The organism is Serratia sp. ASV30, assembly GCF_016428815.1.
GTDB classification, from domain to species: domain Bacteria; phylum Pseudomonadota; class Gammaproteobacteria; order Enterobacterales; family Enterobacteriaceae; genus Chania; species Chania fonticola_C.
Window position 1 is genome coordinate 1 of record NZ_JAELTL010000031.1, and the last position, 57,671, is coordinate 57,671.

Here is a 57,671-nt window from a genome sequence, read left to right on the forward strand (position 1 = left end):
AGTTGGCATCGTCGGCAGCGTCAGATGTGTATAAGAGACAGGATCAAGACATAAGGGTTGGGGTGAGGGGCAACTACAGCACAAACTTCTCGATCGCCAGTGCGACGCCGTCTTCGGTATTGGTGCCGGTCACGTGCTGGGCAATTTCCTTTAATTCTGGAATAGCATTGCCCATCGCTACGCCCATCCCGGCATACTCGATCATCGCAATATCATTAGCCTGATCGCCTAACGCCATCACGTTTTCCTGCTTGATACCCAAATGTTCGGCCAGCATTCTGACACCAGCTCCCTTATCCACATTCTTATGCAGGATCTCCAGGAAGTAAGGGGCGCTTTTCATGATGGTGTAGCGATCCCAGGCCTCTGAAGGCAAGCGGGCTATCGCATCGTCCAGCAAGGCAGGCTCATCAATCATCATCACCTTCGGGAAACGCATAGTGCGATCCATCTCTTCCACGCTGCGGTATTTCAGCGGGATACCGGTCATTTGGGATTCATGGACGGTATATTTGCCAATGTCTTTATTCGGCGTGTACAGGGTATCGAAATCAAACGCCTGGTAATGAACGCCGAACTCCCGTGCCAACTGCTCAAAATAGAGATAATCGTCAAAGCCGAGGGTTTCTTGCAGCACACAAGCCCCGTCTGTCGCCTTCAGCACCAAGGCACCGTTATAGGTGATGCAGAAATCGCCCTCACCCTGAATATCCAACTGACGCAGATAGTCCTGCACGCCGACATAAGGCCGCCCGGTAGCCAGCACCACATGCACGCCTTTAGCGCGCGCGGCGGTCAGCGCCTGCTTTACCGCAGGCGTAATCTGGTGCTGCGGATTGAGCAGCGTGCCGTCCATATCAATTGCAATCAGTTCAATAGCCATTCGAGTGTCTCCCAGTGGTTTTTTCTCATGCTAACGCGTTTCAGCTTGCCATGTTAGTGCTAAAAACGGCATAAAAAAATCCGCGCGGGCGAACCGGCGCGGATTTTTAATAGCCAAATAAGGCGTTAGATATCGATATTCGCCGCTTTCAGGGCGTTTTCTTCGATAAAGGCACGACGTGGTTCAACCGCATCGCCCATCAGGGTGGTGAACAGCTGATCGGCTGCAATAGCGTCTTTCACCGCTACGCGCAGCATACGCCGCTGATCGGGATCCATGGTGGTTTCCCACAGCTGGTCCGGGTTCATTTCGCCCAGCCCTTTATAGCGCTGGATCGACAGGCCACGGCGCGACTCTTTAACCAGCCACTCTAATGCCTGTTCGAAGCTGTCTACCGGCTGGCGACGTTCGCCACGTTCGATATAAGCATCTTCTTCCAGCAGGCCGCGCAGTTTTTCACCCAGCGCGCAGATCCTGCGGTATTCACCACCGCGGATAAATTCAAAGTCCAGCGGGTAGTCGGTATCCACACCATGGGTACGGATACGCAGCACCGGTTCGAACATCTGGCGCTCACGGTTTTCAACCAGCACCGAGCTGTAGCTGCTGCCGTGCTGCTCGTTATCGTTGAGCAATTTCACCAGCGATTCGATCCAGTTTTCCACCTTGGCACGGTCGCTCAGATCGTCTTCGTTCAAGGTTGGCTGGTAGATCAGGTTGTTCAGCAACGCGCGTGGATAGCGGCGTTCCATCCGGCCAATCTGTTTCTGCACGGCGTAATGTTCAGCCACCAGCTTCTCTAACGGCTCACCCGCCAAGGCTGGTGCAGAACCGTTGGTGTGCAGGGTCGCGCCGTCGAGGGCGATGGAAATCTGATACTGATCCATCGCTTCGTCGTCTTTGATGTACTGCTCCTGCTTGCCTTTTTTCACCTTGTACAACGGCGGCTGGGCAATATACACATGGCCACGCTCGATGATTTCCGGCATCTGACGATAGAAGAAGGTCAACAGCAGCGTACGGATGTGCGAGCCGTCGACGTCGGCATCGGTCATGATAATGATGCTGTGATAACGCAGTTTGTCCGGGTTGTATTCGTCACGGCCAATGCCGCAGCCCAGCGCGGTGATCAGCGTGGCAACTTCCTGTGAGGACAGCATCTTATCGAAGCGGGCTTTCTCAACGTTGAGGATTTTCCCTTTCAGCGGCAAGATCGCCTGGTTCTTACGGTTACGGCCCTGCTTGGCTGAGCCACCCGCAGAGTCCCCTTCCACCAGGTAGAGTTCGGACAACGCCGGGTCACGTTCCTGACAGTCCGCCAGTTTGCCTGGCAAGCCAGCCAAATCCAGCGCACCTTTACGGCGGGTCATTTCACGCGCTTTACGCGCCGCTTCACGAGCACGGGCCGCATCGATGATTTTACCAACCACGATTTTGGCGTCTGCTGGGTTTTCCATCAGGTAATCCACCAGCTTCTCGTTCATCAGTGATTCGACCGCCGTTTTCACTTCCGAAGACACCAGCTTGTCTTTGGTCTGGGAAGAGAATTTAGGATCGGGCACTTTCACCGACACCACGGCAATCAGACCTTCACGCGCATCGTCACCGGTGGCGCTGATTTTGGACTTTTTGCTGTAGCCTTCTTTATCCATGTAGGTGTTCAGGGTACGGGTCATCGCGGCACGGAAGCCGGCCAGGTGAGTCCCCCCATCACGCTGCGGGATGTTGTTGGTGAAGCAGTAGATGTTTTCCTGGAAACCATCGTTCCACTGCAGCGCCACTTCCACACCGATATCGTCTTTCACGGTTGAGAAGTAGAACACCGTTGGGTGGATCGGCGTCTTGTTCTTGTTCAGGTATTCCACAAACGCACGGATACCGCCTTCATAATGGAAGTGGTCTTCTCTGTCGTTGCGCTTGTCTTTCAGGCGAATAGAGACGCCCGAGTTGAGGAACGACAGTTCACGCAGGCGCTTGGCCAGGATGTCGTACTCAAACTCGACGTTATTGGTAAAGGTCTGGAAGCTCGGCCAGAAGCGTAGGGTAGTCCCAGTCTGGTCGGTTTCACCGACGACTTTTAGTGGGGCCTGTGGTTCGCCATGCTTGTAAGTTTGCTCATGGACCTTGCCTTCGCGGCGGATCACCAGTTCCAGCTTTTCTGACAGGGCGTTAACAACCGAAACGCCTACGCCGTGCAGACCGCCGGAAACCTTATAGGAGTTGTCGTCAAACTTACCGCCGGCGTGCAGTACGGTCATGATGACCTGTGCCGCAGACACCCCTTCCTCTTCGTGGATACCGGTTGGGATACCACGGCCATCATCCTGCACCGAGACGGAGTTGTCGGCGTGGATCGTCACCTGAATGTCGCTACAGTGGCCAGCGAGTGCTTCGTCGATAGCGTTGTCCACGACCTCGAATACCATGTGGTGCAGACCGGTGCCGTCATCAGTATCACCGATATACATGCCCGGACGCTTACGTACCGCATCCAGCCCTTTTAATACCTTGATACTTGAGGAGTCATAAGAATTCGACATCAACGTTTCTCGCTCATTTTAGTCCTGTGGTTGAACCTCTATTTTACCTTGTTCCACGCGGAACATCTTGCCCTTTTCACCCATCATGTCGGTTACTTGTTCAGCGCTTACCGCACTGACAAAAACCTGAGCCTGGGTGGCTTTCAGGCGATCGGCCAGCAACCGGCGACGGCCGGTGTCCAGCTCGGAGGCAAAATCATCAATCAGATACAGGCAACGCCGCCCGCTCTGGCGGGTGAGAAACTCACCCTGCGCCAAGCGCAATGCGCACATCAGCAGTTTAAGCTGACCGCGCGATAACAAATCCTCTACCGGCGTGCCTTCGGCACGAATGCGGAAGTCCGCTTTATGCGGCCCCACCGCGGTATAGGTTAACGCCCTGTCGCGCTCAAACTGGCGCTCCAGCAGCTCTCCGTAGTCGCTCTCTTTGTCCCAGCCACGCTGGAAAGAGAAACTCAGGGCAAATTCGGGCAAAAACTGCGCGCAGGTCGCGGTGATATCCGCGGCAATTGCATCGCTGTAAGCTGCCCGCCACTCGCTGATACGCTCGGCCAACGGGATCAGTTCCTGATCCCAGGCGCGGATCTGCGCATAGCGATTGACCTGGCGCAGCGCGGCATTGCGCTGCTTCAGTAACCTTTTCAGGTTGCTCCAGGCGGTGAAAAAACCGGGTTCGTTGTGAAAACAACCCCAGTCCAGGAAGGCACGCCGATACTTCGGCCCGCCATTAAGCAGGGTAAAACCTTCGGGGGTGATCAACTGCATGGGCAGTAGCTGTGCCAGCTCTGCCACCTTATGGCCATCGCTGCCATCGATGCGCACTTTGCTGTCACCCTGACGGCTTTTACTCAGTCCTACCGATAATTCGCGCCCGCTGCCTTCGATCCGGCCATGCAACACAAACTCCGGCTGATCGTGGCGGATCACTCGCCCGGCCTGCAGGCTGCGAAATGCGCGCCCATGGCCAAGGGTATACACCGCCTCCAGCACGCTGGTCTTGCCGCTGCCGTTGGCCCCCACCAGGAAGTTAAACCCCGGCGCAGGCGCCAGATCGGCAGCTTCGATATTGCGGAAATCTTTAATCAGTAAGCGCGTCAGAGCCATACTGTAGTTGTCTTAATCATCTAACAATCCAGGGCGTTATCGTCGCAGGTCATTTGCGTGCAGCCAGCGCACAGCAACCGCAGCGTACTTAAAGTACGTGAGGATTGCGAGCACTGCCCAATCGCAAAGGGGCAAGTAAGATAGCCCGATAATTTCTACAGTCGCATTGGCATGACGACGTAGGCGGCAGACTTACTGGCACCGTCTTCGATCTGCACGCTGGAAACGGAATCGGTCAGCAGCAGGCGCACATCTTCACACTTGAGCGCGTTCAGCACGTCCAGCACATAGCTGACGTTGAAACCAATTTCCATCTCGGTGCCATCATAGCTGACATCGAGGATCTCTTCCGCCTCTTCCTGTTCCGGGTTGTTGGCGGTGATCTTGAGCTGGTTCTGGCTGACGTACAGGCGCACACCGCGGAACTTTTCGTTCGACAGAATGGCCGCACGGGCAAACGCCTGCTTGAGCAGGTCACAGCCCGCCTCCAGCGTTTTGTCCGGATTTTTCGGCAATACGCGGCGATAATCAGGGAAACGGCCATCAACCAGCTTGGAGGTGAAGATAAAGTCACCGACGTGAGCGCGGATGTTGTTGCTGCCAATCTGCACCCGTAGCGGCGTATCACCACCGTCCAGCAAGCGGACCAGCTCCATCACCCCTTTACGCGGCACGATCACCGAATGAGTAGGCAACTGCTGGCCAATCGGCATCGAACACACCGCCAGGCGGTGGCCGTCGGTAGCCACGGTGCGCAGCTCTTCCCCTTCGGTTTCAAACAGCATACCGTTCAGGTAATAACGCACATCCTGATGAGCCATCGAAAACTGGGTGGCTTCGATCAGGCGCTTTAACGTCGCCTGCGGCAAGGTGAACTCCACCTCGCTCTGCCAATCATCCAGATTCGGGAAGTCTATCGCCGGCAGCGTGGACAGCGAGAAGCGGCTGCGGCCAGAACGCACCAGCATACGGTCGCCTTCGAGGATCACCGTAATCTCAGCCCCTTCCGGCAGGCCACGGCAGATATCAAAGAATTTACGCGCGGGGACGGTCGTCGCGCCCGCTTCATGGGGCTGAGACAGGGCAACGCGGGCCACCATCTCCATCTCCAGATCGGTACCTGTCAGCAACAGGGAACCTTCCGTCACCTGCAGTAGCAGGTTACCCAGAATTGGCAGCGTCGGGCGGCCACCCAGTGGGCTGCTCACCTGTTGCAGCGGTTTTAGCAGATGCTCACGTTCAACGATAAATTTCATATGGGCTATGACGACAATGTTCTGATTAAATTGGAGAAATCTTCTTTGATGTCGTGACTTTCCTCACGCAGCTGCTCAATCTTCCGGCAGGCGTGCAACACCGTAGTATGGTCGCGGCCACCAAACGCATCGCCGATTTCTGGCAGGCTGTGGTTGGTGAGCTCTTTTGCCAATGCCATCGCCATCTGGCGCGGGCGGGCAACCGAGCGCGAACGCCGTTTAGACAGCAGGTCCGCGATTTTGATTTTGTAGTACTCAGCCACCGTCTTCTGGATATTGTCGATGGTGACCAGTTTTTCCTGCAACGCCAGCAGATCCCGCAGCGCTTCACGCACGAAATCGATGGTGATGGCGCGGCCAGTAAAGTTGGCGTTGGCGATCACCCGGTTCAGCGCCCCTTCGAGCTCACGCACGTTGGAACGCAGGCGTTTGGCGATAAAGAACGCCACTTCGCCCGGCAGACGGATATCGTTCTCGTCGGCCTTTTTCATCAGGATCGCGACGCGGGTTTCCAGTTCCGGCGGCTCGATCGCCACCGTCAGGCCCCAGCCGAAGCGGGATTTCAAACGATCTTCCACCCCGTTGATCTCTTTTGGATAGCGATCCGAGGTCAGGATGATCTGTTGATTACCTTCCAACAGGGCGTTAAAGGTATGGAAGAACTCTTCCTGTGAACGCTCTTTGTTGGCAAAGAATTGAATATCATCGATCAGCAACGCATCCACCGAGCGGTAGTAGCGTTTGAATTCTTCAATGGCGTTATTTTGCAGCGCCTTGACCATGTCCTGCACAAAGCGTTCCGAGTGCATATACACCACTTTGGCATTGGCCTTACGCGCCATGATGCCGTTGCCTACCGCATGCAACAGGTGCGTTTTACCCAGGCCGGTACCGCCATACAGGAACAGTGGGTTATAAGCGCCCCCCGGATTGTCTGCCACCTGCCGCGCCGCAGCACGAGCCAGCTGGTTAGACTTACCCTCAACGAAGTTATCGAAGGTGTGCTTGGGGTTGACGTTGGAACGATAGGACAGCTCAGGCGGCGGTGCCGCATTGTCCCAGCTTGGGCGGGACGGTGCAGCCGTGCGCACCACAGGGGCAACCGGAGCGCTGTTGACGCTGGCCATCACGGGCTGGCTGAGGGTTTGTGTCAGTGGCTTGCTGCCCACCTCAAAACGCAACAGCGGCGCATCCGTACCGCAGAAATCATTCAACAGGCCATTGATATTGTTTAAGTACTTATCGCGAACCCAATCCAGCACAAAACGATTGGGCGCATACAGCGCCAGGGTATTGTCACTCAGTTCCGCCTGCAATGGGCGTATCCACATACTAAATTCTGTGGCAGGTAACTCATCCTGCAATCGGGCAAGACACTGCTGCCAAAGCGAAAGTGACACGGCGGACTCCACTCGAACAAGATCAATAAAAAGAAAAGAATCAGGCTACTTTTTTATAACTCATGATTTTTGACACACGCCCGGTATTGGCTGAAAAACCTGTAGGGTATGCGAACCGCCTTTCACGGTTTATGCCCTTAACGATCCTGATTTGGGATCGCGATCGGAATGACGGATCATAGCGCAATCTGCGCAAGAGATCCTCCCCTTCATCACAGATTAGATCCATTTTATCCACAGCCCGTGAAGAGTGGCCAGTTTTTAACCAGCCCTGGATCGACACCGATGAGATCTGAGCCTGTGGGGCCGGGTTTTAGCACCTTTCACAGGTTATACCTGGTTATCCACGCGGATCCTTGCAGAAAACACGCAGGATCGTACGGAGATCCTTGTGATTTACCCCCGAGTCCGTATAATCTTCGCCCACGTGTGATACCTGGTTCCTTAATGGTGAGTCATTTAGCCAAGACAGGATTCTGCGGTGACCACGGGCCAACACCGGATTTTACTCCGAATTGGCAGACAACCAGGTAGGCTAGCGCGATGTGAATTGACTCAGGACTGTACAATTATTACAATCCCGCCTCTTTATGTATTGCGATTGAGGCGTCGGTCATCTTCACGCCGAGTAGCCAAACGCATTTGACTTATCAGTATTTCATTTAAGTTTAGGTAGAAATCGCTATGAAACGCACTTTCCAACCGTCCGTACTGAAGCGTAACCGTAGCCACGGTTTCCGTGCTCGTATGGCCACCAAGAATGGTCGTCAAGTTCTGGCCCGCCGTCGTGCGAAAGGCCGTACTCGTCTGACTGTTTCTAAGTAATAAAAGCTAACCCGCTGAGTGGTTAAGCTCGCTTTTCCTAGGGAGTTACGTTTGTTAACTCCCACTCATTTCACTTTCGTCTTCCAGCAGCCACAACGGGCTGGCACGCCGCAAATCACCATCCTCGGCCGCCTGAACCAGCTGGGGCATCCCCGCATCGGTCTTACCGTCGCCAAAAAACACGTCAAGCGCGCGCATGAACGCAACCGGATCAAACGCCTAACCCGCGAGAGCTTCCGTTTACGTCAGCACGAACTACCGGCGATGGATTTTGTGGTGGTGGCCAAAAAAGGGATAGCGGATTTGGATAATCGTGCACTGACGGAAGCTTTGGAAAAATTATGGCGTCGCCACTGTCGCCAGGCTCCCGCATCCTGATCGGGCTGGTTCGGGCGTATCAGCTCGTGCTCAGCCCGCTGCTTGGGCCACGTTGTCGCTTCCAGCCGACATGTTCTCATTACGCAATTGAGGCATTACGCAGGTTTGGCATGTTAAAAGGCAGTTGGTTGACATTGAAACGCGTATTAAAATGCCACCCTTTGAACCCAGGTGGCGATGATCCCGTGCCGCCGAAAACCGACGATAACAGAGAACACTAACGATGGATTCGCAACGCAATCTTCTCCTCATCGCTCTGCTGTTCGTGTCTTTCATGATCTGGCAGGCCTGGCAAGTGGACAACGCTCCGCAACCAGCAGCCACCCAGACCACGCAACAGACTGCGAACCCAGCAACCGGTGATGCCGCAAGTTCAGCTGTACCAGGCAGTGGCCAGGGTAAACTGATCACCGTTAACACTGACGTGCTGTCGCTGACCATCAATACCCGTGGTGGCGATATCGAGCAGGCTAAACTGTTGGCCTACCCGGATACCCTGGGTTCATCGACTCCATTTACGCTGCTGGAATCCACTCCGTCATTCGTCTACCAGGCACAAAGCGGCCTGACGGGCAGAGACGGCCCGGATAACCCGGCAAACGGCGAGCGTCCTCTGTTTGAGGCGGCGCAGGATACCTTCACGCTGGCTGATGGCCAGGATGAACTGCGTATTCCGCTGACCTTTACCGGCAAAGACGGCTCGGTCTTCACCAAGACCTTTGTGCTCAAGCGTAACCATTATGCCGTTGGCGTGGACTATTCCATCGTCAACAAAAGCGCGACTCCGCTGGAACTGACCCTGTTTGGCCAGTTGAAGCAGACCACCGACTTGCCTAAGCATCGTGACACCGGCAGCAACAACTTTGCGCTGCATACCTTCCGTGGTGCGGCTTACTCTTCCAGCGACAACAAATACCAAAAGTATGCGTTCGACAAGGATGAGAATCTGAACGTCACCACCCAGGGCGGCTGGATTGCGATGTTGCAACAGTACTTCGCCACCGCGTGGGTGCCGCAGACTCAGGGCGTCAACACGTTCTATACCTCTAAGCCAGGTACCAACCTGTCTGCCATCGGCTTTAAAGCTGAGCCAGTAATTGTACAGCCAGGTGCTGAGAAGCAGCTGAATGCAACCCTGTGGGTTGGCCCGGAGCTGCAAGATCAGATGGCCCAACTGGCACCGCATCTGGATCTGACCGTTGATTACGGCTGGCTGTGGTTCATCTCCCAACCGCTGTTCAAACTGCTGAAGTTCATTCACAGTTTCATCGGCAACTGGGGCTTCTCGATCATCATCATCACCTTCATCGTGCGCGGCATCATGTACCCGCTGACCAAAGCGCAGTACACCTCGATGGCCAAAATGCGCATGCTGCAGCCAAAACTGCAGGCGATGCGTGAACGTATCGGTGATGACAAGCAGCGTATGAGCCAGGAAATGATGGCGCTGTACAAAGCTGAGAAGGTGAACCCGTTAGGGGGTTGCTTGCCGCTGGTTATCCAGATGCCAATCTTCCTGGCCCTGTACTACATGCTGATGGGCTCGGTTGAGCTGCGTCATGCGCCGTTCATCTGGTGGATCCATGACCTGTCGGCGCAAGACCCGTACTACATCCTGCCAGTGCTGATGGGTGTGACCATGTACTTCATCCAGAAGATGTCACCAACCACCGTGACTGACCCGATGCAGCAGAAAATCATGACCTTTATGCCGGTGATCTTCACAGTGTTCTTCCTGTGGTTCCCGTCTGGTCTGGTGCTGTACTATATCGTCAGTAACCTGGTGACCATCGTCCAGCAGCAGCTGATTTACCGCGGGCTGGAAAAACGTGGTCTGCACAGCCGCGACAAGAAGAAAGTCTAGTCTTGTTTTAGGCAACATCCGTAGGGGCCAGTGCCCCTACGACACCAGCCACGTTGCCAGTAGAGGCGGTCATTAGACCGCCTTTTTGCATATTGTCAGAGAGATAAACCGCTATGAACACCACCGATACCATCGCTGCTCTTGCTACTCCGCCCGGACGCGGCGGTGTCGGCATCCTGCGCATTTCAGGCCGCGGAGCCAAGGACGTTGCCCTGGCGGTACTCGGTAAACTGCCCAAGCCGCGTTATGCCGATTATCTGCCGTTCCGTGACGCCGAAGGCAGCACGCTGGATCAGGGGATTGCACTGTGGTTCCCCGGCCCCAATTCCTTTACCGGTGAAGACGTGCTGGAACTACAGGGCCACGGTGGGCCGGTGATCCTCGATCTGCTGCTCAAGCGCGTGTTGGCGCTGCCAGACGTGCGGATTGCCCGCCCAGGAGAGTTCTCGGAGCGCGCTTTCCTCAATGACAAGCTGGATTTAGCCCAGGCTGAAGCCATTGCCGATCTGATTGATGCCAGTTCCGAACAGGCAGCCCGTTCAGCGATGAACTCGCTGCAAGGCGCTTTTTCCATCCGTATCCATCAGCTTGTGGAAGCGCTCACTCACCTGCGCATCTATGTAGAAGCGGCGATCGACTTCCCGGATGAGGAGATCGACTTCCTTTCGGACGGCAAAATCGAAGCTCAGCTGAACGGCGTGATGGCCGATCTGGACGGCGTACGGGCCGAAGCGCGTCAAGGCAGCCTGCTGCGTGAAGGGATGAAGGTAGTGATCGCCGGGCGGCCCAACGCTGGCAAATCGAGCCTGCTCAATGAGCTGGCAGGGCGTGAAGCGGCTATCGTCACCGACATTGCAGGTACCACGCGCGATGTGTTGCGCGAACATATTCATATCGATGGCATGCCACTGCACATTATCGATACCGCCGGGCTGCGGGAAGCCAGCGACGAAGTTGAGCGTATCGGCATCGAACGTGCCTGGAACGAGATCGAACAGGCGGATCGCGTGCTGTTTATGGTGGATGGCACCACCACCGACGCCACCGAACCCGCCGAGATCTGGCCAGAATTTATGGCACGTCTACCCAGCACTTTGCCGATCACCGTCGTGCGCAACAAGGCCGACATTACCGGCGAGGCATTGGGCCTGAGCGAAGTAAATGGTCACTCACTTATTCGCCTGTCGGCGCGTACCGGTGAGGGGATCGACCTGCTGCGTGACCATCTGAAGCAGAGCATGGGCTTCACCAGCAATATGGAAGGTGGCTTCCTGGCCCGCCGCCGTCATTTGCAAGCACTGGAGCAGGCGGCACAGCATCTGGTGCAGGGTAAAGAACAGTTAGTGAGCGCTTACGCGGGGGAGTTGCTGGCCGAAGAACTGCGGTTGGCACAGCAGGCATTGAGCGAAATCACCGGGGAGTTTACCTCCGATGACCTGCTCGGGCGCATCTTCTCCAGCTTCTGTATTGGTAAGTAACCCAAGGTTCAGATACACGACCTCTTCAGCGTCCAAAGCCAAGCATTAACTCACTGTTTATGCTTGGCTTTATTTTTACACCCGCCAAAGTCTGCCCCGCGCCGCACTCCTGCCACTCCGCTGTTTTTTCATTCAACAGAAGAATAATTAAGAAAAAGATCATGCGAATTCTTAATGAAAAATCTTAACGTAATGCTTACTCTAGCACTCCAGTTTTTTTATGAGCCTCGGTCATGGAGTGAACAATGGCTTGTCATTTTATCCGATGGGATACGGTTGCAGAGCGTTTAGAGACCCATCGGCTACCTAAAGACCTGATCGAAAGAACTGCTAGCTTCTCCGTCAAGCGCCGTCGGCGTTTTTTGCAAGGCCGGATCCTGTTGGCCGAAATGATATTTTATTTGTATGGTATCCCGGTACTTCCCCCCATTGCTACGGCACCGACCGGGCGACCGTGCTTTGCCGATCATCATCTACCTGACTTCAGCCTCGCCTATGCTGGCAATACCATAGGCGTGCTACTGAGCCTGGAAGGCAAGGTAGGGTTGGATATTGAGGTGATGCGCGCGCGGAGTCACAACCTGCTGCATCAATACTCCAGCACCACAGAGAACGCCTGGATTGCGGCACAGCACGACCGTTTGGAAGCTGAAACCCAGCTGTGGAGCATTCGCCAATGCGTGCTGAAACTGGCCGGCTTGGGTAACAGCGGCCAGGGTTTGCTGAATTTGCACCCTTTTTCCGGCCAATTACGTTGCAACACCCTACCCAACGTGCACGTCATGAGTGATGCAGGTGAGTATCTCAGCTGGGCCTGTGCCCATCAGCCTGGCTTGGATCGGCTGATCTGCTGGCAATATGACGAAAGCCAGGGCTTACAGAAATGCGACGAAATTTCATCACGTAACCCACCTCCCTCCACGCACTTTTTGAAATTGACCAGCCTCGCTTCTGTTACACGTTGAAAGCACCGATTTAACGTCTGTCTTCGGGGGAATATACAAAACAAAACTTTCCTTAACGCATGATTTACTGCTTTGAATTGTAAAAACAGATAAAAACTTAGACTCTGCCTAGGATACATCACCTATTTGCCCTATTATCTGCTGGTTGTTCTAAGCTGAGTCTGTTCATCAGAAAAGGGAGAATCAAAATGTCAGAGCAAGCACTAAAGATCGTCACGCTACTGGGGAGCCTGCGTAGAGGCTCTTATAACGCCATAGTCGCACGCGCTTTACCTCAGTTAGCTCCTCAGGGTGTCACTATCGAAGCCCTTCCCTCCATACGCGATATCCCACTGTACGATGCAGACCACCAGCAAGAAGAGGGTTTCCCGGCCACGGTAGAAGCCATTGCCGAACAAATCCGCCAGGCTGACGGCGTGATCATCGTAACGCCAGAATATAACTACTCTGTGCCAGGTGGCCTGAAAAACGCCATCGACTGGCTGTCCCGTTTGCCTAACCAACCGTTGGCCGGCAAACCGGTGGCGATCCAGACCAGCTCAATGGGGCCGATTGGCGGCGCACGTTGCCAATATCACCTACGCCAGATCCTGGTGTTCCTGGATGCCATGGTAATCAACAAACCTGAGTTTATGGGGGGAGTGATACAGAATAAGGTTGATGAGCAGGCGGGTGAACTGGTTGACCAAGGCACACGGGATTTCCTGACCGGCCAGTTGTCCGCATTCAGCGACTATATCCGCCGCGTAAAATAAGCTGCCAGGCGGCGCCCGGAGATAACACTATCGAAGGCGCCGTTTTTAATCGTTTTCTCATTAATATTATTGAAAAACAAAGTTATAAAATCATGCCTTTTTTTATTTTAGCCATCTTTTTGGCTTTTGCCACCAGTCCATTGTTTGCTGCACCCATGCTCTATCCTGAGGGAGAAGAGCCGCTAGAACTGCCTATCCATAGCCCGCTGAGTAAACCGTTGCCCCGCTCAGCCTACAATCAGGAGGATAAAAAAGCCGGCGCCACGTCGTTATATCTGACGCTGATGCGTGAAGATGGCCGTAATATCTGGGCCCCCTTTCAACTGGCTGCCTCCTCGGCCGAACAGGGCCAGACCGAGCTAGCCGAACGTTATCTGCAACTTAGCGCCAAGCGAGGATTGTGGTATTACTACAATCTGCTGGAAGACGACTCGTTCAGCAGCATTCAGCAAAGTGACACCTACCGTTCAATTCTGGCGACCACCAAAGCGCGCTATCAACAACACGCCGCAAAATTTGAAGGTAAACCTCACTATGCCGTGCCGAATGGCGAGCCACCGGCCGGAGGCTGGCCAACCATCGTCTACCTCCACCCCTACGGGAAAGCCGCCACCATCATCCCAGAAGATCGGTTGCTGTTTGCCGAGGCAGGGGTGGCCTATATTGAGATAAACGGCACGCAGATGCTGGCGGAAGGGAGCTTTCGCTGGTCTAACTACAGTTCTACCAGCACCCAGAGCGCCATTCAACGCACCCTGGAAAGCCTGGGCCCCAAGCTGAAGCTCAATCTCCAACAGGTTTACCTGACTGCCCGTGGTCAGGGGGCGCTACATGCGGCTAACCTGATGGCCAATTACCCGCAGTTTTATTCCGGAGCGCTGCTGATTGCCCCGAAGGGCCGCCTTCTCCCGGCGAAGCATTCACTGGCAGAAAACAAACGCATCATGATTGCCTATTACGATCGGCAGAATTTCAACGATCGAGCGCTGGCTCTTGATTTTGCTGACTTGTTCAGAGACAAAAATCAGGTCGAGATCGCCAATTTTGCCGAGGGGGAAGATAATATCGGTGGCTGGCAGACGCGGTATAACCGGCCTTTACGCTGGGTAATGGGTAGAGAACAGGATGCCTCACCGGGCGCTTGAGAGTTACAGGGGCAGAATGCCCCTCAATGTTGCTGAATTTATCAGGGCCTAACGCACGTTAGGCCCCTATGTCGCGGGTATTAATGCCCGTCAACAAACGCAATTTTCAGCACGAACAACAGCGCCACCACGATCACGCAGGGGCTGATTTCACGCCAGCGGCCGGTGCCCAGCTTCATGATGCAGTAAGAGATAAAGCCCAGGGCAATCCCTTCGGTGATCGAGAAGCTGAAAGGCATCATCGCGGCGGTCACAAAGGCCGGAACCGCTTCGGTCATATCTTCCCACTTCACCCGCGCCAGGCTGGAGGTCATCAGCACCCCCACATAAATCAGCGCGCCCGCAGCAGCATAGGTTGGCACCATTCCCGCCAGCGGTGACAGGAAAATCACCAGCAGGAAGAGAATGCCTACTACCACGGCGGTCAGGCCAGTGCGCCCACCAACGGCCACCCCAGAGGAGCTTTCAATATAGGCGGTGACCGAAGACGTACCCGCAAAAGCACCGGCTACCGAGGTGATGCTGTCCACGTACAGCGCCTGCTTCATACGCGGGAACTTGCCGTTTTCATCCGTCAGGCCAGCCTTGTCGGTCACTCCGATCAGCGTACCCGAGGAGTCAAACAGGTTGACCAGCATAAAGGAGAAAATCACACCTGCCAGGCCAATATTCAGCGCCCCGGCGATATCCACCTGGCCGACCACGGAGGTGACGTCCGGCGGTAGGGAAAATACGCCGCCATACTTCACGTCGCCCAACGCCCAGCCGATCAGCGTGGTTACCACGATAGAAACCAGTACCGCAGCATGGATATTACGCGAAGCCAGCACCGCGATAATAAAGAAGCCCAAGGCTCCCAGCAGCACGCTGTGGGAGGTCAGATTGCCTACTGCTACCAGCGTATCCGGGTTGGCGACCACGATACCGGCGTTTTTCAGCCCCATCATGGCGATAAACAGGCCGATACCGCTGGTGATGCCCACGCGCAGGCTCAGCGGGATATTGGCAATCATCCAGTAGCGAATACGGAAAATGGTCAGCAACAGGAAACCGATTGCGCCCCAGAAAATAGCGCCCATGCCGACCTGCCATGAAATCCCCATCGCGCCGACCACCACAAACGCGAAGAACGCGTTGAGGCCCATCGCTGGAGCCAGCGCCACCGGCAGGTTAGCCAGCAAGCCCATCAGGATACTGCCCAATGCGGCAACCAGGCAGGTGGTGACAAACACCGCCTGGGTGTCCATGCCCGCCGCACCCAGGATCTGCGGGTTAACGAACACGATATACACCATGGTTAAAAAGGTGGTGAGGCCGGCAATCGTTTCCGTACGTACCGTGGTGCCATGCTGCTTGAGTTTAAACACGCGCTCAAGCAAGCCCTGATTGGCATCAAGGCTGAGGTCTTGTTTGCTCATTATAGAATTCCGAAGAGGGATTAGGACTGTCGCTGGCTATCCTATAACAAAAAGTCCGGGTTTTGACCTCGCTCACAGGTTTTTTTCGCCATCTTTACGGCTATAACGGCCAACAAGTTGTATTTATTGAGATTGATTGCCAAAGGGGGACAACCCGCTGCGATCCGGTTAAAGTAACAGCAGTCATGACTTAACCGAGGGCGCTTACCCCAATGAATCAGGTTGAATGTGTTTTATTTGATTGCGATGGCACACTGGTAGATAGCGAAGTGCTGTGCAGCAAGGCCTATGTGCATATGTTTGCCCACTACGGCATCGAGCTGGCACTGGAAGAGGTATTTAAAAAGTACAAAGGGATCAAACTCTACGAGATTATTGAGCGGGTTAACGCTGAGCAAGGGGTAAATTTACCCACCAGCGATCTGGAGCCGATTTTTCGCCAGGAAGTGGCCCGTCTGTTTGATGCCGAGCTCCAGCCGATTGCCGGTGCGCGTGAGCTGCTGGCACAAATGAATGCCCCGATGTGCACCGTTTCTAACGGCCCGGTGAGCAAAATGCAGCATTCCCTGGGGTTAACCGACATGCTGTCCTATTTTGATGACCGGTTGTTCAGCGGTTACGATATTCAACGCTGGAAACCCGATCCGGCTATCGTTTTCCATGCCGCCGAACAGATGCAGGTGCCCGTAGAGCGCTGTATTTTGGTGGATGATTCCGTTGCCGGTGCCCAGGCGGGGATCGCGGCTGGCATTCCGGTGTTCTACTTCTGCGCCGATCCTCATAATCAACCGATCGATCACCCGTTGGTGACGACGTTTGACGATCTGGCACAACTGCCTACGCTGTGGCAACAGCGGGGTTGGCAACTTACCCGTTAACCGCGTCTACCCGGCCAATCTCGGCCCGCAACCAATCGTGAAAATACTGTACGCGGGGTAATTCCCGCTTACCTGGCGGGATCTCCAACCAGTAGCCGTTGGTACTTTTCAGCTCCAGCGGCGAGAGTAGTATCAACAATCCACTGTTCAATTCATTGCGGATCATCATCTTATCCAGCACCGCATAGCCCGCGCCGGTAATACAAGCGTTGATCACCTGATCCTGGGTGCTGAACTCCAATCCGCCAAGTTCTTGCACCTCACTGCGCCCTGCCGCTGCCAACCAGCGTTGCCAGGTGTCCATCCGGCTATCACCATCAAGAATATGCAGCTGCGGCTGGGTATTGAGCGGAGGGAACACGCCATTGATCATCAACAATGGGCTGCCCACCAGCACCAGTTGCTCATGACACAGCCATTCGCCATCAACAGCTTCCGAAGCCTGGCCAAAACGAACCGCACAGTCAAAATCACAGTATTTCTGCCGGGTTTCGCTGATCAGGGCAATCTGCAACTGGCTATTACGCTGGCGCAGCGTGACCAGACGTGGGGCAAGCCAACGGGTGGCGAAGGTCGGTGCAATCTGCAAGCGCAGGTGCTGCAAGGGATTATGCAGTTGCACGTGGCGCACGCCCTCCTCCAGAATATCCAACGATTGCCGCACCACCGGCAGCAGCAGCATGGCATCTTGCGTCAATGCCAGACCGCTGTGGCTGCGCACAAACAGCAGCTTGCCAAGAAACTCCTCCAACTGCTTCATCTGACGGCTAGCCGCGCTCTGAGTGATAAACAGAGCGTCGGCGGCCTTGCTGAAACTCAGCGTCCGGCAGGTTTCCTCGAATACTCGTAACATACTGAGAGATGGAAGTTTTCTCACCGTCCATTTACCTCGGCATCAAACACTCGCAATGTTAATAACATGTTGTCAATTTGCTGCATTACCTCAGGGTGCGCAGCGTTTATTTGCCTAAAACCAGAGGCAGATCACATGCATTTTCTGCTGAGGGGTATGACTAAAACGCACTCGCCTAGCGCCTCGCTCGCTGCCACATTGTTAACGTCATAAAAACAAAAAACCAACAACATCCCTACAAGCACCGCTCCAACAGGAGGACAGGTAGATGCAGCATTTAACACAACAACAGATCCGCATGGATGACGTCCCGTTAAATCGGTTCCATATCAAAATCGCCGGGCTGACCTTCGGCGCTCACTTCACCGACGGCTATGTGCTGGGTGTGATCGGCTTCGCACTGGCCCAGATCAAACCGCAAATGGGCCTTACTCCATTCTGGGAGGGCATGCTCGGCAGCTCGGCGCTGATCGGGCTGTTTATGGGTAGCCTGGTTCTAGGGTGGATCTCCGACTACATCGGCCGCCAGAAAATCTTCAGTTTCAGCTTTGTGATTATAACCCTCGCCTCAGCACTGCAATTCTTCGCTACCACGCCAGAACAGCTGTTCCTGCTACGGGTAATGGTAGGGATCGGGCTTGGGGGAGATTTCTCGGTAGGGCACACCATGCTGGCCGAGTTTTCTCCCCGTAAACACCGGGGTGTGTTACTCGGTTCATTCAGCGTGATCTGGACTTTCGGCTACGTGGCCGCCGGTTTCGCAGGCCACTTCCTGACGGCATTAGGGCCGGATGCCTGGCGCTGGCTGCTGTCTTCTTCAGCCATCCCCGCTTTGGCCATTCTGTTGATGCGCATCGGCACGCCGGAATCCCCACGCTGGTTGATGGGTAAGGGGCGGCGCGAACAGGCCATGGCGATCGTGCATAAATACTTCGGCCCGAATGTCTTGCTGATCGATGAGGCCCCGGTGATGTCCAAACAGCGTTTTCTGTCGCTCTTTGGCCCTAAATACCGCCGCCGCACCGCCTTTAACAGCCTGTTCTTCGTCTGTCTGGTGATCCCCTATTTCGCCATCTATACCTTCCTGCCCTCCATTCTCCAGGTGATGGGGTTGGATAACAGCTTCTCTACCGACCTGTTGCTGAACGGCCTGCTGATCGTCGGGGCGTTGTTGGGGATTGTGCTGACGGTGGTTTGCTCACGCCGTGGCTTCCTGATTGGCTCTTTTATCTTCCTCGCCGCCTGTCTGGTGATGCTGAGCATTATTCCTGCCAGCCAAACGGCCTGGCTGATCGCCTGCTTTGCCGCCTTTACGCTAGTGATGTCCGCGGTAAGCAACCTGGTGGGCGTTTTCCCCGCCGAAAGCTTCCCTACAGAAGTACGTTCAATGGGTGTCGGCTTCGCCACCTCGATGAGTCGTCTGGGTTCGGCTATCGGTACTGGCCTGCTGCCCCTGGCCATCGTGCATTACGGCATGCCAACCACTACCGCCATCCTGGCGTTGATATTGATTATTGGCGCCATCGTTTCCATCGCCTGGGCACCAGAAACCAAAGGCCTGACGCTGGTTGATGCTGCGCAAGGCCCGGTATCACAGGCAGACAACGCTTTCGCCGTTCCGGCTAAATAACACCATCTTGATGAGAACAGGAGATTTTTGTGGAAATGTATATCGGTGAAGGGTTTGAAGGTAACGGCGTCAATGCCTCGCATATCAATATCATGATCGGCCCTCGTAATGGCGTAGTCGGCCAGGCATTCGCCTCAAGCCTGGCCTCCCCCAGCCAAGGGCATTGTCCTTTTATGGTGGTGATCAAACCCAATGTGCCTGCCAAGCCGATGACGCTGTACGTCAATAAAGCGGAGATCGGCGGTGAGCTGCATGGCAATGCCACCTGGGGAGCCTCGCAGGCCGCCATTGCCAAAGCGGTGACCGAAGCGCTGCTGGAGGGCATTTTGCCTGCACAGGCGGAAGATGAGTGGTGCATCGTCACCGCCAACTGGGTGAACCCAGGCTGTAACGATATCGACGAGGTTTATCGCAATAACTATCGTGCCTGTACCCAGGCAATTCGTGCAGCGATGGAAAAATTGCCAACGCGCAGCCAACTGACCCAAGCCCTGCCGCAGTTAGGCAACCCTTTCTACACCCCTAAGGCATGAGGAGAGCGCCATGGAATACATCAATCTGGGCCAGTGTGGCCTGAAAGTCTCTCGCCTGTGCCTCGGCACCATGAATATGGGTAGCAAACAGTGGAAACCGTGGATTTTCGATGAAGCGCAAAGCGAGCCGTTGATCCGCCACGCGTTGGAAAGCGGCATCAACTTTATCGATCTGGCTGACTTCTACTCCAGCGGTGCCGGGGAAGAGGTGGTAGGACGGGTGATCAGGCGCATTGCCAACCGCGACGAACTGGTGCTGACCACCAAAGTGGGCTATCCGATTGGCGCTGGTTTCAACAATCAGGGGCATTCCCGCAAACATATCATGGAAAGCATCGACGCCAGCCTGCGTCGCCTGGGCACCGATTATGTGGATATCTACATGCTGCACTACTTCGACGTGACAACGCCGATCGAAGAAACCTGGGCGGCAATGAACGATATCGTGCGTTCCGGCAAGGCACGTTATGTCGGCGTATCGACCATGTATACCTGGCAGTTGGCCAAAATCCTGTGGTGCTGCGAACGCAACGGCTACGCCAAACCGATCAATATGCAATTGCAACTCAACTGCGCTTACCGCGAGGAAGAGCGTGAAATGATCCCGTTCTGCCGCGATCAGGGGCTGGGGGTATCGGTCTTCAGCCCATTAGCCAGGGGGTTATTGAGCTGCGACTTCAACTCCGTGCGCAACAAAACCGACTTCTTCACCCAGGAAATGTATGCCGATGCCACCTCGTTTAACGTGGCACAGTCGGTAAGCCAGGTTGCCCAGCAGCGCGGAGTCCCAGCCGCCCAGATTGCCCAGGCCTGGGTCATCAACCATCCCGGGGTCGACTGTATGCTGGTTGGAGCGGACTCAACACAACAGATCGACAGCGCCGTGGCGGCACTGGATACCCATCTCAGTGAAGATGAACGCTACGAGCTGGAGCGCAACTATACCCCTTGCGATGTGATTAACGACTACACCGCAGGCAAGCGTATTACGCGTGAAAGCCGTGCGGCGCGCGGTTTTTTTGCAGTAGATAACCTAGAGACAAGGAATATCGCATGACGGCTTATGCTTCATTGCTTCGTACCGGCTGGTACTGCAACGGCAGTTGGCAAACGGCTGCCAGCACCTACCCGGTCAATAATCCGGCCACCGGCGAAAAGGTTACCGATGTTGCGCTGGCAGGCCGCACTGAAACGCAGGCCGCCATTGCAGCCGCCGCCGCTGCACTCCCGGCATGGCGCGCTCAAACGGCCAAGGCGCGGGCAGAAATCCTGCAACGCTGGTTTCAGCTGATCGTGCAGCATAAAGATCAACTGGCGGAATTGATGGTCACCGAGCAAGGTAAGGTGTTGAGCGAGGCCACCGGCGAAGTGGTCTACGCCGCCAGCTTTATCGAATGGTTCGCCGAAGAAGGTAAACGCGCCTACGGCAAGACAATTCAGGCAACCAAGAGTGGCAATCAAATTCTCACGTTTAAGGAGCCGGTTGGGGTGATCGCGGCGATCACTCCGTGGAATTTCCCTCTGGCGATGCTGACACGCAAGCTTGGCCCTGCATTGGCTGCGGGTTGTACTGCGGTGGTCAAACCTGCCAACGAAACCCCGCTTTCCGCTTTCGCCCTGATTGTACTGGCTGAACAGGCAGGGGTTCCTGCCGGGGTGATTAACGCGGTCACCGGAGATACCGCCGCCATTGGTGAAACGCTGATGACCAGCCCATTGGTGCGCAAAGTCTCCTTCACCGGCTCAACCCCGGTCGGCAAGCTGTTGATGCGCCAGGCGGCAGATACGGTGAAAAAGCTGTCGCTGGAACTGGGCGGCAACGCGCCGTTCCTCGTATTTGACGATGCCGATCTCGATGCGGCAGTCGCCGGGGCCATGGCGGCCAAATTCCGCAACAGCGGGCAAACCTGCGTCTGCGTCAATCGCTTCTACGTGCAAGACGGCATTTACGATCGCTTTGTCGAGAAATTGGCCGATGCCGCACGGTCACTAAAAGTGGCTCCGGGCATGACGCCTGGCGCGCAGCAGGGACCGCTGATCCATCTGAAAGCGGTTGAGAAAGTGCAGGCACACGTGCAGGACGCCCTGAAGCTGGGTGCAAAACTGGTGTGCGGTGGTGAACGCCATGCGCTCGGCGGCTCCTTCTTCCAGCCTACCGTGCTGGCCAACGCCACCGAGCGGATGCGTCTGGCGCAGGAAGAAACCTTTGGCCCGCTGGCCGCCTGCTTCCGCTTTAGCGACGAGGATGACGCCATCAGCCGTGCCAATGCTACGCCGTTTGGGCTGGCGGCCTATCTGTATACGCGTGATCTGGCGCGAGCCTTCCGCGTGACCAAGGCGCTGGAAAGCGGCATGGTTGGCGTGAATGAAGGGATTATTTCTACCGAGGTCGCGCCTTTTGGCGGAGTGAAAGAATCTGGGCTAGGCCGAGAAGGGGCGGATATTGGTCTGGATGAGTATCTGGAAACCAAATACGTTAATCTGGGGCAATTGTTGTAAATGCCTCTAACTCTACCCCTCTGATCGAGTTCGTTGATATTCAGCGGGGAGAATACCCCGCTGAACGTTATCGATTAACGATAGGATCCCAGCGGAACTTCGGCATCAGGCTCATGGGTAATTCTGTTACGTAAGTCCCGACGTACTATCTCAATCACCCAAAACCAAAATATATGCCCCAAAATTTCAGAAAGGTACTCATCAAATGGCAGCATTGAAAGCGGAGGAGTCAAACCAAGCAAAGGGAAACTAATGCCATGCACGGCAACGGTGGCAATGATACCCGCCAGCACCCCCTGCCAAAGTTTGACCTTTGGAAAAACTTCGGCAACCAAGCAGTAACCTATCGCAAAGACCAACGAAAATATGACGTGCGTAACCATAACCGGATTAATAATATGCTCAGAAAAGGTATATACCGTACCGGTTGGATCTATCCCAAGATAATCTCTCAAAAAAAGATAGGGCGGGTTAAATTCAGCCCGGCCATCACTCAGGGTTCTTGGCGGTAGCGGAACCTCTGCCCCCCACTTGACAAAAGCAGAGAGGATCCCGCCAATAATGCCAACAAACAAGGCAACGCCATACCGCCGCCGACCTGGATCCGTTTTTATAAATAACGCACTAATTTTCATAATGATAACCATCCAATGGAAATATATAAATCACTCTTACTTATACTCTAAATAACTCAAGCTGCATGATAAAAACGCAATGCATTGATCATCATCATAAATTTAACGCAATACGATAAGAAATTATAATATTTAAAGCCCCGACATCATGCCAATTAATTAGTCATGGTATAGATAGGGGCAACCATTCCTACTGTAGCCTGATTAACTAGCCGGTAACGGCGGGCGATTGCGCCACCAGCGCCAGCTGCGTTTTAGCGCTTTAGTCTGCGGGCTAAGGCGTTTGTTCAACCCGTTCGCCAGCACGTCCAGCGTCAGGCAGAAGATGAAATAGACCAGCGCCACAAACAGGAACACCTCCATCGGGTAAACCATGCTGCGGTTGTTGACCTGGGTAGCCAGGAAGGTCAACTCACCCACGCCGACGATGTACGCCAGCGAAGTGTCTTTAATCAGCGAGATCCACTGGTTGATAAACGAAGGCACCATCATGCGCAGCGCCTGCGGCAAGACGATCATCCGCAGCACCTGCCAGCGGTTTAAACCGAGCGATAGCCCCGCCTGCCACTGCCCGGCACCGATAGCCACGATCCCCGCTTTTACCGCATGGGCCAGATAGGCCGAGGCGATCAACGCCAACGCGCACACCACGGTGGTAATTTCCGGGATGTCGACGCCAAACACGATTGGCAGCAGGAAATAAGTCCAGAAAATCAGCATGATCACCGGGATGGCGCGGAAGAATCCGAGCACCATCGCCAATAACCCAGCCAGCACCCCACGCGACATCGCCAGCGCGACTCCCAGCAGCGTCCCCAGAATTGCCGACGCCAACCCGGCCATCAGGCTGATCGCCAACGTCAACGCAGCACCGCCCAAAGGCCCGTCCGGGAAGGTGCCCCACAGCAGGTAGCCCAGGTTTTCCTGGATAATGGTAAAGTCCATCTTAGTGTCCCCCCAGCGGTTTACGCTGTTGACGCCACATGCCCCAACCTTCCAACAGGGCAATAATGGCGATATACAACACCGTTGCCACGCCAAACGCCTGGAAGGTCCGCAAGGTTTCGGTTTCCACCTGGCGCGAAGCGTAAGACAGCTCAGCCAGGCCGATCGCCATAGTCAGCGACGAGTTCTTAATCACGTTCATGTACTGCCCCAGCAGCGGCGGGAAAGCAATTTTCAGCGCCTGCGGCAGCACCACATAGCGCATCGATTGCCAGCCGGTCAGCCCTAACGCGTAGGCGGCATGCTTTTGCCCACCGGCGATGCCACGGATGCCAGAGCGGATCTCTTCGGCAATAAACGCGGTGGAATAAAGCGTCAGGCCGAAGAAGCCCGCCAGGAATTCAAACGAGGGCCAGTCGAGAAAGCCTAACTGATGGGGGGTATTCAACCATTGCATGGCGAAGGAGGGCAGGATTTGCCCGGCTGCGAAATACCAGAAGAACAGTTGCACCAGCAGAGGTGTATTGCGAAATAGTGCGCTGTAGGCCACCGCCAGCCAGCTTAACGGGCGCAGGCTGCTGTCCCGCATCGCCGCCAGGCCAAAACCCAACAGCGTTGCCGCCAGCCCGGCACAGGCCGACAGCCATAAGGTCATCAAGAAGCCGTTCCATAGCCAGCTCAGATACTGCGGCGCCAACAGCCAATCTGAGAGTTGTTGCAGATTCATGCGTGGTACTTCCCCTCACCCCAACCCTCTCCGCCACTATACAAAACCGGGGGGAGAGGGAGAAGGGAGATTAGGCTTTAGGTTGCTGATCCAACGGGCCGATCTTGAAATCGCCACGCGGTTGGGCGGTTTTGGTTTCTGGGCCAAACCAGCGATCGTAAATCTTCACTGCATCACCGTCTTTTTCCAGCTTGATCAAGGTATCGTTAATGGTCGCCGTGAGGCGATCTTCGCCTTTTGGAATACCAACGCCTTGATACTCTTTGGTGATGCTAAACGGAGAGATTTCAAAGTCGGCTTTTTGCGCGGCCGGCAGGTTGCCCAGTAGGCCAACCAGCTTGGCATCGTCCTGGGTGATCGCCTGCACGTTGCCGTTACGCAGGGCGACAAACGCCAGTGGGGTATCGTCGTAAGAGATCACTTTGGCCGTTGGGTAATGCTCGCGCAGGGTAATTTCCTGCACGGTGCCTTTATCCGCGCCGATCCGCAGTTTTTTGATGTCTTCCGGGGTTTTCAGCACGCCCTTATGGGCAATGAATTTCTGGCCGGTAGCAAAATACGGCACGCTGAAATTCACCTCTTTGGCACGCTCGTCGGTGATGGTGAAGTTGGCCGCAATCAGATCAACCTTTTTGGATACAAGCAAAGGAATGCGGTTAGCCGGGTTGGTGGCGCGCAGTTCAACCTTGACGCCCAGCGCCTTACCGATGGCTTCAGCCACGTCCACGTCATAACCCACCAGCTTTTTGCTTTGCGGATCGACATAACCAAACGGTGGGTTGCTATCGAATACCGCAATACGCACCACGCCAGCTTTTTGAATATCCTCGAGTTTATCGGCATGTGCCACACCGGTGGCAAGGCTGGTCAGGCTGGCTAACAGAGATAAGGCTAAGACGCGCTGTTTCATGAAAAGCTCCCAAGTGATTGATGTCCCGCTGGCTGATAAGCTAGCAAGCCTCACTTAGGTCAGGAAATAATATTAAACGCTATAGTTATAACCTTTTTAACTTTACGGTTTTTAAATGGCATAAAGGCGCCATTTTCAGCGCCTTGTGGAATAACTCACTGGTTGAATTACGCTTTTTTCTCGTCTTTACCGTCTGACAACAGCTTGTCCAGCGCATCGCCACCGATATGGCGGAAATCCTGGCCTTTGACGAAGTAGAAGATGAATTCGCAAATATTCTGGCAGCGATCGCCGATACGCTCGATAGAGCGGGCACAGAACAGCGCCGTCAGCACGCTCGGAATGGTGCGCGTATCCTCCATCATGTAGGTCATCAACTGGCGCACGATGCCTTCATATTCCTGATCGACCTTCTTGTCTTCGCGGTAAATCCGGATCGCTTCATCCAGATCCATACGCGCAAAGGCATCCAGCACGTCGTGCAGCATCTGCACGGTGTGGCGGCCCAGTGACTCCAGGCTGACCAGCAACGGCTGATGCTGGTGCGAGAATTTCTCCAGTGCGGTGCGACAGATCTTGTCCGCTACGTCGCCGATGCGTTCCAGCTCGGAAATGGTCTTGATGATCGCCATCACCAGGCGCAGGTCGCTGGCGGTCGGCTGGCGTTTGGCAATGATACGCACACAGGCCTCATCGATCGCCACTTCCATCATATTGACCTTGGCATCACCCTCGATCACCCGTTTGGCCAGTTCACCGTCCTGGTTATGCATCGCGGTAATGGCGTCGGTCAGCTGTTGCTCCACCAGCCCGCCCATGGTCAGCACCTGGGTGCGGATGTGCTCGAGTTCAGCATTGAACTGGCCGGAGATGTGTTTGTTTAAATTCAGGTTATCCATGATGCATCCTAATCAACCATAGCGGCCAGTAATGTAGTCTTCGGTCTGCTTCTTCTGTGGCGCGGTAAACAGAGTGTCAGTATCGCTGAACTCGATCAACTCACCCAGATACATAAATGCGGTGGAGTCGGAACAACGCGCCGCCTGCTGCATATTGTGGGTCACGATCACCACGGTGTAGTCAGATTTCAGCTCGCTGATCAGCTCTTCAATCTTGCCGGTGGAAATTGGATCCAGCGCGGAGCAAGGCTCATCCAGCAACAGCACTTCCGGGCGAATGGCAATGCCGCGCGCAATGCACAGGCGTTGCTGCTGGCCGCCGGACAGGCTGTAACCGCTCTGGTGCAGCTTGTCCTTGGTCTCGTTCCACAGTGCCGCCTTGGTCAGCGCCCATTGGACACGCTCGTCCATATCCGCACGGGACAACTTCTCGAACAGGCGCACGCCAAAGGCGATGTTGTCATAAATCGACATCGGGAACGGCGTTGGCTTTTGGAACACCATGCCCACCTTGGCACGCAGCAGCGCGATATCCTGGTTATCCGTCAGAATGTTTTGCCCATCCAGCAGGATATCGCCTTCGGCACGCTGCTCGGGGTAGAGCTGGTACATCTTGTTGAAGGTCCGCAGCAGCGTCGATTTGCCGCAACCAGACGGGCCAATAAACGCGGTCACCTTGTTCTTGGCGATATCCAGCGTGATGTTTTTCAGCGCATGGAATTTGCCGTAGTAAAAGTTCAGATCGCGTACCTGAATTTTGCTGCTGGAAGTGGAGTCAACCATACTCATCAAGACTTCTCTCTTTTCACGGTGTCGCCTGAGCGGCACCTAAATTTTTATGAATGCTTTTTCTTGGCGAAAATCACACGCGCCAGGATATTCAGTAACAGTACGCACAGAGTGATCAACAGCACCCCGGCCCAGGCCAGCTGCTGCCATTCGGCAAACGGGCTCATGGCAAACTTGAAAATGGTGACCGGCAGGTTGGCGATCGGCTGCATCAGGTCGGTGCTCCAGAACTGATTCGACAGCGAGGTAAACAGCAACGGGGCGGTTTCCCCGGCGATACGCGCAATCGCCAGCAGTACGCCGGTGATGATGCCGGAGACCGACGCCTTCAGCGTAATGGCGGAAATCATGCGCCATTTCGGTGTCCCCAGCGCATAGGCCGCTTCACGCAGCGTGTCCGGTACCAGCTTGAGCATGTTCTCGGTGGTGCGGATCACGATCGGGATCTGCAACAGAGCCAGCGCAATAATCCCGGCCCAACCGGAGAAGTGTTCCATTTTCGCTACCACCACGGTGTAAACGAACAGGCCCACCACTATCGACGGTGCAGATAACAGAATATCGTTGATAAAGCGGATCACTTCCGCCAACCAGGATTTACGGCCGTATTCCGCCAGATAGATCCCCGCCATGATGCCCAACGGAGTACCGAAGATGGTCGCCCACAGGATCAACAAGCCGCTACCGGCGATGGCGTTAGCCAGACCACCGCCCGCGGTATTCGGCGGTGGCGTCATTTCGGTAAACAACGCCAGCGACATGCCGTCGATGCCCTTGGTGACGGTCGAGAACAGGATCCACACCAGCCAGAACAAGCCAAAGGCCATAGTCGCCATCGACAGGAACAGCGCCAGACGGTTTTTCTGCCGACGCCAGGCCTGCATTTTACGGCGGCTTTCCGCCAGTGCTACCGGGTTTTGCATATCCATCGTTGCCATGTTAGCGACCCTCACGCTTGGCCAGGCGCATCACCATCAACTTCGATAACGCCAGGACGATAAAGGTGATCACAAACAGGATCAGCCCAAGCTGCATCAATGCAGAGGTGTGTAGCCCGGATTCCGCTTCGGCGAATTCGTTGGCCAACGCCGAGGTGATGCTGTTGCCCGGCATATACAGCGAGAAACTGTCGAGCTGGTAGGTGTTACCGATGATAAAGGTCACCGCCATGGTTTCCCCCAGGGCGCGCCCCAGGCCAAGCATCACGCCGCCAATCACGCCGTTTTTGGTGAACGGCAGCACAATGCGCCAGATCACTTCCCAGGTGGTGCAGCCGATGCCATAGGCCGACTCTTTCATCATCACCGGGGTCTGTTCGAACACATCGCGCATCACCGCCGCAATGTAAGGAATAATCATAATGGCCAGGATCACCCCGGCAGCCAGAATACCGATACCAAATGCCGGGCCGGAGAACAGCTCGCCTACGATCGGGATACCGGACAACACTTCCCCCACCGGGGTCTGGAAATATTTGGCGAACAGCGGGGCAAACACGAACAGGCCCCACATGCCGTAAACGATGCTTGGGATCGCCGCTAACAGTTCTATCGCAATCCCCAATGGGCGCTTGAGCCAGTTAGGGGCCAACTCGGTCAGGAACAGGGCAATACCAAAACTGACCGGCACAGCGATAATCAGCGCAATCACCGAGGTGACGACCGTGCCGTAGATCGGCACCAGCGCACCAAACTGCTCGGCTGGCGCATCCCACTCTTTGGTCCACAGGAAGGCAAAACCGAACTTCTGCATGCTTGGCCAGGAGGCGATAATCAGCGAAACGATAATGCCGCCCAGCAACAATAAGGTAATCAGCGCCGCCAGTCTGACCAGCGCGCTGAAGATGATGTCACCGTTTTTACCCGGTGCTTTAATGGTCGGCTTGTACTCAGCCATAGATTACTCTTCTGTTTAAAGCTTGGAGGGCCCGGCACGCCAGGCCCCGACAGTCAGGTTGAGGCACGGTCTTCCGCACCCCCTGCGTTGTTAGAACAAGGCCTTACCGGAGCTGTCTTTGATGTTGGTTTTCCAGGCAGCACGGATTTGCTCAACCACTTCGGCAGGCAAGGCGGCGTAATCCAGTTCGCTAGCCTGTTTGGCACCGGTCTTGTAAGCCCAGTCAAAGAACTTCAGCACTTCTGCGCCCTGCTCAGGCTTCTTCTGCTCTTTGTGCACCAGGATGAAGGTGGTGGAGGTGATAGGCCAGACGTTGTCGCCTTTCTGGTTGGTCAGGTCCTGCGCGAAGGTTTTGCTCCAATCCACGCCTTTGGCTGCAGCGCTGAAGCTCTCTTCGGTTGGGCTAACAGCTTTGCCATCGGCAGACACTAATTTAGTGTAGGCCAGGTTGTTCTGCTTGGCGTAAGCATATTCAACATAGCCGATAGAGCCGGGCAGACGCTGAACGAACGCGGCGATGCCGTCATTGCCCTTGCCACCCAGGCCGGTTGGCCAGTTAACGGTTGAGCCTGCACCAATTTTCTCTTTCCACTGCGCGTTAGCCTTGGCCAGATAGCTGGTGAAGACGAAAGAAGTCCCGGAACCATCAGCACGACGCACCACGGCGATAGCCTGATCCGGCAGCTTGACGCCCGGGTTCAGTTTAACGATCGCCGGGTCATTCCATTTTTTGATGTTGCCCAGGTAGATATCACCCAGGGTTTGACCATCCAGAGTCAGCTCACCGGATTTGATGCCCGGAATATTCACCGCCAGTACCACGCCACCGATCACGGTAGGGAACTGGAACAGGCCGTCCGCAGCCAGTTTTTCATCGGACAGCGGGGCATCAGAAGCGCCAAAGTCAACGGTGTTGGCGATGATTTGCTTCACACCACCAGAGGAACCAATCCCCTGATAGTTAACCTTGTTGCCGGTTTCTTTCTGATAAGAATCTGCCCACTTGGCATACACCGGAGCGGGGAATGTCGCACCTGCACCGGTCAGGCTAGCAGCAGCGAAGGCGGACACAGAGGCCAAAGAGAAAGTCGCTGCCACAATACTGGCGACGGTGGTACGCATCAGTTTCATAATCCCTCCTAATGGGATATTTCAAAAATCGACTGTGAGTCGTTTTCATCAGAGTAAGTATTGCTGCAGGAGGGAAAATAGGACAGTTTGGTGACAGTAAAATGTACGAAATATGACAGTTATATTACAGCGGAGAGTAATTGATATTAATTTGATTAAAATCAGTGAGATGATGTCATTTTCAGACATAAAACAATCTGCAAAAATCTGCCTGTTGCTGCACTATCTCTCTGAATATGAGCGGTTTTCGCTCTTTTTTACACGTTTGTCATATTGCCAATCGCTGGCGCACTATCCCCAAGTTGCAGGGCGATATCTGAGTAATATTCATAACTGATAGCGTTTCAATAACGGCTGATAGACCTTGCGGGAAAGCCAGGAAATCACCGCCCAGACGCTACGCTGATAAACGTTCAGGTGCCGGACATAAACCATGCTGTATTCAATCACCGGTTGGCAACCACGAACCCGCTTAAAATCCGGCGCACCGGAACTCAAATTGAGAAACAGCTTGTGCTCCATGGCGTAGCGTAACGCAAAGGCGATCAGACGACGATATAGCGCCAATGACGCGGGTAATTCTGTCCGATAGCCGACGATCGGCACCGTTACCGTCTGTTCCAGCTGAACCATTCCCAACACCCCCACCATTTGCTGCTGGTGGAACAAGCCGTACAGTTGCAACACACCTAGCAGCGAGGCCTGAGATAAATAACCGGCGGTGAACTGCACATTCTGGCGGCTGTATTTTTCCAGGTAGAGCTGGTTATAGAGGCGTTCGGCACACTGCATTTGTTCGGGATCATCAGCAGACAGCCGTTTGAACTCCCATCCTATCTGATGCAGCAGTTTGTCATCCCGGCGCGCGTTGATTTTTCCCCACCAGCGTAAAGGATCGTCCAGGCAATAAACCTGACGGCTGACGATAGGCAGCCAACCTTGCTGGGAGAGCCGAGCCAGCAGCTCAGGAGTCTGCTGCCCATTAAGTGAACGGATCATCAACGTATGCTGGGGATAGCGCTGCAATGCCTGTTGCCGCAACGCGTCGGTATCCAGGGATTGCCAGTGGCTGCTGGTCAAATTGGTGGAAAAGCACTGATTATTCAGCACCTGGAGCCGATCGACGTGTGCCAGCAATAAGGGCCATTTCAGCAACAGCGTCAACCCGTTACACAGCGCCCGCAACGCGCCGTTATCGATTTTGATAATTTCATCCCGCGCGTAATCGACGATCAGCGCCAGCGGGGAAACCACATAGCAATTACCGGGTACGTAATCATTGACCGTCGCCGGTATCCAGAAGCCATCCTGTTGATACTCGGTCATCGACGTCTGGAGATTGGCAATCATGCCTGGCTGTTGTAGCAGGGTCACTTGCAGGCGCTGCCAATGATTAACCTGCTCCATGCTAACCGTCCCACTCAATATCAAAGGTGCTGGCATCGGTGAGGGACCGCCGATAGCGCAAGCTGCGGTATCCCATTTCCAACAATGCACACCACTGCGCTCCGGCACTTATCGGCCAACGGTGATCGTTGAGCAGATTAGGCGCTTGGCGAAAGTCCCGCCATAGCGTCGCCAACTGCTTATCGCGCCAAGCCTGCCAGGCAAAGAATAACAGTATGATCACGCCCACATGTCCCGCCTTGGGCGGCGCTGGCTGGTATTGCAATTGCCCATCGGCAGCGATAGACATCTGAGCCCCCAGCAAATGCAGGCCGCTGGTGGCCCTGGGATTACACTCAATAACAAAAATCACCCCGTCCTGTTCGATAAAATCGAACGCCACCTGGCCATGAAAGCCGGTTTTTTCCCCAAACTGGTGCACAAAGTCGTCCAGCCGCCGATCCTGATGGGGAACAAAGTAGCTGCCTGCAGCCTGATTGAAGCAGTATTTGGGTTGATAAGCCTGATGCGCGATCAGCCTGCCGTGTTCGAACACGGCATAGTTGCACAAAGCCACACCCTCTAATTTCTGCTGCTGCACCCATGGGATATGCTCGTTGAGCTGCCGATCGTTCAACACACCCGGGTTTGGGGTACGGATCACTCGGCGACCAAAGCGTGAATAAACCGGTTTCAAAATGGTCTGAGGATCGTCGGTAATTTGCGAGCAAGAGGTCAGCATTCGGGTTGCGGGAGTCCGCACCTCACCCAATCCCGTTAACAGGCTCAGGCTTTGGTACTTATGATGCAGTTCAAATAGCAACCGCCGTTCAGGTATCAGCCACTCGGTAGGCCCGATATACGTAGCAAACGCCTGGGAGAGGTAGAAGATCTCTTCGCAGGTGGGGATCAGCAGCCCAATAGCATGTTGGTCGAGATAGCCTTGCAGTTGCTGTTGATAACCGGCAAGGTCCTGGCGCGGGGAGGGAAGCCGTAGATAACCTTCAATCCCTTGTAAAAAGCGGCCCAGCGGCCACCTCAGGCTATCCGCTAACCAGACGCGGTGCCCGCTACGCAACGCAATACGCGCCCACTCAATCGCGACAGGTGCGCGTGCTCCTGTAATCAAAATATTCATTATCTACGTATTCCCTTCCCTGTAGCATCCCCCGCCAATCATAGCGTTAATGGTAAAACTGGGGCTAAAAAAATACCGTGTTGAGTAACCCAACACGGTATTCATAGCAGGAGGGTTAGCGATTATTCCACAGTAACGGATTTCGCCAGGTTACGTGGCTGATCCACATCGGTGCCTTTGATCAGAGCGACGTAGTAAGACAGCAACTGTAACGGCACGGTGTAGAAGATCGGTGCAACTATTTCTTCAACATGCGGCAGTGGGATGATGGTCATCCCTTCGCTGCTGACGAAACCGGCATCCTGATCGGCGAACACATACAGCTGGCCACCACGAGCACGCACCTCTTCGATATTGGATTTAAGCTTCTCCAACAGCTCGTTGTTAGGTGCAACCACGATCACCGGCATGTCGGCATCGATCAACGCCAGCGGGCCGTGCTTAAGCTCACCGGCTGCGTACGCCTCTGCGTGGATATAGGAGATCTCTTTGAGCTTCAGCGCTCCTTCCATAGCGATCGGGTATTGATCGCCACGGCCAAGGAACAGTGCGTGATGCTTGTCAGAGAAACCTTCCGCCAACGCTTCGATGCTCTTATCCAGTGACAGCATCTGCTCAATACGCGCAGGCAACGCTTGCAGACCGTGCACAATGTCATGCTCTACGCTTTCCGCCATCCCTTTCAGACGGCCCAGACGCGCCACCAGCATCAACAACACAGCAAGCTGGGTGGTAAAGGCTTTGGTCGAGGCAACGCCGATTTCGGTACCGGCCTTGGTCATCAGCGCCAGGTCAGACTCACGCACCAGGGAAGAACCTGCCACGTTGCACACGGCCAGGGAACCCAAATAGCCCAGCTCTTTGGACAAGCGCAGCGCTGCCAACGTATCGGCGGTCTCACCGGATTGAGACAGGGTGATGATCAGGCTGCCTGGGCGCACCGCTGACTTGCGATAACGGAATTCAGAGGCGATCTCGACGTCACAAGGCACACCGGCCAGCGACTCGAACCAGTAACGTGCCACCATCCCGGAGTGGTAAGAAGTCCCACAGGCGATGATCTGCACGTGCTGCACTTTTGACAGCAGTTCGTCGGCGTGCGGACCAAGCTCACTCAGGTCGATCTTGCCATGGCTGAAACGCCCCTCAAGGGTGTTTTTCAGCGCCATTGGCTGCTCAAAAATCTCTTTTTGCATGTAATGACGGTACGCACCTTTATCACCGGCGTCGTATTGCACCTGAGATTCGATCTCTGGGCGCTCAATCGCATTACCTTGCTTGTCAAAAATGCTGACGGTGCGGCGGGTCACTTCTACTACGTCACCTTCTTCCAGGAAGATAAAGCGACGGGTTACCGGCAGCAGGGCCAGTTGGTCAGAGGCAATGAAGTTTTCGCCCACGCCACGGCCAATCACCAGCGGGCTACCTGAACGGGCAGCTACCAATACGCTAGGATCGCGGCTATCCATCACCACAGTGCCATAAGCGCCACGCAGCTGTGGGATCACACGCTGTACCACTTCCAGCAGTGTACCACCCTGCTTCTGTTCCCAATGCACCAGGTGAGCAATCACCTCGGTATCGGTTTCAGAACTGAAGTGATAACCACGCTCAATCAGCTGTTCGCGCAGCGGTTCGTAGTTTTCGATAATGCCGTTATGCACCACCGCGATGTAATCTGAAACATGAGGATGCGCGTTCGCCTCCGAAGGCTCACCGTGCGTCGCCCAGCGGGTATGGGCAATCCCGGTACCGCCGTGCAAATCCTGTTGCTCTGCCGCTTCAGCCAGTTTTTGTACCTTGCCGACACGACGCAAACGGCTGACGTTACCCTCGCTATCCACCACGGCCAGACCCGCTGAGTCATAGCCCCGGTATTCCAGGCGGCGTAAACCTTCCAGCAGGATCTCGGCGATATCACGTTGCGCTACTGCACCTACAATTCCACACATTAGTCGTATTCCTAATTAAGTGCCTTTCAGGGCACTTGCGATGCCTTGACCTGATTTTTGCCGGTTTTACCGTGCTTCCCCGAGCCTGTAGAGAATGGGGATTATTATGTTTTGCTCTGTGCTCTTTAGCGAAAGTACAGAGCAAAACAGTGATGCCCTCACCCTAACCCTCTCCCACAGGGAGAGGGGACCGATCGAGAGTGTCTGAAATTACGTCTTCTACATTAGCACCGGCTGATTCACCTTGATTGAAGGGGCGATCGCGGTTGCTATGATTACCCCTGCTATCCCAACAGAGCAGGGGCTAACAGCTCCCTCTCCCTGTGGGAGAGGGTTGGGGTGAGAGGGCCTACTTCTTCTTGGTTGGACGCTGCCAGCCTTGAATGTGCACCTGCTTGACCCGGCTCAACACCAGCTCATTATCCGCAATATCACGGGTCACCGTGGTACCGGCAGCGATCGTCACCCCTTTGCCTACGGTGACCGGAGCCACCAGCTGAGTGTCCGAGCCGACAAACACGCCGTCGCCGATAATGGTTTTATGCTTGTTGGCACCGTCGTAGTTGCAGGTGATAGTACCGGCACCGATATTCACATCATCGCCAATTTCGGCGTCGCCCAGATAGCTCAGGTGACCAGCTTTGGAACCTTTGCCCAGGCGGGCCTTTTTGATTTCCACGAAGTTGCCGACGTGGGCACCTTCTGCCAGTTCGGCACCAGGGCGCAGACGGGCAAATGGGCCAACAGTACAGGCAGCTTCCAGCTGCGCATCTTCCAGCACGCTGTAAGGGCTGATCTCGCAGTCGTCGCCAATCACGCAGTTTTTCAGCACGCAGCCGGCACCGATCTTCACGCGGTTACCCAGCTTGACCTTGCCTTCGATAATCACGTTGGCATCGATGGATATGTCGCGGCCATGTTCCAGCTCGCCACGCAGATCGAAGCGCGCCGGATCCAGCAGCATCACGCCAGCCAGCAATAGCTTCTCTGCCTGCTCGGCCTGATACACGCGTTCAAGCTGCGACAGTTGCAGGCGGTTATTCACGCCTTCAACTTCGCTCAGGCGCGCCGGGTGTACCGCCTCAATCTTGTTACCCTCGGCATGTGCCAGGGCAATGATGTCGGTGATATAGAATTCACCCTGGGCATTATTATTGTTCAGCTTGCCCAGCCAGCGCTTCAGATCGCGGCCGTTGGCCACCAGAATGCCGGTGTTGATCTCATTAATCTGGCGCTGCTCATCGTTGGCATCTTTATGTTCGACAATGCCCACCACGGTGCCGTTTTCACGTACGATGCGGCCATAACCGCTCGGGTCTTGCAGCTTCACCGTCAGCAGGCCAATGCCACCCTGAGGTTTGGCTGCCAGCAGGCGCGTCAGCGTATCGACGGCGATCAGTGGCACATCGCCATACAGCATCAGCACGTCTTCATCATCGGCAAAATGCGGTGCCGCCTGCTGCATCGCATGGCCGGTTCCCAACTGCTCGGCCTGCAACACCCAGTTTAGTGCATCATTGCGCAGGGTGCTTTTCAGCAGCTCGCCGCCGTGGCCGTAAACCAGATGGACGTTTTTAGCACCCAGCTTCATGGCAGCATCAATGACGTGCTGCACCATTGGCTTACCCGCCAGCGGATGTAACACCTTGGGAAGGTCGGAATACATGCGTGTTCCCTTGCCCGCGGCGAGGATAACCACGCTCATTGCGCTGTTAGACATAAGCAACCTGATAACTCCATTTTGATGGACGAAAGTAAAACCGTTTGATGACGGAATTACTACATATTTCTCTACACGAATCCGGCGCAGGCCGCATGGCTCCTAGCCTGCCGCCAATGGCTGCAATCCAACCGTACAGCGAAAAAACTGTCGGTGATCGGCGACGCTTAATTCCACTGGCAGCGCTAATACAGCACAATGCCTGGCCGGTTGAAACGCTTATTTTAAAACAAAAAAAAAGCGACCCACAGGGGCCGCTTTCTTATTTCCACACGCTGCAGGCAACGTGGGAGTTTACATCGCTTTTCTGGTGAGCTCGATAACGCGCAGTTTCGCGATCGCTTTCGCCAGTTCAGCAGATGCCTGAGCATAGTCGACATCGCCATGAGAGCTACGGATGTGCTCTTCAGCTTTACGCTTAGCTTCCAGCGCTCTCGCTTCGTCGAGGTCCGTTCCACGGATGGCAGTGTCCGCCAGCACGGTTACCACGCTCGGCTGTACCTCAAGGATACCGCCGGACAGGTAGATGAACTCTTCTTCACCGTGCTGTTTAACAATACGCACCATGCCAGGCTTGATGGCAGTCAGCAGCGGCGCATGGCCAGGGAAGATCCCCAGTTCGCCTTCGCTGCCTGTCACCTGGATCTTCTGCACCAGGCCGGAAAACATCTGTTTTTCCGCGCTGACGACATCCAGATGGTAAGTCATAGCCATATCACCCTCCTCTCAAGGCGTTACAGTTTCTTGGCTTTTTCCACTGCTTCTTCAATGGTGCCAACCATGTAGAACGCCTGCTCCGGCAGGTGGTCATAGTCGCCGTCCATAATGCCTTTGAAACCACGGATGGTGTCTTTCAGCGATACGAACTTGCCCGGAGAACCGGTAAAGACTTCTGCCACGAAGAACGGCTGAGACAGGAAACGTTGGATTTTACGCGCACGGGATACAACCAGCTTGTCGTCTTCTGACAGCTCGTCCATACCCAGGATGGCGATGATATCTTTCAGTTCCTGGTAACGTTGCAGAATAGACTGCACGCCACGCGCTACGTCGTAGTGCTCCTGGCCAACTACCAGCGGATCCAACTGACGGCTGGTGGAATCCAGCGGGTCAACGGCCGGGTAGATACCCAGAGAAGCGATGTTACGGCTCAGTACCACGGTTGCATCCAAGTGAGCAAAGGTGGTGGCTGGTGATGGGTCAGTCAAGTCATCCGCAGGAACGTAAACGGCCTGCACAGAGGTGATTGAACCGGTCTTGGTAGAGGTGATACGTTCTTGCAGAACACCCATCTCTTCCGCCAGCGTTGGCTGATAACCTACTGCCGATGGCATACGGCCCAGAAGTGCGGACACTTCGGTACCGGCCAGGGTATAACGGTAGATGTTATCGACGAACAGCAGTACGTCACGACCTTCGTCACGGAACTTCTCAGCCATGGTCAGGCCGGTCAGCGCAACGCGCAGACGGTTACCTGGTGGCTCGTTCATCTGGCCGTAAACCAGGGAAACTTTGTCCAGTACGTTGGAGTCGGTCATTTCGTGGTAGAAGTCGTTACCCTCACGAGTACGTTCACCCACGCCCGCAAACACAGAATAACCGGAGTGCTCGATCGCGATGTTACGGATCAGCTCCATCATGTTTACGGTTTTACCTACACCAGCACCACCGAACAGACCGACTTTACCCCCCTTGGCGAACGGGCAGATCAGGTCCATTACCTTGATACCGGTTTCCAGCAGATCCTGGGAGCTGGACAACTCTTCGTAGCTTGGCGCCGGGCGGTGAATAGCCCAACGTTCTTCTTCGCCGATGTCGCCCTTCATGTCGATTGGTTCACCCAATACGTTCATGATACGGCCCAGGGTAGCTTTACCTACCGGTACTTCAATCGGGTGCTGCAGGTCGGTTACGGCCAGACCACGACGCAGACCGTCTGAGGTCCCCATTGCGATACAGCGAACCACGCCGCCACCCAGCTGTTGCTGAACTTCCAGCACCAATTTCTCGGTGCCGTTTGCAACCTCAAGAGCGTTGTACACTTTCGGTACGGCATCCTGAGGGAACTCGACGTCCACCACGGCGCCGATTACCTGGATAATCTTTCCAGTAGCCATCTTGAATCCTCTACGTAATTCGTAAACCTAGCTTAAACCGCGGAGGCTCCCGAAACGATCTCGGTGAGTTCCTGAGTGATGCTGGCCTGACGCGCCTTGTTGTATACCAACTGCAGCTCTTTGATCAGGCTACCGCCGTTATCGGTTGCGGCTTTCATCGCTACCATTCGTGCGGCCTGCTCGCTGGCCAGGTTTTCCACGACGCCCTGATAAACTTGCGATTCCACATAACGGCGCAGCAAGGTATCAAGCAGCACTTTTGGATCGGGTTCATACAGGTAATCCCAGGATTTTTTCTTCAGTTCACTGTCATCAGAAGGTGGCAATGGCAGAAGTTGCAGTAACTGCGGTTCCTGGGACATCGTATTAACAAATTTGTTGCTGACAACGTACAGCTTGTCTAAACGACCTTCGTCGTAGGCTTGCAGCATCACTTTCACTGGACCGATCAGATCCGACAGGGAAGGGTTATCCCCCATGCCGGTCACCTGGGCAACCACGTTGCCGCCCACGGAACCAAAGAAAGAGGCTGCTTTTGAGCCAATCAGCGCTAAATCAGCTTCAACGCCTTTTTCAGACCAGCCTTTCATCTCTGCCAACAGCTTCTTGAACAGGTTGATGTTCAAGCCGCCGCAGAGACCACGGTCAGTAGACACCACCAGATACCCGACGCGCTTAACGTCACGCTCATCCAGGTACGGGTGCTTATATTCCAGATTCCCTAAAGCCAGGTGACCAATCACCTCGCGCATGGTCTCTGCATAAGGACGGCTGGCCGCCATGCGTTCCTGCGATTTACGCATTTTGGAGGCGGCGACCATTTCCATCGCTTTAGTGATCTTCTGCGTGTTTTGCACGCTGGCGATCTTACTACGTATCTCTTTTGCGCCGGCCATCTCTGCTTCTCCTCATTGCCAGCGGCCTGCCGTCTTGCAACGGCAGGCCGCTATGCGTTACCAGGACTGGGTTGCCTTGAAGGTATCGAGGATGCCTTTCAGCTTGCCTTCGATCTCATCGTTATAAGCACCAGTTTGGTTGATGTGGTTCAGCAGTTCGGCATGCTCGCGATCCGCAAAAGCAACCAGAGCGGCTTCGAAGCTGACGACTTTCGCCACTTCTACGTCGTTCAGGTAGCCACGCTCGGCGGCAAACAGCACCAGAGACTGTTGTGCGACGGACATCGGCGCATACTGTTTCTGTTTCAGCAGCTCGGTCACTTTCTGACCGTGGCTCAGCTGTTTACGCGTTGCATCGTCCAGATCGGAAGCGAACTGAGAGAACGCAGCCAGTTCACGATACTGCGCCAGAGCGGTACGAATACCACCGGACAGTTTTTTCATGATCTTGGTCTGTGCTGCACCACCCACACGGGATACGGAAATACCCGGGTTAACCGCCGGACGAATACCGGAGTTAAACAGGTTGGATTCCAGGAAGATCTGACCATCGGTAATCGAGATTACGTTGGTCGGAACGAACGCGGAAACGTCACCCGCCTGGGTTTCAATGATCGGCAGAGCGGTCAGTGAACCGGTTTTGCCTTTGACTTCACCTTTGGTGAAGGCTTCAACGTAGTCGGCGTTAACACGCGCAGCACGCTCCAGCAAACGGGAGTGGAGGTAGAATACGTCGCCTGGGTAAGCTTCACGACCTGGTGGACGGCGAAGCAGCAGGGAGATCTGACGGTAAGCAACAGCCTGTTTGGACAGGTCATCGTATACGATCAGCGCATCTTCACCGCGGTCACGGAAGTATTCGCCCATTGCGCAACCGGCATATGGCGCCAGGTATTGCAGTGCAGCGGATTCTGACGCGGTAGCCACAACCACGATGGTGTTGGCCAGTGCGCCGTGCTCTTCCAGCTTGCGTACCACGTTAGCGATGGTAGACGCTTTCTGGCCGATAGCTACGTAAACGCATTTGATGCCGGAATCGCGCTGGTTGATGATCGCATCGATCGCCAGGGCAGTTTTACCGGTTTGACGGTCGCCGATCACCAGCTCACGCTGGCCACGACCGATTGGGATCATGGCGTCGACCGATTTGTAGCCGGTCTGTACAGGTTGATCAACAGACTGACGCTCGATAACGCCAGGTGCGATAGTTTCAACCGGGGAGAAACCGTCATGTTCAACCGGGCCTTTACCGTCGATAGGTGCACCCAGGGTGTTGACCACACGGCCCAGCAGACCACGGCCAACTGGAACTTCCAGAATACGGCCGGTACATTTTACCTTCATGCCTTCGGCCAGATCCGAATACGGACCCATTACCACGGCACCTACAGAGTCACGCTCCAGGTTCAATGCAATTGCGTAACGGTTGCCCGGCAGTGCGATCATTTCGCCCTGCATAACCTCGGCCAAACCGTGTACGCGGATGATCCCGTCGCTGACGGAAACGATGGTACCTTCATTGTGAGCTTCGCTCACTACATTGAACTGAGCAATGCGCTGCTTGATCAGTTCGCTGATTTCGGTGGAATTCAGTTGCATGCTCCAGTCCCCTTAAGACTGCAAGACGTCTGCCAGGCGCTCGAGACGGCCACGTACGCTGCCATCGATCACCAGATCACCGGCACGGATAATGACACCGGCCAGTACAGACTTGTCAATTTTGCAATTCAGCTTAACTTTGCGTGACAGACGTTTTTCCATCGCAGCGATAATCTTGGCTTGCTGTGTGTCGTTCAGTGCGCTCGATGAGAGCACCTCGACTTCGACGGTGGATTCCAGCGCGGCGCGCAGTTCGATGAACTGTTGCAGCACCGCAGGAAGGACCAGTAAACGCCCATTTTCGGCCATTACACGGATAAAGTTCTGGCCATGTTCGTCGAGCTCATCGCCACAAACCGCAATAAACGTGTTGGACAAGGTTTCAGGTGCAACAGCACCGGAAAGCAGTTCCGCCATCTGTTCATTACGCGTGACAACAGCAGTAAACGCCAGCATTTGCTGCCAGCGTTCTACGCTTTGGTTCTCAACGGCAAAGTCAAAAGCTGCTTTGGCGTAGGGGCGAGCTACGGTGATAAATTCAGACATCAGCCCCTCCCTCCTTACAGTTCAGCGACCAGTTTATCAACGATGTCGCTGTTAGCAGCTTCATCCACGGAACGTTCGATGATCTTCTCGGCACCGGCAATTGCCAGCATCGCGACTTGCTTACGCAACTCTTCACGAGCGCGCTTACGTTCGGCTTCGATCTCAGCCTGAGCCTGCGCCACGATTTTGTTACGTTCCTGCTCGGCTTCTGCTTTCGCTTCGTCCACGATCTGAGCTTTGCGTTTGTTTGCTTGCTCAATAATCGCCTGGGCTTCCGCTTTGGCAGTTTTCAGCTGGTCGGTCGCATGGGCTTGCGCTAAGTCCAAATCTTTTTTGCCACGTTCTGCGGAAGCGAGGCCATCAGCAATTTCTTTCTGACGCTTCTCGATGGCAGCCATAATTGGCGGCCATACATACTTCATGCAGAACCAGACAAACAGGATGAACGCGATAGCCTGGCCGAGGATTGTTGCGTTAAGATTCACAGCACAATGCCTCTTTAAAAGTTAATAATGTGGTTTCTTTGTAGAGTGTGAACCCTACTTACGCGACAGCAAACATCACGTACAAACCCAGACCAACAGCGATCATCGGGATGGCGTCAACCAGGCCCATAACGATAAAGAACTGTGTACGCAACAGAGGGATCAGATCAGGTTGACGTGCAGCGCCTTCCAAGAATTTACCACCCAGGATGCCGATACCGATCGCAGCACCGATTGCCGCTAACCCCATCATAATAGCGGCAGCCATGTACAGCAGATCCATATTCAGGTTTTCCATGACAGTCTCCAGTTTGTTTCAGTTTAATAGTGCAAGTGTTTTAAGAAAATCAGTGCTCTTCAGATGCCATCGACAGATAGACAATCGTCAGAACCATGAAAATAAAGGCTTGAAGCGTAATGATCAGGATGTGGAAGATTGCCCAAGGCAAACTCAGCATCCACTGTGACCACCACGGCAACAGACCAGCAATCAGGATGAAGATCAACTCACCCGCATACATGTTGCCGAACAGTCGCAGACCCAGTGAAACAGGTTTGGACAGCAGGCTGACACCTTCAAGGATCAGGTTAATGGGAATAAATACCGGGTGGTTGAACGGCTGCATGGTTAACTCTTTGACGAACCCACCAATGCCTTTCATTTTAATGCTATAGAACAGGATCAGGACAAATACGGCCAACGCCATCGACAACGTGATGTTCACGTCGGCGGTAGGCACCACACGCAGTGCTGGCAGGCCAAGGTAATGCTCACCGATGAACGGCAGAAGGTCGACCGGGATCAGGTCCATCAGGTTCATCAGGAATACCCAGACGAACACCGTCAGTGCCAGCGGAGCAATGACCTTGCTCTTGCCGTGGTACATATCTTTTACGCTGTTGTCGACAAAGCCAACGATCAGCTCAACGGCGGTTTGCAACTTTCCGGGCACGCCGCTGGTGGCGTTTTTGGCTACCTTGCGGAATACCGCCAGAAAGACCACCCCGAGGACAATGGAGAAAAACATCGAGTCGACGTTAATCGACCAGAACCCCGTCCCGACCTGAAGCTGCGTCAGGTGGTGACCGATATACTCCTGTGGAGTCAAGACTTCTCCTGCAGACATGATGCCTCTTACCCTTATTTAGTTAAGTTCGGTAACTGTTAATCACGGCTGGTGCCACTATCTGCACAATCAACACCGCTAAATAGGTCAGGCCAAGCGGTACAAAAGCCGCTTTGAACACCCCAAGCGCCACGATCAGCAAAACGATGGTGATCACGACCTTTAGCCCTTCACCAATGGCGAACGACCAGGCAACCCGTCCGGGTGCCGGCGTCTGTGCCTGATGACGCAAGGCAAACAGCATAAACATGGCATTGGGTAACCAGGCAGCCAGGCCACCTGCCAGTGCCGAACCGCTCCACTCCAGACTTTTCAGGCCGAAAGCAGCGCTGATCAAAACAAAAGTCATTAACTGCAGCAACAGCAACTTGCGTGCAACTTTTCCGCTGTACAGGGACACAGACATGACGTTTGTTCTCTCCGTACCCCTGAGGGGGTATGCCGACGTATAAAACTGCCTTTGCGGTTCTGAGTCAAGCAGCAAAAAACGTGCAAATTATACGGGCCACTCCAACGAATTCAATCGATAAGTAGCGAAAAGGTGAACAATTATTTAAATTTCCCCTTTTAGGGCTATTTTCACAAGAAAATGGCCGGAATAATCGCTCGCATTTATTTGTCTGACTATTCCACGGTTGCGGTAAGAAACGTGCAACCGATCACAATACTGACTATTAATGAGTTATAGCCCAGGTTCACGACCTAGGTCTTTAGCTTTTTGGGCGATCAAAAAATATTATAAATCAAATCATTACAACGTAACCGTTCAAAAACAATCCTTATACCCCGTAAAAACCTTTTATTGACATTCACAGGAATAATAAAGCAACACTCAATTAACACTGACAGCAAATCGGAATCTTTCACACATTGTTGCTAACGTGACTATCACCTACTGAAATGATGCATTTTTGACATAACAATGTTAATTAAAAGTAAATAAACGAAAGAAAGGGCCTGTCTGATTAGACTGCTTGCTATTTACCTTCTGTACCCTACACCAATCACTGATTATTTGATGCTAAGCAATTCTGATTTGGCTTTAGTGGGCTTTCAGGACGATCAAATGGCGCTCGCCATCCAGCTCCGGTACCTGCAAACGCACCACCGACTCCAGAGAAATCCCTTCTGGCAACTGGGCCAACTCGTCTTGCGGGCAAACCCCTTTCAGCGCATAAAAACGCCCCTGCCCTTTGGCTGGCAGGTGGTGACACCAAGCCAACATGTCTTGCAGTGAAGCAAAAGCCCGGCTGATCACACCGTCAAACGGCGGTTCTGCCACAAACTCTTCCACACGGCTCTGTACCGGCTCGATATTGTTCAGCCCCAACTCATGCTGCACCTGTCGCAGAAAGCGTACGCGCTTGCCCAGGCTGTCTAACAGGGTGAAATGGGCATCGGGCCGCACGATTGCCAACGGAATGCCTGGCAAACCCGGGCCGGTGCCAACGTCGATAAAGCGTGAACCTGTCAGATGGGCATTCACCACAATGCTGTCCATGATATGACGCACCAGCATTTGCTGCGGATCGCGTACAGAAGTGAGGTTGTAAGCCTTGTTCCACTTGTCGAGCATAGCGACATAGCCCAACAATTGCTGCTTTTGTTGATCGGGAAGCGAAATTCCAGCCGCTGAAAGCAACGAATCCAATTTTTTTTGCACAACAGAGTCCTCTGACAGGCGTGGAACATGCAGGCCAATCTGCAACTGCTCTCTTAGGCAGTCTATGATAATTCAGGCTTGAGATGATGTCAGCGGCCGTTTGCTCAGCAGATAGGCAAACGGCCACTCGGTGAGCGGATTTATGCGCTGCGGCGCAGTAAGCCCTGTTTTTTCAGCCAGATCAGCAAAATAGAGATCGCTGCTGGTGTGATGCCGGAAATGCGCGAAGCCTGACCGATCGAGTTAGGCTTGTGATCGTTCAGTTTGGCGATCACCTCGTTGGACAATCCGGAGACCTGGCGATAATCGAGATCCAGCGGCAGCACGGTATTCTCGTTGCGCTGTTGTTTGTCGATCTCATCTTGCTGGCGAGCGATGTAGCCTTCGTATTTCACCTGAATTTCCACTTGCTCAGCGGCTTCGGTGTCTGCCAGTGCAGGAGCAAAAGCTGCCACCGCGGTCAGTTGGCCATAATCCATTTCCGGGCGGCGCAGCAGTTCTTCGCCATTGGCTTCACGTGACAGAGGAGCTTTCAGCAGGACGTTAACCTGCTCGACGTTCTCTGAATGCGGGTGCACCCAGATATCACGCAGACGCTGACGTTCCTGTTCGATGTGCTCAAGTTTTTCGCAGTAGCGCTGCCAGCGCTCATCGTCAACCAGCCCCAGTTCACGGCCTTTTTCCGTCATGCGCAGATCGGCGTTGTCTTCACGCAGCATCAGACGGTATTCGGCACGTGAGGTAAACATGCGGTACGGCTCTTTGGTTCCCAGCGTACTGAGATCGTCCACCAGCACCCCCAGGTAAGCCTGATCGCGGCGTGGTGACCAGCCTTCGTCTTCAACGGCATAACGCCCGGCGTTCAACCCGGCCAACAAGCCCTGCGCAGCAGCTTCTTCGTAACCGGTGGTGCCGTTGATCTGGCCTGCGAAGAACAGACCTTGAATAAATTTGCTTTCCAATGTGGGCTTCAAATCGCGTGGATCGAAGAAATCGTACTCGATGGCATAGCCAGGGCGAACGATACGGGCATTTTGCATCCCTTCCATCGAACGCACGATCTGCATCTGTACGTCAAACGGCAAACTGGTGGAAATCCCGTTCGGGTAGATCTCGTTACTGGTTAACCCTTCAGGCTCCAGGAAGATCTGGTGCGCATTACGATCGGCAAAGCGCATCACTTTATCTTCGATCGACGGGCAATAGCGTGGGCCGATCCCTTCGATGATCCCGGCATACATCGGGCTACGATCGAGGTTGTTGCGGATCACGTCATGGGTTTTTTCATTGGTGTGCGTGATGTAGCACGGCACCTGTTGTGGATGCTGGCTGGCGTTGCCCAGGAAAGAAAACACTGGAATTGGCGTATCGCCATGCTGCTCAGCCAGAACGCTGAAATCTATGGTGCGTGCATCGATACGGGGAGGTGTACCCGTTTTCAGGCGATTGACACGCAGAGGCAGTTCACGCAGACGCTGTGACAAAGAGATCGACGGAGGATCCCCAGCACGGCCACCGCTGTAGTTTTCCAGGCCGATGTGGATCTTGCCATCCAGGAAGGTGCCTACGGTCAGTACTACCGCTTTGGCACGGAATTTCAGCCCCATCTGGGTCACCGCACCCACCACTCGATCGTTTTCGACGATCAGATCCTCAACCGGTTGTTGGAAGATCATCAGGTTTGGCTGGTTCTCCAATGCGGTACGAACGGCTTGGCGATACAGGACGCGATCTGCCTGAGCCCGAGTGGCTCGCACTGCCGGGCCTTTGCTGGCGTTTAGTATCCTAAACTGGATACCCGCATGGTCGATCGCCTTGGCCATCAGCCCGCCGAGTGCATCGATTTCCTTGACCAGATGCCCTTTCCCGATACCACCGATCGCCGGATTACAGGACATTTGTCCCAGCGTGTCGATATTGTGGGTCAGTAATAAAGTCTGACGTCCCATACGTGCCGCAGCCATGGCGGCTTCGGTTCCGGCATGGCCACCACCGATGATAATGACGTCAAATTGCTCTGGATAAAACATGGAACAGCACCTCGGAGTACTTGCGAACGATCGTTGTTTGCCCTGGGGGGAGGATTCTACTCAAGTTTAGTCGATCGACCAAGCGGTCAGGATCTTAGGTAATTAAAAGAAGATCTTTTTTATTTAAAGATCTCTTTATTAGATCTCTTATTAGGATCGCGATCCTCTGTGGATAAGTGATTATTCCACAGAAAGATCAGCCGATTAAGCAGGATCGTTTGCTGTGAATGATCGGTGATCCTGGCCAGTATAAGCTGGGATCTAAATGGCATGTTATCCACAGGACAGAAAGCGTACGACGGTTGTTATTGGGATAACTACCGCTTATACCCTGCTTTCGAGCCTAGTTATACACAATCGTTCGCGCGATCTTTAACCGAATTAGAGTAAAATAATCCAATTCTTCAGCCATTCTTCGGCAGGATCCTCGGGAATTTCATGTTGGGTCACGTCGATCTCGAGACGATCGCCGATCCTTTTCGCTCCACGAGCCTGGAAAAGATCGTCGATCTGTTTGATCGCACCACAGAAGGTATCGTACTCAGAACTGCCCAAACCGACGGCACCGAACTGCACCTGCGATAAATCAGGTTGCTGCTCTGCCAGTTGTTCTAACAGCGGCTGCAAGTTATCTGGTAAATCACCGGCACCGTGAGTGGAGGAAACCACCAGCCACCGGCCTGACAGCGTCAATTCATCCAATTCAGGGCCATGCAGCATTTCCGTTGAGAAACCTGCTTCTTCGAGTTTCTCGGCCAAATGTTCAGCCACGTATTCTGCGCTGCCAAGCGTACTGCCACTGATCAGAGTAATGTCTGCCATGAATGAATGATCCCAACCTTAAACTCAAGAGGCCGTATTGTACTCTGTGAATCAGCTGGGATCTACCTGTGGATAATATGGGTATAACGATCTTGTCTAGTACAGAGTCTGCGATTAAGGCGTTAATTTCTCAAAGAATAACGGCATTCTCTTTGTGTAATGTTTTGATTTGAGGTTATTTAATCGAGAAAGGGGGGCGGGGTAAGGAAGAAAGCGGCCAGCGTGCCATAAGCTCACTGACCAATAAATTTTTATTACGACACGTAATCTTCGGGTTTAATCGATGATATGAACGGCTGCTCAGGCTGTAGATGAGCAAAGCCACTGAGCATATCTTCACTCAGCTCAATACCGGGGCGTGCTGGCCAAGGTAACGATTTGATTGGCCAATGACAGTGTTGCTGATAGTCCTTGAACTGCGCTAATCGGCCCTTTACCAAGTCGAAGTCGTTACTCCAAAAGGCATGACCGAGACGGTAGTTCTTATTGAATTCGTCAAAACTGGCAAAGAGTTCATGCGCTATATCGGCTGTTTTCAATATGTTGTCCCAGGCTTCTTGTTCTGCGATCAAACCGGCACAAAAACATGAGCGGCTCAGTGTGATCACCCGCCATAGATCGAAGGCCCAAATCAGCGCTGGCGAGCGTTGCTCCGGGCTTGGGGTTATGCAGCTATGAATATAACCGACAGGCTCTTCAATCAGTGCGGCCAGATTCCTCACCCAGGTATCATCTTCTACCGAATGGCGCATGTCGAAGGCAAAATGCTGGGAGTGCATACCGGCCAAAAGTTTATTCACAGCTTCGCGATAGTGCTTGGCGTCGGCGATGTTCCAGTCATCGTACAACCCTTTAAGGTGATCTTTGGGCTGTGATGGATCCAGCAATGGAAATGTCTTAACGGGATCTTGCAGGCGTGCGGCGATCGGGTAGTGCTCAAGTGTTTCACTCCAAAAGCCATGTGAATAAGTTTGGACTATGTCCAGGCGCAATGCTTGACGCTTGTTGTCTTCTAACTGGCCTAAATTCCCCTGCTGATAGTATCGCTGTTGCTCGCGCATAGGGGTTTTGACCAACCATGAGCACCCTATGGCCACCAGCCCGATGGCTAGCGCAGTACAGCCCCAAATCCAGTAAACTAGCGGGGGTAGTGAAGTACTAATGAAGCTATCCTGATAAGCAATTACCAGTAAGAATGACAGGCCTATGCCCAAGAGAGTCGGTATAACGAGTAACACGGAAATCACAGCGGCCAACGGACTTAATACCTTTAGCATGCCCTGGTTACCCGCTTCGCGATATTTATCCCAGAAAACCTTAACGTTTTTAACCGGAAAATCCTTGAATAGCGGGTGGTTTTGCATCAGTTCCTTCATTGGATTGCATTGCTCCTTTTTTATCTATGTAGCTATCCTAACAAACACCAGCCTAAGGCGTAATGGTACGCATGATAGGATTCTGCAGCGAGATCAGCGTCTCTGTTGACTGGATCTCGTCGATAGTCTGGATCTTGTTGATCAGTACCTGTTGCAACGCATCGATCGAGCGGCACATCACCTTGATAAACACGCTGTAGTGGCCGGTGGTGTAATAGGCTTCCACCACTTCCTCCAGGCTTTCGAGCTTTTTCAGCGCCGAAGGGTAGTCCTTGGCACTCTTCAATATGATGCCGATAAAGCAGCAGACGTCGTAGCCCAGCTGTTTTGGGTTCACATCAACCCGCGTTCCGGTGATGATCCCGGCCTGCTTCATCTTCTCCACCCGCACATGAATGGTGCCGGGGCTGACGGCAAAATTCTTCGCCAGTTCAGCGTAAGGCATGCGGGCATTTTCCATTAATGCGTTGAGGATGCCGCGATCGAGATTATCGATCTGATAAATTTCTGCCATTAAATGCCCCTTTAATTGCTGATTGTTGAATTATCACCGTTTAAAAATGACCGATTAAAAGCGAAAAGGCAATATTGATTGATGGATATTGAATTTAGGTGCCATTCTGTTGCTTAATCATTGGCAACTAGACAGGTTATTCAAGAGATACGGCAATGAAAAAGCAGTTTATCCAAAAACAACAACAAATCAGCTTCGTGAAATCCTTCTTCTCTAGCCAGTTGGAACAGCAGCTTGGCCTGATTGAAGTGCAGGCTCCGATCCTCAGCCGACTGGGTGACGGTACTCAAGATAACCTTTCTGGCAGCGAAAAAGCCGTTCAGGTGAAAGTCAAAAGCCTGCCGGACTCGACGTTTGAAGTAGTGCACTCGCTGGCTAAATGGAAGCGTAAAACCCTGGGCGAGCACGATTTCAGCGCGGGTGAAGGTGTGTATACCCATATGAAAGCGCTGCGCCCGGATGAAGATCGCCTGACGCCGATCCACTCGGTGTATGTCGATCAGTGGGATTGGGAACGTGTTATGGGAGATGGCGAACGTAGCCCGGCTTACCTGCAAGATACCGTCAAGCGGATCTATGCCTCTATAAAAGAAACGGAAGCCGCGGTGAGCCGTGAATTTGGTCTGGCACCGTTCCTGCCAGAACAGATCCACTTTGTTCACAGCGAAACGCTGCTGCAACGTTACCCTGAGCTGGATGCCAAAGGCCGTGAACGTGCGATCGCCAAAGAATTGGGAGCGGTATTCCTGATTGGTATTGGTGGCAAACTCTCACATGGCAAATCCCATGACGTGCGTGCACCGGATTATGATGACTGGACCACGCCAGGTATTGAAGGGCTGAAAGGGTTGAACGGTGACATCGTGGTGTGGAACCCGGTATTGCAGGATGCGTTTGAACTCTCCTCGATGGGCATCCGTGTCGATGCGGCGGCGCTGCAACATCAGTTGGCGTTAACCGACGATCTGGATCGCCTGAAGCTGGAATGGCACCAGTCCCTGCTGCGTGGTGAAATGCCTCAGACGATTGGTGGCGGGATTGGTCAATCACGCCTGGTGATGCTGTTGCTGCAACTGTCGCATATTGGGCAAGTACAGTGTGGCGTGTGGGGACCAGAAGTACGCGAGAGCGTTGAAGGGCTGCTGTAACAGCTAGCGACTCCAGCGCCGTAGTAAACGGCTTTTTAACCCGGTATCAAAGCGCCAGATATGATCGAAGATGCGCATGATGCCGGGTTTGCCATAGGCTGACATGGCCACCGCATGAAAGCGTTGCTGGTGGCTTTGCTGCTGTGACTTCACTTTCTTGATCACCTCTTCCGGCAGCCGCTGGGCAATAAAATCGGAAATAATCACCGCATCGGCGTCAAACCAGTCGCTTTCCGCCATTTTGCTGACGGTGGCATTCAGGCAGGCGGCCAAATCCGTCCCGCCACGAAAATGTTGACCCAGGAACCGCACCGCCTGTTCGATACCGCTGGCGGCCGTCAGTTCATAGTGCACAATCTGGCTGGCAAACAGCATGATGTAGCAGCGGCGGTTGTCTGCCAGTGCGATGCGCAACAGTGCCAGGCAAAAGGCCTTGGCGCATTGTTCATTAAAGCCGCCCATTGAGCCGGAAGTATCTACGCAGACAATAAACGGCCCGCGTGGCTGCCGGTCCTGCTGCTGATGAGTGACCTGGCGCATCATGATCTGTTCCTGCCAGGCATCCCCTTGCAGGCGATAGGTCAGCAAGCGTTTTTCCAGCAGCCGCCGGTAAAACTCAAACTCCAACTCTTCAATGCCCAACGCTGCCAGTTCGGGTGGCAGTAACCGCAGGATGTCGTCACTTTGGTGTATACCGCTGACCTCTTCCGGCTGAATGGCGGGTACCTGCACCATCACCCGGTATGGTTCAGGCTGCGCATCTTGTTGCTGCACCGCCTTGGCTTCATAGCTGCGGCCCAGTTGTTGTGCCAGCTTTTGTAGCTCTGGCTGCTGTTGCAGGAAGTCTCCGTACTCCACCAGCCGTTGGTAGTCACCACGTTGTAAATGGCCTTTGCTCATATCCCACAATCGGCCCGCGGCCGTGTCGTTCTCTGCCAGCACTGGTTCCAGTGCGCCGCTCAGAGCCAGCCGTTCTTGCAGCTCGGCCATCAGTTGTTCACGCTCCTGCTCCAGTAACTTATGGTGCAGCATCGTGGCCTGCAGCGTCAGGCTAATGCGCCAGCGTTGCAGAAACAGGGTTTGGAAGCTGCCATCGAGCGGATGAGCGGGGAGATCTGCGGCATCCACCATACTCCGTGCCTGGGCGTAAAACGGCGACGCGCATTGGCGTAATAGATCGAGCGTATCGTTAAGGTTTTGCGAGAACTGGCCGTGGCTTTCCAACTGGCATTGCTGATAGCGGTAAAACTCTTGCGCCAGCACCGGCGGCACCACGGCTTGCTGAATGCGATCTTTCAGTTGCAGCTTCCAATGAGGCAGATCGCGGTTGATCGCCCGACGTATCGCCGGGAATTTATTGAAAAATACCACCAACTGCGGCGTGGCCAACATGCCAATGATCAGCTCTTCGATCAGCTCGCCTTCGGAGATCGACAGCAGCATATCGAGCGTTTCGAGGCTCAGCATGGTTACTGGCCGCGCATTTGCTGGGACAGCTGTTTGATCTGCTCGGCCACCTGCAACAGGCTGGCTTCAATTTTCGCCAACCCGGCGGCAGGGGTGAACAGGCAAGGCTGATGCTGGCTGAATAACCGCCGCTGTTCCGCCTGGCGCTGGCTTAGTGTTTCTATTTCGTCCAGGAATTCTGGCGGGGTTCCCCCGGTCGGCTTACCCGGCAGGGCCAGCAGGGAGGGCTGGCGGCTGACGTCCAGCACGGTCAGGTGCAATTGCTCATCGACGTCCAGATCGATCTGCTGGGCAAAACCAATGCCGTTGAGCTTGGCGCGCACGTCACCGCCTTTTTGCAGCCAGTTTTCCAGCATGCTGCTTTCGATACTCAGGTGGTTAACCTGGATGTCGTGCAACTGTAACGGTTTTTGCAGCAGCAGCGTCAAAGTGGTGCCAGTGAGCGGATGCTCCAGCACATATTGTGGCTTACGGCTGAACATGCCGCCTTTTTTCACCAGTTGGATGGCTTGGCGATGGCTCTGCTGCTGTTGATGCTGCATCCAGCGGGTGTGGATCTGCTGTAGCTGGATCAACAAGGTTTGTTGCTGATAGGCCTGTTCGGTCAGCAACTGATCGACTTGTTGCTGTAACAATTTTAATGATGTCCGATCGTGCCACAGGCAATCCTTCAACAGCATTAAATCCAACGGCACAATGGTGTCGCGGCCGCTGAAAAAGGCACAGGCCTGCAGTAAGCGCAGGGATTTCTTCCAACGCCGGTCGGAAACATAAGGCGCCTGTTCCAAAGCGTCTAACCGTTGGCGCAGCAGGAAAATCAGCTCAAAGCAGTTTTCCGGCAGTTTGACCTTATCTATCTGCGGTTGCCATTGGTGGAACTCTTCATCGCTGATGCTCAGCGCCTCGGGTACCGGGTTGTCGCTTTCGTTCTGCCGGGCTACCAACAGCGAGCGGAAATTCTGTTTATCCTGCACCTTATCGAGCCACAGCCGGATCAGCATACGGTCATACAAGGCTTCAAGGCTGCTATCGGCCTCGGGTAATTCATTGGAGGCGGTGACCAGCAGGCGCAGCGGAATGGGTTCTTCACTGTTGCCGTTACGGAAACGGCGCTCGTTGATCGCGGTCAGCAGGGTATTGAGGATAGCCGGGCCAGCCTTCCAGATTTCATCAAGAAACACGATCTCGGCTTCAGGCAGATAACCCGCTGTCAGGCGTTGATAGCGGCCTTCATCTTTCAGTGCCTGGATCGACAGTGGGCCAAACACCTCTTCGGGCGTGGAAAAGCGCGTCATCAGGTATTCAAATGAGCGAGCGCTGCGGAAGGCAAATTTCAGCCGGCGGGCGATCAGACTCTTGGCGATCCCCGGTGGGCCGAGCAAGAACACGCTTTCCCCGCACAAGGCCGCCAGCAAGCACAGCCTGATAGCCTCTTGCCGTTCATAAAGGCCGCTCTCCAGCGCACTGCTGAGGCGGGAGATCCGTTCTGCCAGAAGTGTTGATGACGCCATAAAATAGCTCGCGTTGTCCGGAGGTTAGAGCCTGCCACCCAGGCCGACAGCCAATCTTGCTAGAGAATCCGATGATAAACCATCATTATTTTTAGCCTTATAGCTGGTTGATTAGTAAAATTTTTCTATGCTCAACAAGGGGGCTGATTCACATTTTGTTTATTTTTGGGGTCAGATAGTAGAGTAGGCAAGTGCTATAAATGATGCATACTGTGCGCCTTTTACCGGGTGTGACGGATCTTAGAGCCCGTATCTTTAGCCTGATGCTGATGCATCGGTTGACGGATGATCTAGCAAAAGAAGCAAACTATGAGCTCAGAACATAAACAGTCTTTATCGGCGGTTACCCTGGCGGCTATTGGGGTCGTTTACGGTGATATCGGCACCAGCCCGCTCTATACCTTGCGAGAATGTTTCTCCGGCCATTACGGTTTTGACGTCCGTCCCGACGTGGTGTTTGGTTTTCTTTCCTTAATCTTCTGGATGTTGATTGTCATCGTTTCCCTGAAGTATCTCACCTACGTCATGCGTGCGGATAACGCCGGTGAAGGCGGGATATTGACGTTGATGTCTTTGGCAGGGCGCCATACCTCGGCACGTACCACTTCCTTGCTGGTGATCCTGGGCCTGATTGGTGGCAGCTTCTTCTATGGCGAGGTGGTGATCACCCCGGCGATCTCGGTGATGTCGGCCATAGAGGGGTTGGAGATTGCCGCACCGTCGCTAGATCCCTACATCGTCCCGCTCTCCATTCTGGTACTGACCTTACTGTTTGCAATCCAAAAACATGGCACCGGCAGCGTAGGCAAACTGTTTGCCCCGGTGATGCTGCTGTGGTTTATCGTGTTGGCGGTGCTGGGGGCGCGCAGCATTATCGCCAACCCGGAAGTGTTGCAGGCGCTGAACCCGAAATGGGCCTTCAACTTCTTTGTTGAATATAAGAAGGTGTCGTTCTTCGCGCTCGGTGCGGTGGTGCTGTCGATTACCGGTGTGGAAGCGCTGTATGCCGATATGGGCCACTTTGGCAAATTCCCGATCCGCCTGGCCTGGTTCACCGTAGTGCTGCCTTCGCTGGTGCTCAATTACTTCGGCCAAGGGGCATTACTGCTGAAAAACCCGGAAGCGATCAAGAACCCGTTCTTCCTGTTGGCCCCAGACTGGGCACTGATCCCGCTGTTGATATTGGCCACGCTGGCCACGGTTATCGCCTCGCAGGCGGTAATTTCCGGCGTCTTCTCGTTGACCCGCCAGGCCGTTCGTCTGGGCTATCTGTCACCGATGCGCATCATTCATACCTCGGAAATGGAGTCCGGCCAGATTTATATCCCGGTGATCAACTGGACCCTGTATATCGCCGTGGTGTTGGTGATTGTGGGCTTCGAGCACTCCAGCAACCTGGCCGCGGCTTATGGTATTGCGGTGACCGGCACCATGGTATTGACCAGCATCCTGATCACCTCCGTTGCCATCAAGAACTGGCATTGGAATCGCTTCCTGGTGGGGGGTATTCTGGCGATCCTGCTGATTATTGATGTGCCTATGTTCTCGGCTAACGCCCTGAAGTTGTTCTCCGGCGGTTGGTTGCCGCTGACGTTGGCTCTGGTCATGTTCCTGATCATGATCACCTGGAAGAGCGAACGCTTCCGTCTACTGCGTCGGATGCATGAGCACGGCAACTCCCTTGAAGCGCTGATTGCCTCATTGGAAAAATCACCGCCGGTTCGCGTGCCTGGCACCGCTGTGTTTATGTCGCGGGCGATTAACGTGATCCCGTTTGCCCTGTTGCATAACCTCAAGCACAACAAAGTGCTGCATGAGCGGGTGGTACTGCTGACCTTGCGTACCGAAGATGCCCCTTATGTGCATAACGTCCGGCGGGTAACGATTGAACAACTGTCCCCGACCTTCTGGCGGGTGGTGGCCAGCTATGGCTGGCGTGAAACGCCGAACGTTGAGGAAGTCTTCCATCGCTGTGGGTTGGAAGGGCTGCCATGCCGGATGATGGAGACGTCGTTCTTTATGTCCCATGAATCGCTGATCCTCACCAAACGGCCGTGGTATCTGTTCCTACGCGGCAAGCTGTTTATCGCCCTGAGCCGCAACGCATTGCGGGCTGCCGACCAGTTTGAGATCCCGCCCAACCGGGTCATCGAACTGGGAACCCAGGTCGAAATCTAAATCAGGGGCTCAGCATTTGCTGGGCCCTTCTTTTTTATCTGCGCTTTTATCGAACGCGAGCGAAACGTTTCGATGGCGATCACATTTCCGCTATTACAAGGTTGTCTTCCCCTGCTGATTTTCTAAACTGACTCAATAGCGAAACGTTTCGCTGCTGGAGTTTACTCATGAAAAAAGGCGTACTACTGAATTCTGATGTTTCTGCGGTGGTCTCTCGTCTCGGCCACACCGATCAGATCGCGATTTGTGATGCGGGCTTGCCGATCCCGGCCGTGACGCCGCGTATCGATCTGGCGCTGACCCAAGGGGTGCCGACATTTTTGCAGGTTGTCGGTGTCGTGACGCAGGAAATGCAGGTAGAGAGCGCTATCCTGGCGGAAGAGATCGTCAAGCATAACCCATCGCTCCACCAAGCGTTGCTGGCTCAACTGACGCAGCTTGGCCAAAGCCAGGGCAATACCATCAACATTAGCTATATCAGTCACAGCGCGTTTAAAGCGCAAACCGAACATAGCCGAGCCGTGATCCGCAGCGGGGAATGTTCGCCCTACGCGAACGTGATCTTGTGCTCCGGCGTAACTTTCTGAGGCGCCTATGCAACCTTTACTGCAACTGAAAGGGATCGATAAGGCCTTTCCCGGCGTGAAGGCGCTTTCTGGGGCTGCCCTGAGCGTTTATCCCGGCAGGGTAATGGCGCTGGTGGGGGAAAACGGTGCCGGCAAATCCACCATGATGAAAGTGCTGACCGGTATCTACAACAAAGATGCGGGCAGCCAATATTTCCTCGGTAAAGAAGTGGTCTTCAATGGGCCGAAGGATTCGCAGGAAGCGGGTATCGGCATCATCCACCAGGAACTGAACCTGATCCCGCAGCTGACCATTGCCGAGAACATCTTTCTTGGCCGCGAGTTTGTTAACCGCTTTGGCCGCATCGACTGGAAACGCATGTATGCCGAAGCGGACAAACTGCTGGCACGTTTGAACCTGCGCTACAGCAGCCATCGGCTGGTGGGGGAATTGTCGATTGGCGATCAGCAAATGGTGGAAATTGCCAAGGTGCTGAGCTTTGAATCCAAAGTGATCATCATGGATGAGCCGACCGATGCCCTGACCGATACCGAAACTGCCTCGCTGTTTAAAGTGATCAACGAGCTGAAAGCCGAAGGCCGCGGCATTGTTTATATCTCACACCGCCTGAAAGAGATCTTCGAAATCTGCGACGATGTGACCGTATTCCGTGACGGGCAATTTATTGCCGAGCGGCCGGTTGCCGAACTGAATGAAGATTCGCTGATTGAAATGATGGTGGGCCGCAAGCTGGAAGAGCAGTATCCACGCCTGAATCTGCCGCGCGGTGAAAAACGCCTGCAGGTGAGCCACGTTTCCGGCCCTGGCGTGCATGACGTCAGCTTTACTTTATACCGCGGTGAGATTCTGGGTGTGGCTGGCCTGATGGGGGCTGGGCGTACCGAACTGATGAAGATCCTGTATGGTGCGGCGCCACGTAAAAGCGGCACCGTCAACCTGGACGGCCATGAGGTGGTAACTCGTACTCCTCAGGACGGCCTGGCCAACGGTATCGTCTATATCTCCGAAGACCGTAAACGTGATGGTCTGGTACTGGGGATGTCGGTGAAGGAAAACATGTCGCTCACCGCGC

General features: G+C 54.2%; 54 protein-coding genes (1 of these 54 running past the window's edge). 18 read left to right on the plus strand and 36 right to left on the minus strand.

All coding sequences use genetic code 11. From position 1 onward, the window contains the following. Window positions 1-73: 73 nt before the first annotated feature. The 5 genes from yidA to dnaA all read right to left on the minus strand — a co-directional run bounded on the left by yidA (window position 74) and on the right by dnaA (window position 7,183). The gene (gene yidA / locus JHD74_RS14780) at window positions 74-883 is read right to left on the minus strand and encodes a sugar-phosphatase (protein WP_196062652.1); all 810 of its coding nucleotides are present in this window, start codon (window positions 881-883) and stop codon (window positions 74-76) included. A 125-nt stretch (window positions 884-1,008) separates the two neighbouring features. Continuing rightward, window positions 1,009-3,423 carry a DNA topoisomerase (ATP-hydrolyzing) subunit B gene (gene gyrB / locus JHD74_RS14785; protein WP_024527357.1) on the minus strand — a complete coding sequence of 805 codons (2,415 nt, stop codon included), beginning with the start codon at window positions 3,421-3,423 and terminating at the stop codon, window positions 1,009-1,011. Window positions 3,424-3,441: 18 nt separating this feature from the next. After that, a complete protein-coding gene (gene recF, locus JHD74_RS14790) occupies window positions 3,442-4,527 on the minus strand; it encodes a DNA replication/repair protein RecF (RefSeq protein ID WP_021181392.1) in 1,086 nt (361 codons plus the stop codon). A gap of 155 nt (window positions 4,528-4,682) precedes the next feature. After that, window positions 4,683-5,783: a DNA polymerase III subunit beta gene (gene dnaN, locus JHD74_RS14795; protein ID WP_021181393.1), complete on the minus strand. Its 1,101-nt coding sequence runs from the start codon at window positions 5,781-5,783 to the stop codon at window positions 4,683-4,685. Between the two features lie 5 nt (window positions 5,784-5,788). Next, entirely contained in the window at window positions 5,789-7,183 is a 1,395-nt protein-coding gene (gene dnaA, locus JHD74_RS14800; RefSeq protein WP_021181394.1) for a chromosomal replication initiator protein DnaA, read from the minus strand. Between the two features lie 684 nt (window positions 7,184-7,867). Here dnaA and rpmH point away from each other — a divergent pair. The 8 genes from rpmH (at window position 7,868) to JHD74_RS14840 (ending at window position 14,593) form a co-directional block, all read left to right on the plus strand. Continuing rightward, complete coding sequence (rpmH, locus tag JHD74_RS14805; protein WP_004093983.1) at window positions 7,868-8,008, plus strand: 50S ribosomal protein L34; 141 nt, start codon at window positions 7,868-7,870, stop codon at window positions 8,006-8,008. 18 nt (window positions 8,009-8,026) lie between these two features. Next, window positions 8,027-8,386 carry a ribonuclease P protein component gene (gene rnpA / locus JHD74_RS14810; protein WP_004950547.1) on the plus strand — a complete coding sequence of 120 codons (360 nt, stop codon included), beginning with the start codon at window positions 8,027-8,029 and terminating at the stop codon, window positions 8,384-8,386. Next, window positions 8,350-8,607 (plus strand): membrane protein insertion efficiency factor YidD, encoded by a 258-nt coding sequence (gene yidD / locus JHD74_RS14815; protein WP_025120915.1) that lies wholly within the window; start codon window positions 8,350-8,352, stop codon window positions 8,605-8,607. The genes rnpA and yidD overlap by 37 nt, the downstream gene beginning before the upstream one ends. Before the next feature lie 2 nt (window positions 8,608-8,609). Then, window positions 8,610-10,250, plus strand: a complete 1,641-nt coding sequence (yidC, locus tag JHD74_RS14820) for a membrane protein insertase YidC (protein WP_074030826.1) — start codon at window positions 8,610-8,612, stop codon at window positions 10,248-10,250. Window positions 10,251-10,363: 113 nt separating this feature from the next. Continuing rightward, the gene (mnmE, locus tag JHD74_RS14825) at window positions 10,364-11,728 is read left to right on the plus strand and encodes a tRNA uridine-5-carboxymethylaminomethyl(34) synthesis GTPase MnmE (RefSeq protein ID WP_024527359.1); all 1,365 of its coding nucleotides are present in this window, start codon (window positions 10,364-10,366) and stop codon (window positions 11,726-11,728) included. Window positions 11,729-11,973: 245 nt separating this feature from the next. Continuing rightward, window positions 11,974-12,693: a 4'-phosphopantetheinyl transferase superfamily protein gene (locus JHD74_RS14830; protein ID WP_024527360.1), complete on the plus strand. Its 720-nt coding sequence runs from the start codon at window positions 11,974-11,976 to the stop codon at window positions 12,691-12,693. Between the two features lie 188 nt (window positions 12,694-12,881). After that, window positions 12,882-13,448: an NADPH-dependent FMN reductase gene (locus tag JHD74_RS14835; RefSeq protein WP_199062984.1), complete on the plus strand. Its 567-nt coding sequence runs from the start codon at window positions 12,882-12,884 to the stop codon at window positions 13,446-13,448. A gap of 92 nt (window positions 13,449-13,540) precedes the next feature. Continuing rightward, the gene (locus JHD74_RS14840; protein ID WP_199062985.1) at window positions 13,541-14,593 is read left to right on the plus strand and encodes a hypothetical protein; all 1,053 of its coding nucleotides are present in this window, start codon (window positions 13,541-13,543) and stop codon (window positions 14,591-14,593) included. A gap of 80 nt (window positions 14,594-14,673) precedes the next feature. Here the strand turns inward: JHD74_RS14840 and JHD74_RS14845 are convergent, their stop codons facing one another. Then, window positions 14,674-16,011: an NCS2 family permease gene (locus JHD74_RS14845; RefSeq protein ID WP_021181404.1), complete on the minus strand. Its 1,338-nt coding sequence runs from the start codon at window positions 16,009-16,011 to the stop codon at window positions 14,674-14,676. Window positions 16,012-16,223: 212 nt separating this feature from the next. On the opposite strand from JHD74_RS14845, the gene yieH reads away from it, so the two are divergent. Then, window positions 16,224-16,889: a 6-phosphogluconate phosphatase gene (gene yieH / locus JHD74_RS14850; protein WP_024527362.1), complete on the plus strand. Its 666-nt coding sequence runs from the start codon at window positions 16,224-16,226 to the stop codon at window positions 16,887-16,889. On the opposite strand, the gene JHD74_RS14855 is transcribed toward yieH, so the two are convergent. Then, the gene (locus JHD74_RS14855) at window positions 16,879-17,766 is read right to left on the minus strand and encodes a LysR substrate-binding domain-containing protein (protein ID WP_024527363.1); all 888 of its coding nucleotides are present in this window, start codon (window positions 17,764-17,766) and stop codon (window positions 16,879-16,881) included. The genes yieH and JHD74_RS14855 overlap by 11 nt on opposite strands. Window positions 17,767-18,010: 244 nt before the next feature. On the opposite strand from JHD74_RS14855, the gene JHD74_RS14860 reads away from it, so the two are divergent. From JHD74_RS14860 to JHD74_RS14875, 4 genes are read left to right on the plus strand one after another with little or no spacing between them, the layout of a single operon-like run. Then, window positions 18,011-19,372: an MFS transporter gene (locus tag JHD74_RS14860; protein ID WP_074030819.1), complete on the plus strand. Its 1,362-nt coding sequence runs from the start codon at window positions 18,011-18,013 to the stop codon at window positions 19,370-19,372. 29 nt (window positions 19,373-19,401) lie between these two features. Further along, entirely contained in the window at window positions 19,402-19,905 is a 504-nt protein-coding gene (gene fae, locus JHD74_RS14865; RefSeq protein ID WP_081375806.1) for a formaldehyde-activating enzyme, read from the plus strand. Between the two features lie 10 nt (window positions 19,906-19,915). Further along, entirely contained in the window at window positions 19,916-20,962 is a 1,047-nt protein-coding gene (locus JHD74_RS14870; RefSeq protein WP_024527366.1) for an aldo/keto reductase, read from the plus strand. Beyond that, window positions 20,959-22,404 (plus strand): NAD-dependent succinate-semialdehyde dehydrogenase, encoded by a 1,446-nt coding sequence (locus tag JHD74_RS14875; RefSeq protein ID WP_199062986.1) that lies wholly within the window; start codon window positions 20,959-20,961, stop codon window positions 22,402-22,404. The genes JHD74_RS14870 and JHD74_RS14875 overlap by 4 nt, the downstream gene beginning before the upstream one ends. 74 nt (window positions 22,405-22,478) lie before the next feature. Here the strand turns inward: JHD74_RS14875 and JHD74_RS14880 are convergent, their stop codons facing one another. The 13 genes from JHD74_RS14880 to glmU form a co-directional block, all read right to left on the minus strand. Beyond that, the gene (locus JHD74_RS14880; RefSeq protein ID WP_024527368.1) at window positions 22,479-23,039 is read right to left on the minus strand and encodes a DUF1440 domain-containing protein; all 561 of its coding nucleotides are present in this window, start codon (window positions 23,037-23,039) and stop codon (window positions 22,479-22,481) included. 204 nt (window positions 23,040-23,243) lie between these two features. Continuing rightward, window positions 23,244-23,984: an amino acid ABC transporter permease gene (locus JHD74_RS14885; protein ID WP_094982463.1), complete on the minus strand. Its 741-nt coding sequence runs from the start codon at window positions 23,982-23,984 to the stop codon at window positions 23,244-23,246. Window position 23,985: 1 nt separating this feature from the next. Beyond that, on the minus strand, window positions 23,986-24,711 hold the full coding sequence (locus JHD74_RS14890) for an amino acid ABC transporter permease (RefSeq protein ID WP_199062987.1): 726 nt from the start codon (window positions 24,709-24,711) through the stop codon (window positions 23,986-23,988). A 70-nt stretch (window positions 24,712-24,781) separates the two neighbouring features. Then, a complete protein-coding gene (locus JHD74_RS14895) occupies window positions 24,782-25,621 on the minus strand; it encodes an ABC transporter substrate-binding protein (protein ID WP_186579042.1) in 840 nt (279 codons plus the stop codon). 167 nt (window positions 25,622-25,788) lie between these two features. Further along, window positions 25,789-26,520: a phosphate signaling complex protein PhoU gene (gene phoU, locus JHD74_RS14900; RefSeq protein WP_024484696.1), complete on the minus strand. Its 732-nt coding sequence runs from the start codon at window positions 26,518-26,520 to the stop codon at window positions 25,789-25,791. 12 nt (window positions 26,521-26,532) lie between these two features. Then, complete coding sequence (gene pstB, locus JHD74_RS14905) at window positions 26,533-27,303, minus strand: phosphate ABC transporter ATP-binding protein PstB (protein WP_370454353.1); 771 nt, start codon at window positions 27,301-27,303, stop codon at window positions 26,533-26,535. 53 nt (window positions 27,304-27,356) lie between these two features. Next, on the minus strand, window positions 27,357-28,247 hold the full coding sequence (gene pstA / locus JHD74_RS14910; RefSeq protein ID WP_065683409.1) for a phosphate ABC transporter permease PstA: 891 nt from the start codon (window positions 28,245-28,247) through the stop codon (window positions 27,357-27,359). 1 nt (window position 28,248) lies between these two features. Continuing rightward, window positions 28,249-29,205: a phosphate ABC transporter permease PstC gene (gene pstC / locus JHD74_RS14915; RefSeq protein WP_024527373.1), complete on the minus strand. Its 957-nt coding sequence runs from the start codon at window positions 29,203-29,205 to the stop codon at window positions 28,249-28,251. Between the two features lie 90 nt (window positions 29,206-29,295). Then, window positions 29,296-30,336, minus strand: coding sequence for a phosphate ABC transporter substrate-binding protein PstS (pstS, locus tag JHD74_RS14920; protein WP_065683408.1), 1,041 nt, complete (start codon window positions 30,334-30,336; stop codon window positions 29,296-29,298). A 327-nt stretch (window positions 30,337-30,663) separates the two neighbouring features. Next, window positions 30,664-31,743: a GNAT family N-acetyltransferase gene (locus JHD74_RS14925; protein WP_199062988.1), complete on the minus strand. Its 1,080-nt coding sequence runs from the start codon at window positions 31,741-31,743 to the stop codon at window positions 30,664-30,666. A gap of 1 nt (window position 31,744) precedes the next feature. After that, window positions 31,745-32,860: a hypothetical protein gene (locus tag JHD74_RS14930; RefSeq protein WP_199062989.1), complete on the minus strand. Its 1,116-nt coding sequence runs from the start codon at window positions 32,858-32,860 to the stop codon at window positions 31,745-31,747. 122 nt (window positions 32,861-32,982) lie between these two features. Next, window positions 32,983-34,812 (minus strand): glutamine--fructose-6-phosphate transaminase (isomerizing), encoded by a 1,830-nt coding sequence (gene glmS, locus JHD74_RS14935; protein ID WP_024527377.1) that lies wholly within the window; start codon window positions 34,810-34,812, stop codon window positions 32,983-32,985. 349 nt (window positions 34,813-35,161) lie between these two features. Further along, window positions 35,162-36,532, minus strand: coding sequence for a bifunctional UDP-N-acetylglucosamine diphosphorylase/glucosamine-1-phosphate N-acetyltransferase GlmU (glmU, locus tag JHD74_RS14940; protein ID WP_065683404.1), 1,371 nt, complete (start codon window positions 36,530-36,532; stop codon window positions 35,162-35,164). 47 nt (window positions 36,533-36,579) lie between these two features. On the opposite strand from glmU, the gene JHD74_RS14945 reads away from it, so the two are divergent. Further along, entirely contained in the window at window positions 36,580-36,846 is a 267-nt protein-coding gene (locus tag JHD74_RS14945) for a hypothetical protein (RefSeq protein WP_152529888.1), read from the plus strand. On the opposite strand, the gene JHD74_RS14950 is transcribed toward JHD74_RS14945, so the two are convergent. From JHD74_RS14950 to asnC, 14 genes are all read right to left on the minus strand, one after another. After that, window positions 36,827-37,246 (minus strand): F0F1 ATP synthase subunit epsilon, encoded by a 420-nt coding sequence (locus JHD74_RS14950; protein WP_004933814.1) that lies wholly within the window; start codon window positions 37,244-37,246, stop codon window positions 36,827-36,829. The genes JHD74_RS14945 and JHD74_RS14950 overlap by 20 nt on opposite strands. A gap of 20 nt (window positions 37,247-37,266) precedes the next feature. Beyond that, entirely contained in the window at window positions 37,267-38,649 is a 1,383-nt protein-coding gene (gene atpD / locus JHD74_RS14955; protein WP_024484688.1) for a F0F1 ATP synthase subunit beta, read from the minus strand. A 32-nt stretch (window positions 38,650-38,681) separates the two neighbouring features. Further along, complete coding sequence (gene atpG, locus JHD74_RS14960) at window positions 38,682-39,545, minus strand: F0F1 ATP synthase subunit gamma (RefSeq protein ID WP_021181426.1); 864 nt, start codon at window positions 39,543-39,545, stop codon at window positions 38,682-38,684. 57 nt (window positions 39,546-39,602) lie between these two features. After that, window positions 39,603-41,144: a F0F1 ATP synthase subunit alpha gene (atpA, locus tag JHD74_RS14965; RefSeq protein WP_024527379.1), complete on the minus strand. Its 1,542-nt coding sequence runs from the start codon at window positions 41,142-41,144 to the stop codon at window positions 39,603-39,605. Between the two features lie 12 nt (window positions 41,145-41,156). Further along, complete coding sequence (gene atpH / locus JHD74_RS14970) at window positions 41,157-41,690, minus strand: F0F1 ATP synthase subunit delta (protein WP_024527380.1); 534 nt, start codon at window positions 41,688-41,690, stop codon at window positions 41,157-41,159. A gap of 14 nt (window positions 41,691-41,704) precedes the next feature. Next, a complete protein-coding gene (gene atpF / locus JHD74_RS14975; protein ID WP_021181429.1) occupies window positions 41,705-42,175 on the minus strand; it encodes a F0F1 ATP synthase subunit B in 471 nt (156 codons plus the stop codon). Between the two features lie 58 nt (window positions 42,176-42,233). Next, window positions 42,234-42,473 carry a F0F1 ATP synthase subunit C gene (gene atpE, locus JHD74_RS14980; protein WP_004393045.1) on the minus strand — a complete coding sequence of 80 codons (240 nt, stop codon included), beginning with the start codon at window positions 42,471-42,473 and terminating at the stop codon, window positions 42,234-42,236. Between the two features lie 49 nt (window positions 42,474-42,522). Beyond that, window positions 42,523-43,302 carry a F0F1 ATP synthase subunit A gene (gene atpB / locus JHD74_RS14985; protein ID WP_037434395.1) on the minus strand — a complete coding sequence of 260 codons (780 nt, stop codon included), beginning with the start codon at window positions 43,300-43,302 and terminating at the stop codon, window positions 42,523-42,525. Window positions 43,303-43,324: 22 nt separating this feature from the next. Continuing rightward, the gene (gene atpI, locus JHD74_RS14990) at window positions 43,325-43,708 is read right to left on the minus strand and encodes a F0F1 ATP synthase subunit I (protein ID WP_024484684.1); all 384 of its coding nucleotides are present in this window, start codon (window positions 43,706-43,708) and stop codon (window positions 43,325-43,327) included. A gap of 636 nt (window positions 43,709-44,344) precedes the next feature. Further along, window positions 44,345-44,965, minus strand: coding sequence for a 16S rRNA (guanine(527)-N(7))-methyltransferase RsmG (gene rsmG / locus JHD74_RS14995; RefSeq protein WP_024527382.1), 621 nt, complete (start codon window positions 44,963-44,965; stop codon window positions 44,345-44,347). A 140-nt stretch (window positions 44,966-45,105) separates the two neighbouring features. Continuing rightward, window positions 45,106-46,995 carry a tRNA uridine-5-carboxymethylaminomethyl(34) synthesis enzyme MnmG gene (gene mnmG, locus JHD74_RS15000; protein ID WP_199062990.1) on the minus strand — a complete coding sequence of 630 codons (1,890 nt, stop codon included), beginning with the start codon at window positions 46,993-46,995 and terminating at the stop codon, window positions 45,106-45,108. A gap of 381 nt (window positions 46,996-47,376) precedes the next feature. Next, window positions 47,377-47,817, minus strand: coding sequence for an FMN-binding protein MioC (mioC, locus tag JHD74_RS15005; RefSeq protein ID WP_024484681.1), 441 nt, complete (start codon window positions 47,815-47,817; stop codon window positions 47,377-47,379). 254 nt (window positions 47,818-48,071) lie between these two features. Beyond that, window positions 48,072-49,193, minus strand: coding sequence for a DUF1266 domain-containing protein (locus JHD74_RS15010; protein WP_199062991.1), 1,122 nt, complete (start codon window positions 49,191-49,193; stop codon window positions 48,072-48,074). 52 nt (window positions 49,194-49,245) lie between these two features. Beyond that, window positions 49,246-49,707 (minus strand): transcriptional regulator AsnC, encoded by a 462-nt coding sequence (asnC, locus tag JHD74_RS15015; protein WP_021181440.1) that lies wholly within the window; start codon window positions 49,705-49,707, stop codon window positions 49,246-49,248. A gap of 155 nt (window positions 49,708-49,862) precedes the next feature. On the opposite strand from asnC, the gene asnA reads away from it, so the two are divergent. Continuing rightward, entirely contained in the window at window positions 49,863-50,855 is a 993-nt protein-coding gene (gene asnA / locus JHD74_RS15020; protein WP_199062992.1) for an aspartate--ammonia ligase, read from the plus strand. 3 nt (window positions 50,856-50,858) lie between these two features. Here the strand turns inward: asnA and viaA are convergent, their stop codons facing one another. Together viaA and ravA are read right to left on the minus strand one after the other, a co-directional pair. Continuing rightward, window positions 50,859-52,322 carry an ATPase RavA stimulator ViaA gene (gene viaA, locus JHD74_RS15025; protein WP_074030805.1) on the minus strand — a complete coding sequence of 488 codons (1,464 nt, stop codon included), beginning with the start codon at window positions 52,320-52,322 and terminating at the stop codon, window positions 50,859-50,861. Window positions 52,323-52,324: 2 nt separating this feature from the next. Then, window positions 52,325-53,833, minus strand: a complete 1,509-nt coding sequence (ravA, locus tag JHD74_RS15030; RefSeq protein WP_074030804.1) for an ATPase RavA — start codon at window positions 53,831-53,833, stop codon at window positions 52,325-52,327. 309 nt (window positions 53,834-54,142) lie between these two features. On the opposite strand from ravA, the gene kup reads away from it, so the two are divergent. The 3 genes from kup to rbsA form a co-directional block, all read left to right on the plus strand. After that, window positions 54,143-56,011, plus strand: coding sequence for a low affinity potassium transporter Kup (kup, locus tag JHD74_RS15035; protein WP_074030803.1), 1,869 nt, complete (start codon window positions 54,143-54,145; stop codon window positions 56,009-56,011). 167 nt (window positions 56,012-56,178) lie between these two features. Then, complete coding sequence (rbsD, locus tag JHD74_RS15040; RefSeq protein ID WP_024527388.1) at window positions 56,179-56,598, plus strand: D-ribose pyranase; 420 nt, start codon at window positions 56,179-56,181, stop codon at window positions 56,596-56,598. Between the two features lie 7 nt (window positions 56,599-56,605). Continuing rightward, on the plus strand, window positions 56,606-57,671 hold the 5' portion of the coding sequence (gene rbsA, locus JHD74_RS15045) for a ribose ABC transporter ATP-binding protein RbsA (protein ID WP_199062993.1). It continues 440 nt past the right edge of the window; 1,066 of the gene's 1,506 nt are visible here — the first part of the coding sequence; it begins with the start codon at window positions 56,606-56,608; the stop codon falls past the right edge of the window.

What these genes read in the sequence shown, in the direction of transcription:
- JHD74_RS14890 (WP_199062987.1), bottom strand. Translation starts at nt 24,711, where the DNA reads ATGAATCTGCAACAACTCTCAGATTGGCTGTTGGCGCCGCAGTATCTG.
- mnmG (WP_199062990.1), bottom strand. Translation starts at nt 46,995, where the DNA reads ATGTTTTATCCAGAGCAATTTGACGTCATTATCATCGGTGGTGGCCAT.
- JHD74_RS14930 (WP_199062989.1), bottom strand. Translation starts at nt 32,860, where the DNA reads ATGAATATTTTGATTACAGGAGCACGCGCACCTGTCGCGATTGAGTGG.
- viaA (WP_074030805.1), bottom strand. Translation starts at nt 52,322, where the DNA reads ATGCTGAGCCTCGAAACGCTCGATATGCTGCTGTCGATCTCCGAAGGC.
- phoU (WP_024484696.1), bottom strand. Translation starts at nt 26,520, where the DNA reads ATGGATAACCTGAATTTAAACAAACACATCTCCGGCCAGTTCAATGCT.
- atpD (WP_024484688.1), bottom strand. Translation starts at nt 38,649, where the DNA reads ATGGCTACTGGAAAGATTATCCAGGTAATCGGCGCCGTGGTGGACGTC.
- JHD74_RS14870 (WP_024527366.1), top strand. Translation starts at nt 19,916, where the DNA reads ATGGAATACATCAATCTGGGCCAGTGTGGCCTGAAAGTCTCTCGCCTG.
- JHD74_RS14845 (WP_021181404.1), bottom strand. Translation starts at nt 16,011, where the DNA reads ATGAGCAAACAAGACCTCAGCCTTGATGCCAATCAGGGCTTGCTTGAG.
- glmS (WP_024527377.1), bottom strand. Translation starts at nt 34,812, where the DNA reads ATGTGTGGAATTGTAGGTGCAGTAGCGCAACGTGATATCGCCGAGATC.
- JHD74_RS14895 (WP_186579042.1), bottom strand. Translation starts at nt 25,621, where the DNA reads ATGAAACAGCGCGTCTTAGCCTTATCTCTGTTAGCCAGCCTGACCAGC.
- asnC (WP_021181440.1), bottom strand. Translation starts at nt 49,707, where the DNA reads ATGGCAGAAATTTATCAGATCGATAATCTCGATCGCGGCATCCTCAAC.
- pstB (WP_370454353.1), bottom strand. Translation starts at nt 27,303, where the DNA reads ATGGTTGACTCCACTTCCAGCAGCAAAATTCAGGTACGCGATCTGAAC.
- yidA (WP_196062652.1), bottom strand. Translation starts at nt 883, where the DNA reads ATGGCTATTGAACTGATTGCAATTGATATGGACGGCACGCTGCTCAAT.
- JHD74_RS14830 (WP_024527360.1), top strand. Translation starts at nt 11,974, where the DNA reads ATGGCTTGTCATTTTATCCGATGGGATACGGTTGCAGAGCGTTTAGAG.
- rpmH (WP_004093983.1), top strand. Translation starts at nt 7,868, where the DNA reads ATGAAACGCACTTTCCAACCGTCCGTACTGAAGCGTAACCGTAGCCAC.
- JHD74_RS15010 (WP_199062991.1), bottom strand. Translation starts at nt 49,193, where the DNA reads ATGAAGGAACTGATGCAAAACCACCCGCTATTCAAGGATTTTCCGGTT.
- pstS (WP_065683408.1), bottom strand. Translation starts at nt 30,336, where the DNA reads ATGAAACTGATGCGTACCACCGTCGCCAGTATTGTGGCAGCGACTTTC.
- yieH (WP_024527362.1), top strand. Translation starts at nt 16,224, where the DNA reads ATGAATCAGGTTGAATGTGTTTTATTTGATTGCGATGGCACACTGGTA.
- yidC (WP_074030826.1), top strand. Translation starts at nt 8,610, where the DNA reads ATGGATTCGCAACGCAATCTTCTCCTCATCGCTCTGCTGTTCGTGTCT.
- JHD74_RS14950 (WP_004933814.1), bottom strand. Translation starts at nt 37,246, where the DNA reads ATGGCTATGACTTACCATCTGGATGTCGTCAGCGCGGAAAAACAGATG.
- atpE (WP_004393045.1), bottom strand. Translation starts at nt 42,473, where the DNA reads ATGGAAAACCTGAATATGGATCTGCTGTACATGGCTGCCGCTATTATG.
- mnmE (WP_024527359.1), top strand. Translation starts at nt 10,364, where the DNA reads ATGAACACCACCGATACCATCGCTGCTCTTGCTACTCCGCCCGGACGC.
- ravA (WP_074030804.1), bottom strand. Translation starts at nt 53,833, where the DNA reads ATGGCGTCATCAACACTTCTGGCAGAACGGATCTCCCGCCTCAGCAGT.
- JHD74_RS14925 (WP_199062988.1), bottom strand. Translation starts at nt 31,743, where the DNA reads ATGGAGCAGGTTAATCATTGGCAGCGCCTGCAAGTGACCCTGCTACAA.
- glmU (WP_065683404.1), bottom strand. Translation starts at nt 36,532, where the DNA reads ATGTCTAACAGCGCAATGAGCGTGGTTATCCTCGCCGCGGGCAAGGGA.
- JHD74_RS14840 (WP_199062985.1), top strand. Translation starts at nt 13,541, where the DNA reads ATGCCTTTTTTTATTTTAGCCATCTTTTTGGCTTTTGCCACCAGTCCA.
- kup (WP_074030803.1), top strand. Translation starts at nt 54,143, where the DNA reads ATGAGCTCAGAACATAAACAGTCTTTATCGGCGGTTACCCTGGCGGCT.
- JHD74_RS14880 (WP_024527368.1), bottom strand. Translation starts at nt 23,039, where the DNA reads ATGAAAATTAGTGCGTTATTTATAAAAACGGATCCAGGTCGGCGGCGG.
- JHD74_RS14860 (WP_074030819.1), top strand. Translation starts at nt 18,011, where the DNA reads ATGCAGCATTTAACACAACAACAGATCCGCATGGATGACGTCCCGTTA.
- JHD74_RS14945 (WP_152529888.1), top strand. Translation starts at nt 36,580, where the DNA reads ATGACGGAATTACTACATATTTCTCTACACGAATCCGGCGCAGGCCGC.
- atpB (WP_037434395.1), bottom strand. Translation starts at nt 43,302, where the DNA reads ATGTCTGCAGGAGAAGTCTTGACTCCACAGGAGTATATCGGTCACCAC.
- atpG (WP_021181426.1), bottom strand. Translation starts at nt 39,545, where the DNA reads ATGGCCGGCGCAAAAGAGATACGTAGTAAGATCGCCAGCGTGCAAAAC.
- JHD74_RS14835 (WP_199062984.1), top strand. Translation starts at nt 12,882, where the DNA reads ATGTCAGAGCAAGCACTAAAGATCGTCACGCTACTGGGGAGCCTGCGT.
- JHD74_RS14885 (WP_094982463.1), bottom strand. Translation starts at nt 23,984, where the DNA reads ATGGACTTTACCATTATCCAGGAAAACCTGGGCTACCTGCTGTGGGGC.
- gyrB (WP_024527357.1), bottom strand. Translation starts at nt 3,423, where the DNA reads ATGTCGAATTCTTATGACTCCTCAAGTATCAAGGTATTAAAAGGGCTG.
- mioC (WP_024484681.1), bottom strand. Translation starts at nt 47,817, where the DNA reads ATGGCAGACATTACTCTGATCAGTGGCAGTACGCTTGGCAGCGCAGAA.
- asnA (WP_199062992.1), top strand. Translation starts at nt 49,863, where the DNA reads ATGAAAAAGCAGTTTATCCAAAAACAACAACAAATCAGCTTCGTGAAA.
- recF (WP_021181392.1), bottom strand. Translation starts at nt 4,527, where the DNA reads ATGGCTCTGACGCGCTTACTGATTAAAGATTTCCGCAATATCGAAGCT.
- pstA (WP_065683409.1), bottom strand. Translation starts at nt 28,247, where the DNA reads ATGGCAACGATGGATATGCAAAACCCGGTAGCACTGGCGGAAAGCCGC.
- atpH (WP_024527380.1), bottom strand. Translation starts at nt 41,690, where the DNA reads ATGTCTGAATTTATCACCGTAGCTCGCCCCTACGCCAAAGCAGCTTTT.
- pstC (WP_024527373.1), bottom strand. Translation starts at nt 29,205, where the DNA reads ATGGCTGAGTACAAGCCGACCATTAAAGCACCGGGTAAAAACGGTGAC.
- yidD (WP_025120915.1), top strand. Translation starts at nt 8,350, where the DNA reads ATGGCGTCGCCACTGTCGCCAGGCTCCCGCATCCTGATCGGGCTGGTT.
- atpI (WP_024484684.1), bottom strand. Translation starts at nt 43,708, where the DNA reads ATGTCTGTGTCCCTGTACAGCGGAAAAGTTGCACGCAAGTTGCTGTTG.
- dnaN (WP_021181393.1), bottom strand. Translation starts at nt 5,783, where the DNA reads ATGAAATTTATCGTTGAACGTGAGCATCTGCTAAAACCGCTGCAACAG.
- JHD74_RS14875 (WP_199062986.1), top strand. Translation starts at nt 20,959, where the DNA reads ATGACGGCTTATGCTTCATTGCTTCGTACCGGCTGGTACTGCAACGGC.
- rbsD (WP_024527388.1), top strand. Translation starts at nt 56,179, where the DNA reads ATGAAAAAAGGCGTACTACTGAATTCTGATGTTTCTGCGGTGGTCTCT.
- atpA (WP_024527379.1), bottom strand. Translation starts at nt 41,144, where the DNA reads ATGCAACTGAATTCCACCGAAATCAGCGAACTGATCAAGCAGCGCATT.